At 64.5% G+C, this 57,671-nt stretch carries 44 protein-coding genes and 4 tRNA genes (2 of these 48 cut by a window edge); 25 read left to right on the forward strand and 23 right to left on the reverse strand.

The window, feature by feature from the left end; all coding sequences use genetic code 11:
• The 4 genes in view from hisS to der are tightly spaced (at most 15 nt apart) and all read left to right on the forward strand, a layout consistent with a single transcriptional unit that may run on beyond the window.
• Positions 1 to 885 carry the 3' portion of a histidine--tRNA ligase gene (gene hisS, locus U743_RS03200; RefSeq protein WP_052367470.1) on the forward strand. 393 nt of this gene lie to the left of the window's left edge, so the window shows 885 of its 1,278 coding nt (coding positions 394-1,278); its start codon lies off the left edge, out of view; the stop codon is at positions 883 to 885.
• A gap of 15 nt (positions 886 to 900) precedes the next feature.
• On the forward strand, positions 901 to 1,545 hold the full coding sequence (locus tag U743_RS03205; RefSeq protein WP_043765481.1) for a YfgM family protein: 645 nt from the start codon (positions 901 to 903) through the stop codon (positions 1,543 to 1,545).
• Entirely contained in the window at positions 1,542 to 2,705 is a 1,164-nt protein-coding gene (gene bamB / locus U743_RS03210; RefSeq protein ID WP_043765483.1) for an outer membrane protein assembly factor BamB, read from the forward strand. The genes U743_RS03205 and bamB overlap by 4 nt, the downstream gene beginning before the upstream one ends.
• 3 nt (positions 2,706 to 2,708) lie before the next feature.
• Positions 2,709 to 4,115: a ribosome biogenesis GTPase Der gene (gene der / locus U743_RS03215; protein ID WP_043765485.1), complete on the forward strand. Its 1,407-nt coding sequence runs from the start codon at positions 2,709 to 2,711 to the stop codon at positions 4,113 to 4,115.
• Positions 4,116 to 4,242: 127 nt separating this feature from the next.
• Here der and U743_RS03220 read toward each other — a convergent pair whose 3' ends face one another.
• The gene (locus U743_RS03220) at positions 4,243 to 5,106 is read right to left on the reverse strand and encodes an NAD(P)H-binding protein (RefSeq protein WP_043765487.1); all 864 of its coding nucleotides are present in this window, start codon (positions 5,104 to 5,106) and stop codon (positions 4,243 to 4,245) included.
• Positions 5,103 to 6,695, reverse strand: a complete 1,593-nt coding sequence (xseA, locus tag U743_RS03225; RefSeq protein WP_052367471.1) for an exodeoxyribonuclease VII large subunit — start codon at positions 6,693 to 6,695, stop codon at positions 5,103 to 5,105. The genes U743_RS03220 and xseA overlap by 4 nt, the downstream gene beginning before the upstream one ends.
• A gap of 60 nt (positions 6,696 to 6,755) precedes the next feature.
• Here xseA and guaB point away from each other — a divergent pair, with 60 nt between their 5' ends.
• Positions 6,756 to 8,231 (forward strand): IMP dehydrogenase, encoded by a 1,476-nt coding sequence (gene guaB, locus U743_RS03230; protein WP_043765489.1) that lies wholly within the window; start codon positions 6,756 to 6,758, stop codon positions 8,229 to 8,231.
• A 267-nt stretch (positions 8,232 to 8,498) separates the two neighbouring features.
• On the opposite strand, the gene U743_RS03240 is transcribed toward guaB, so the two are convergent.
• Together U743_RS03240 and U743_RS18565 are read right to left on the reverse strand one after the other, a co-directional pair.
• A complete protein-coding gene (locus U743_RS03240) occupies positions 8,499 to 8,825 on the reverse strand; it encodes a type II toxin-antitoxin system PemK/MazF family toxin (protein ID WP_043765492.1) in 327 nt (108 codons plus the stop codon).
• The gene (locus tag U743_RS18565; RefSeq protein WP_084191314.1) at positions 8,822 to 9,034 is read right to left on the reverse strand and encodes an antitoxin MazE family protein; all 213 of its coding nucleotides are present in this window, start codon (positions 9,032 to 9,034) and stop codon (positions 8,822 to 8,824) included. The genes U743_RS03240 and U743_RS18565 overlap by 4 nt, the downstream gene beginning before the upstream one ends.
• A 133-nt stretch (positions 9,035 to 9,167) precedes the next feature.
• On the opposite strand from U743_RS18565, the gene guaA reads away from it, so the two are divergent.
• A complete protein-coding gene (gene guaA / locus U743_RS03245; protein WP_043765494.1) occupies positions 9,168 to 10,742 on the forward strand; it encodes a glutamine-hydrolyzing GMP synthase in 1,575 nt (524 codons plus the stop codon).
• Between the two features lie 175 nt (positions 10,743 to 10,917).
• Entirely contained in the window at positions 10,918 to 12,435 is a 1,518-nt protein-coding gene (locus tag U743_RS03250; protein WP_043765495.1) for a hypothetical protein, read from the forward strand.
• 63 nt (positions 12,436 to 12,498) lie between these two features.
• Here the strand turns inward: U743_RS03250 and U743_RS03255 are convergent, their stop codons facing one another.
• Positions 12,499 to 12,957, reverse strand: coding sequence for a DUF2147 domain-containing protein (locus U743_RS03255; RefSeq protein ID WP_198021903.1), 459 nt, complete (start codon positions 12,955 to 12,957; stop codon positions 12,499 to 12,501).
• 406 nt (positions 12,958 to 13,363) lie between these two features.
• Between U743_RS03255 and U743_RS19450 the strand changes: the two genes are divergently transcribed.
• The 6 genes from U743_RS19450 (at position 13,364) to U743_RS18580 (ending at position 20,197) form a co-directional block, all read left to right on the forward strand.
• The gene (locus U743_RS19450; protein WP_043770914.1) at positions 13,364 to 13,807 is read left to right on the forward strand and encodes a pilin; all 444 of its coding nucleotides are present in this window, start codon (positions 13,364 to 13,366) and stop codon (positions 13,805 to 13,807) included.
• A gap of 245 nt (positions 13,808 to 14,052) precedes the next feature.
• Positions 14,053 to 15,822, forward strand: a complete 1,770-nt coding sequence (locus tag U743_RS03265) for a hypothetical protein (RefSeq protein ID WP_043765499.1) — start codon at positions 14,053 to 14,055, stop codon at positions 15,820 to 15,822.
• Positions 15,823 to 15,880: 58 nt separating this feature from the next.
• The gene (locus tag U743_RS03270; RefSeq protein ID WP_043765500.1) at positions 15,881 to 16,762 is read left to right on the forward strand and encodes a glycosyltransferase family 2 protein; all 882 of its coding nucleotides are present in this window, start codon (positions 15,881 to 15,883) and stop codon (positions 16,760 to 16,762) included.
• A gap of 92 nt (positions 16,763 to 16,854) precedes the next feature.
• The gene (locus U743_RS18570) at positions 16,855 to 17,979 is read left to right on the forward strand and encodes a glycosyltransferase (RefSeq protein WP_084191315.1); all 1,125 of its coding nucleotides are present in this window, start codon (positions 16,855 to 16,857) and stop codon (positions 17,977 to 17,979) included.
• A gap of 20 nt (positions 17,980 to 17,999) precedes the next feature.
• Positions 18,000 to 19,316: a flippase gene (locus U743_RS18575; RefSeq protein WP_269530715.1), complete on the forward strand. Its 1,317-nt coding sequence runs from the start codon at positions 18,000 to 18,002 to the stop codon at positions 19,314 to 19,316.
• Positions 19,313 to 20,197: a sulfotransferase domain-containing protein gene (locus tag U743_RS18580; protein ID WP_084191317.1), complete on the forward strand. Its 885-nt coding sequence runs from the start codon at positions 19,313 to 19,315 to the stop codon at positions 20,195 to 20,197. Before U743_RS18575 ends, U743_RS18580 begins: the two co-directional genes overlap by 4 nt.
• Before the next feature lie 94 nt (positions 20,198 to 20,291).
• Here the strand turns inward: U743_RS18580 and U743_RS03280 are convergent, their stop codons facing one another.
• Complete coding sequence (locus U743_RS03280) at positions 20,292 to 21,320, reverse strand: DUF354 domain-containing protein (RefSeq protein WP_052367473.1); 1,029 nt, start codon at positions 21,318 to 21,320, stop codon at positions 20,292 to 20,294.
• A 90-nt stretch (positions 21,321 to 21,410) separates the two neighbouring features.
• Between U743_RS03280 and U743_RS03285 the strand changes: the two genes are divergently transcribed.
• Positions 21,411 to 22,694: a nucleotide sugar dehydrogenase gene (locus tag U743_RS03285; RefSeq protein ID WP_043765501.1), complete on the forward strand. Its 1,284-nt coding sequence runs from the start codon at positions 21,411 to 21,413 to the stop codon at positions 22,692 to 22,694.
• Between the two features lie 48 nt (positions 22,695 to 22,742).
• Here U743_RS03285 and U743_RS17900 read toward each other — a convergent pair whose 3' ends face one another.
• The 3 genes from U743_RS17900 to U743_RS03300 all read right to left on the reverse strand — a co-directional run bounded on the left by U743_RS17900 (position 22,743) and on the right by U743_RS03300 (position 27,541).
• Entirely contained in the window at positions 22,743 to 24,542 is a 1,800-nt protein-coding gene (locus U743_RS17900; RefSeq protein ID WP_198021904.1) for an alkaline phosphatase D family protein, read from the reverse strand.
• Positions 24,543 to 24,811: 269 nt separating this feature from the next.
• Complete coding sequence (locus U743_RS03295) at positions 24,812 to 25,390, reverse strand: PilZ domain-containing protein (protein WP_043765503.1); 579 nt, start codon at positions 25,388 to 25,390, stop codon at positions 24,812 to 24,814.
• A 288-nt stretch (positions 25,391 to 25,678) separates the two neighbouring features.
• Positions 25,679 to 27,541 carry a hypothetical protein gene (locus U743_RS03300; protein WP_043765505.1) on the reverse strand — a complete coding sequence of 621 codons (1,863 nt, stop codon included), beginning with the start codon at positions 27,539 to 27,541 and terminating at the stop codon, positions 25,679 to 25,681.
• A gap of 224 nt (positions 27,542 to 27,765) precedes the next feature.
• Between U743_RS03300 and U743_RS17905 the strand changes: the two genes are divergently transcribed.
• From U743_RS17905 to U743_RS03320, 4 genes are all read left to right on the forward strand, one after another.
• Positions 27,766 to 28,314 carry a hypothetical protein gene (locus U743_RS17905; protein WP_052367475.1) on the forward strand — a complete coding sequence of 183 codons (549 nt, stop codon included), beginning with the start codon at positions 27,766 to 27,768 and terminating at the stop codon, positions 28,312 to 28,314.
• Between the two features lie 186 nt (positions 28,315 to 28,500).
• On the forward strand, positions 28,501 to 29,322 hold the full coding sequence (locus U743_RS03310) for an SAM-dependent methyltransferase (RefSeq protein WP_052367476.1): 822 nt from the start codon (positions 28,501 to 28,503) through the stop codon (positions 29,320 to 29,322).
• Positions 29,323 to 29,586: 264 nt separating this feature from the next.
• Entirely contained in the window at positions 29,587 to 30,606 is a 1,020-nt protein-coding gene (locus U743_RS03315; protein WP_043765507.1) for an NADP-dependent oxidoreductase, read from the forward strand.
• Positions 30,607 to 30,663: 57 nt separating this feature from the next.
• The gene (locus tag U743_RS03320; protein ID WP_043765508.1) at positions 30,664 to 33,162 is read left to right on the forward strand and encodes an efflux RND transporter permease subunit; all 2,499 of its coding nucleotides are present in this window, start codon (positions 30,664 to 30,666) and stop codon (positions 33,160 to 33,162) included.
• 21 nt (positions 33,163 to 33,183) lie between these two features.
• On the opposite strand, the gene U743_RS03325 is transcribed toward U743_RS03320, so the two are convergent.
• On the reverse strand, positions 33,184 to 33,807 hold the full coding sequence (locus U743_RS03325; RefSeq protein WP_043765510.1) for a 2-hydroxychromene-2-carboxylate isomerase: 624 nt from the start codon (positions 33,805 to 33,807) through the stop codon (positions 33,184 to 33,186).
• Between the two features lie 221 nt (positions 33,808 to 34,028).
• On the opposite strand from U743_RS03325, the gene U743_RS03330 reads away from it, so the two are divergent.
• Together U743_RS03330 and roxC are read left to right on the forward strand one after the other, a co-directional pair.
• Positions 34,029 to 34,979 (forward strand): AraC family transcriptional regulator, encoded by a 951-nt coding sequence (locus U743_RS03330; protein WP_198021905.1) that lies wholly within the window; start codon positions 34,029 to 34,031, stop codon positions 34,977 to 34,979.
• A 139-nt stretch (positions 34,980 to 35,118) separates the two neighbouring features.
• Entirely contained in the window at positions 35,119 to 37,959 is a 2,841-nt protein-coding gene (roxC, locus tag U743_RS03335) for a putative rubber dioxygenase RoxC (protein ID WP_043765513.1), read from the forward strand.
• 39 nt (positions 37,960 to 37,998) lie between these two features.
• On the opposite strand, the gene U743_RS03340 is transcribed toward roxC, so the two are convergent.
• From U743_RS03340 to U743_RS03355, 5 genes are all read right to left on the reverse strand, one after another.
• On the reverse strand, positions 37,999 to 40,203 hold the full coding sequence (locus U743_RS03340; RefSeq protein ID WP_084191319.1) for a beta-propeller domain-containing protein: 2,205 nt from the start codon (positions 40,201 to 40,203) through the stop codon (positions 37,999 to 38,001).
• A 298-nt stretch (positions 40,204 to 40,501) separates the two neighbouring features.
• Positions 40,502 to 40,951, reverse strand: a complete 450-nt coding sequence (locus tag U743_RS03345; RefSeq protein ID WP_052367478.1) for a helix-turn-helix domain-containing protein — start codon at positions 40,949 to 40,951, stop codon at positions 40,502 to 40,504.
• Positions 40,948 to 41,268 carry a DUF4258 domain-containing protein gene (locus tag U743_RS19615; RefSeq protein WP_084191320.1) on the reverse strand — a complete coding sequence of 107 codons (321 nt, stop codon included), beginning with the start codon at positions 41,266 to 41,268 and terminating at the stop codon, positions 40,948 to 40,950. Before U743_RS19615 ends, U743_RS03345 begins: the two co-directional genes overlap by 4 nt.
• Before the next feature lie 780 nt (positions 41,269 to 42,048).
• Positions 42,049 to 42,123: transfer RNA gene (locus U743_RS03350), tRNA-Lys, on the reverse strand.
• Positions 42,124 to 42,137: 14 nt separating this feature from the next.
• Positions 42,138 to 42,213, reverse strand: a tRNA-His gene (locus tag U743_RS03355).
• Between the two features lie 507 nt (positions 42,214 to 42,720).
• Between U743_RS03355 and U743_RS03360 the strand changes: the two genes are divergently transcribed.
• The 3 genes from U743_RS03360 to folD all read left to right on the forward strand — a co-directional run bounded on the left by U743_RS03360 (position 42,721) and on the right by folD (position 43,833).
• Positions 42,721 to 42,797, forward strand: a tRNA-Pro gene (locus tag U743_RS03360).
• A gap of 44 nt (positions 42,798 to 42,841) precedes the next feature.
• Positions 42,842 to 42,918 (forward strand) — tRNA-Arg (locus U743_RS03365).
• A 48-nt stretch (positions 42,919 to 42,966) separates the two neighbouring features.
• A complete protein-coding gene (gene folD, locus U743_RS03370) occupies positions 42,967 to 43,833 on the forward strand; it encodes a bifunctional methylenetetrahydrofolate dehydrogenase/methenyltetrahydrofolate cyclohydrolase FolD (RefSeq protein ID WP_043765516.1) in 867 nt (288 codons plus the stop codon).
• 32 nt (positions 43,834 to 43,865) lie between these two features.
• Here the strand turns inward: folD and U743_RS03375 are convergent, their stop codons facing one another.
• Positions 43,866 to 45,548, reverse strand: coding sequence for an AMP-binding protein (locus U743_RS03375; RefSeq protein ID WP_043765517.1), 1,683 nt, complete (start codon positions 45,546 to 45,548; stop codon positions 43,866 to 43,868).
• Between the two features lie 107 nt (positions 45,549 to 45,655).
• On the opposite strand from U743_RS03375, the gene U743_RS03380 reads away from it, so the two are divergent.
• Positions 45,656 to 46,801, forward strand: a complete 1,146-nt coding sequence (locus U743_RS03380; protein WP_043765518.1) for an acyl-CoA dehydrogenase family protein — start codon at positions 45,656 to 45,658, stop codon at positions 46,799 to 46,801.
• A gap of 58 nt (positions 46,802 to 46,859) precedes the next feature.
• On the opposite strand, the gene U743_RS03385 is transcribed toward U743_RS03380, so the two are convergent.
• A complete protein-coding gene (locus U743_RS03385) occupies positions 46,860 to 49,535 on the reverse strand; it encodes a hypothetical protein (protein WP_156966313.1) in 2,676 nt (891 codons plus the stop codon).
• A gap of 245 nt (positions 49,536 to 49,780) precedes the next feature.
• On the opposite strand from U743_RS03385, the gene U743_RS19620 reads away from it, so the two are divergent.
• Positions 49,781 to 51,226, forward strand: a complete 1,446-nt coding sequence (locus U743_RS19620; protein WP_269530547.1) for an OmpA family protein — start codon at positions 49,781 to 49,783, stop codon at positions 51,224 to 51,226.
• A 398-nt stretch (positions 51,227 to 51,624) separates the two neighbouring features.
• On the opposite strand, the gene U743_RS03395 is transcribed toward U743_RS19620, so the two are convergent.
• From U743_RS03395 to U743_RS03420, 6 genes are all read right to left on the reverse strand, one after another.
• Complete coding sequence (locus U743_RS03395; RefSeq protein ID WP_052367479.1) at positions 51,625 to 52,599, reverse strand: alpha/beta hydrolase; 975 nt, start codon at positions 52,597 to 52,599, stop codon at positions 51,625 to 51,627.
• A 13-nt stretch (positions 52,600 to 52,612) separates the two neighbouring features.
• Complete coding sequence (locus U743_RS03400) at positions 52,613 to 54,220, reverse strand: acyl-CoA carboxylase subunit beta (protein WP_043765520.1); 1,608 nt, start codon at positions 54,218 to 54,220, stop codon at positions 52,613 to 52,615.
• A 46-nt stretch (positions 54,221 to 54,266) separates the two neighbouring features.
• A complete protein-coding gene (locus tag U743_RS03405) occupies positions 54,267 to 54,764 on the reverse strand; it encodes an acetyl-CoA carboxylase biotin carboxyl carrier protein subunit (protein ID WP_043765521.1) in 498 nt (165 codons plus the stop codon).
• 147 nt (positions 54,765 to 54,911) lie between these two features.
• The gene (locus tag U743_RS03410; protein ID WP_043765522.1) at positions 54,912 to 56,405 is read right to left on the reverse strand and encodes an acetyl-CoA carboxylase biotin carboxylase subunit; all 1,494 of its coding nucleotides are present in this window, start codon (positions 56,403 to 56,405) and stop codon (positions 54,912 to 54,914) included.
• A 25-nt stretch (positions 56,406 to 56,430) separates the two neighbouring features.
• Complete coding sequence (locus U743_RS03415; protein WP_043765523.1) at positions 56,431 to 57,069, reverse strand: TetR/AcrR family transcriptional regulator; 639 nt, start codon at positions 57,067 to 57,069, stop codon at positions 56,431 to 56,433.
• A 181-nt stretch (positions 57,070 to 57,250) separates the two neighbouring features.
• Positions 57,251 to 57,671: the final stretch of an acyclic terpene utilization AtuA family protein gene (locus U743_RS03420; protein WP_043765524.1), read on the reverse strand. The gene runs 1,361 nt beyond the window's last position; 421 of the gene's 1,782 nt are visible here — the last part of the coding sequence; its start codon lies beyond the right edge, outside the window — the gene reads right to left on this strand; the stop codon is at positions 57,251 to 57,253.

The raw sequence follows: 57,671 nt of genomic DNA on the forward strand, positions 1-57,671 counted from the left end.
GGTATGGCTGATCCGGCCTGCGACATCGAGGTCATCGCCATGTCTGCCGCCATCTGGCGGGCACTGGGACTGGAGGGCCTGACGCTGGAGCTCAACACCCTCGGCAGTCCGGAATGCCGTACGCGCTACCGCGAGCAGCTGCGCGACTTCCTGCGCGAGCACATCGATGCGCTGGACGCGGACGCCCGCGAGCGCGTCGAGACCAATCCGCTGCGTGTGCTCGACAGCAAGCATCCCGATACGCGTGCGGTGGTGGCCGACGCCCCGCGCATGGCGGACAGCCTGAGCGCGGAGGCGCGCGCGCACTTCGAGGCGGTCTGCGCCGGTCTCGACGGGCTGGGCATTGCCTGGACGCACAACTCGAATCTGGTGCGTGGGCTGGATTACTACACCCACACGGTCTTCGAATGGACCACCGATCAGCTCGGTGCCCAGGGCACCGTCTGCGCCGGTGGCCGCTACGACGGGCTTGTCGAGCAGCTCGGTGGCGGTGAAGTGGCGGCTGTGGGCTTCGCCATGGGCATCGAGCGCCTCGCCCTGCTGCTGGAGCAGGCGGAGTTGCCGGTGGCCGACAGCGCGCCGCAGGTCTATCTCTGCTGGCAGGGTGACGACTGCCTGCCGGCCGCGCAGCGCATTGGCGAGCGCCTGCGCGCCGCCGGTTTGCGCACGGTGGTCAATGCCGGTGGTGGCAGCTTCAAGGCGCAGTTCAAGCGCGCCGACCGCAGCGGCGCCGACTGGGCGCTGGTGCTCGGCCCCGATGAGCTGGCCAGCGACACGCTTCAGCTAAAATCCCTGCGCCAGCGCGAGCCGCAGCGCACGCTCACCGTCGACGAGGCCCTCGCCCAGTTGGGTGCTGACGTGGCCATCGACCCCATTGCTGTTTGACGAAGAGAGTTTTAAGTGGCTTACGACGAAGACGAACAGGTACAACGCATCCAGCAGTGGTGGTCCGAGAACTGGAAGGCCCTGGTGGGCGGTCTGGTAATTGGTGTCGGCGGTATTCTCGGCTGGAACGCCTGGCAGAGCCATAGCGAGCAACAGGCTCAGGCCGCCAGCACCCTCTTCGCCGAGGTGCTCTCCGCGGCCGACGCTGATAACCGTGAGGCTGCGATTGCTGCACGCGACACCCTGATCAGCGATTACAGCGGTACGCCTTATGCGGTGGCCGCTTCGCTGCAGGTCGCCGCGCTGCATGCCCGGCAGGGCGAGCTGACGCCCGCGGGCGAGATGCTGGACTGGGCGCGCGAGAATGCCGACGACGCTGCCATGGCGCGCCTGGCGGCCATCCGTTTGGCGCGCGTGCGCTGGGCGCAGGGCGACGCCGAGGCGGCGCTGACGCTGCTCGACGATGGTGGTGGCCATTTCCGTGCCGTGGCCGAGGAACTGCGCGGCGACATCCTTCTCGAGCAGGGTGAGCGCGTGGCCGCGCATCGTGCCTACAGCGAGGCCCTGACGGCCGCGCCGCAGGAAAGCCGCGAGCTGCTGCAGCAGAAGCTGGACGATCTGGCCGACGTCGGGGACTCGGCCGAGGCGGCAGACGCATGAGGGCCGCCAACGCAAACCTTCTGGTCGCGCTGCTCGGTTCCGGTCTGCTGCTCGCCGGCTGTGGTGGCGGCAAGTCCGTCCGGCAGCCAGCCGTGCTGGAAACCATCGATAACCGCACGGTTACCATCGAGAGCGCCTGGCGCAGCAGCAGCGGGCCGGACGCCGATGACCTGGATCTGGGTCTGACCACCGTGGTGACGGACGACGCCGTCTTCACCGCTGACGCCCACGGCTACGTCTATGCGCTCAACCGCGACAGCGGCAAGCGCATATGGCGGACCGACACGGATCTGCGTATCAGCGCCGGGCCAACGGTCGAGGGCGATCAGGTGCTGATCGCCACGCGCGATGCCGCAGTTCTTGCCCTGTCGCGTGCCGACGGTAAGGAACTCTGGCGCAGCACGGTGACCAGCGAGGTCGTTGCGGCTCCGGCGAGCAACGGCAAGACGGTGGTCGTACGCAGCGTCGATGGGCGTGTCACCGCGCTGTCGGCGGAAGACGGCAGCCAGCAGTGGATCACCGGGCGCACCGTGCCGCCGCTGACGCTGCGTGGCATGGCGCCGCCGCTGATCGCCGGGCCCGTGGTCGTCACCGGCCTGGAGACCGGTCGCCTCATCGCGCAGCGCCTAAGTGATGGCGAAACGGCCTGGGAGGCCGTGGTTTCGGTGCCCAGCGGGCGCTCGGAGCTGGAGCGCATCGCCGACGTCGACGCCCGCATGCTGCTCGCGAGCGACACCATCTTTGCGCTCTCCTACGGCGGCGACGTGGTCGCCATCAATCGCTTCAACGGCGATGAGCGCTGGCGCCGAAGCATCCGCAGCTACACCGGCGCCGCACTCTCCGATGATGGCAGTCAGCTCTTCGTCACCGCCGAGGATGGCGCGGTCTGGGGGCTGCAGACCGAGAACGGCGCTGCCGCCTGGAAGACCGAGGCGCTGGCCTGGCGCCGCCTGAGCGCGCCGGCGTTCCACGCCGGGCATGTCGCCGTCGCGGATTACGAAGGCTACGTCCACTACCTTTCGCCACGCGACGGTGCCATCGTTGGCCGCAGCCGGCCGCTGGGGGCGCGGGTCGATGCCACACCGGTCGTTGACGGCGATCGTCTCTACATCGGTGATATCGAAGGCCGTCTCGCCGCGCTCGGCGCGAAAGCGGAATAGCCCATGCGTGCCCGGGCCGGACTTCCCACGCTGGCCTTGGTCGGGCGCCCGAATGTCGGCAAGTCCACGCTGTTCAATCGGCTGACCGGCACACGTGACGCGCTGGTGGCCGACTTCGCCGGACTGACGCGCGATCGCCAGTACGGCATCGGCGAGCACAGCGACTGGCGCTACATCGTCGTAGATACCGGTGGGCTGATGCCGGAGCACGACGATCCGCTGGCGGCTCTCGCCGAAAGCCAGGCGCGCATCGCCATCGACGAGGCCGACCGCGTGCTGCTGCTGCTGGACGCGCACGATGGCGTCATGGCCGACGACCGGGCCATCGCCGACTTCCTGCGCCGCGCCGGCAAGCCGGTGATACCCGTAGTCAACAAGCTCGACGGCACCAAGGCGCACACCGCCCTGGAATTCCACGAGCTGGGCCTGGGCGAGCCGCTGACCATCTCCGCGGAGCACGGCCACGGCATTTCGCGCATGCTGCAGGAGGTGTTGGAAGGCCTGCCCGAGGCCGCCGAGATCGATCTGGCGCAGGAGGCCGAGACAGGCATCCGCGTCGCCATCGTCGGCCGGCCGAATGTCGGCAAGTCCACCCTGGTCAACAAGCTGCTCGGCGAGCCGCGCCTGCTGGCCGCCGACCTGCCGGGCACCACCCGCGACGCCATCGAGGTCGATTTCAGCCACGAAGGCGTCGACTACACCCTCATCGACACCGCCGGTGTGCGCCGGCGATCGCGCGTCAGCGAGGTGGTGGAAAAGTTCTCCATCATCAAGACGCTGCGTGCTATCGACAGCGCCCATGTCGTCATCATGATGGTCGACGCGCGCGGCGACATCGGCGAGCAGGACGCGCGCCTTATGGGCCTGATTGCCGAGCGCGGCCGCGGCATGGTGCTGGCGATCAACAAGTGGGACGGGCTGGAGGAAGAGGTCCGCGAGCGCGTGCGGAGCGAGGTGGCGCGCAAGCTTCCCTTCGGAGACTTCGTGCCGCTGGTGACGACCTCGGCCGTGCGCGGTACCGGCCTGAAACCGCTCATGAAGCGGGTAGAGGCCGTGCACGCCAGCGTCACCGCCGACCTGTCCACGCCCGAGCTCAACCGTGTGCTGGCCGAAGCCGTGGCGCATCACCAGCCACCGGCGTCGCTGGGAAGCCGCACCAAGCTGCGCTTTGCCCACCAGGGCGGCAAGAACCCGCTGCAGATCGTCATCCACGGCAACCAGACCGAGCGCCTGCCAGCCGGCTACAAGCGCTATCTGGTGAACACCTTCCGTGAGCATTTCGGCCTGACCGGCATTCCGCTGATCCTGAGCCTGCGCAGTGGCGACAACCCCTTCAAGGATCGCAAGAACCCGCTTACCCAGCGCCAGCGCAAGAAGCGCCGGCGGCTGATGTCGCACGTCAAGCGCTAGGCGTTCCGGCCCGCAGGCCCTCTCCCCTGACCCCTCTCCCCGCGGGAGAGGGGAACGTTGTTGGCGATGGTCAGCGCCAATTGAGTCCCCTCTCCCCACCGGGGAGAGGGGGCAATCTGACGAGGCCTCAGCCCACGAAGCTCTCGCGGATCTCCTGGAAGTAGTCCGCCAGCTGGCGCGGCGGCTGGCCGGTGAGGGTCTCGATATCCTCGGTGACGCGCCCGAAACCGGCCTGGGCCTGGCATTGCGCCATGTCCACCAGCGCTTCGGCCAGCCACTCCGGCAGGCCATTGGCCAGCAGGCCGTCGCGGTAGCTTTCGGCGCTGACTTCGACGGCGCGTACCGGCTTATGGATGGCCGCGGCAACTTGCGCGGCGAGCGCGTTGGCGTCGAAGGCCTCGCTGCCGGTCAGCTCCCAGACGCGGCGCTCCGGCACGGGTGGGTCGTCGATCAGCAGAGCGGCGGCGCAGGTGGCGACATCGCGGGCGTCGACATAGGCCACCGGCGCGCGCACGGAGGGGGTGTAGAAGGCGCCGTGATCGCGCACGGTGGCCTCCATTCCTTGGGCTGCGCTCTGCATGAAGCCGTTGGGTCGCAGCAGGCAATAGGCCAGGCCCGATTCGGCCAACGCCTGCTCGGCAGGCGCGTGCCAGCGCGCGAAGGCGTAGTCCGCCGTGTCGGCCTCCCAGACGGAGACCTTGACCAAGCCCTCGACGCCTGCCTTGGCAGCGGCGCGTATGGCATTGCCTTCCAGCTCGGCCATGCGCGGGCTGGCGGCGGTCAGCAGGAAGACGCGGTCGACATCGGCCAGCGCGGCCTTGATGGTCTGCGGGCGCGCGAGATCGACCTCCACGGCATCCACATCCTCTGCCAGCGCGGCCTCCAGCTTGTCGGCCGAGCGGAAGGCAGCGCGGTACTCCGCGCCGCGCGCTTCCAGCTCGGCGCAGAGGTGGCGTCCGACGGTGCCGCCGGCACCCAGAACCAGAATCATGTGGCTTCGTCTCCTTGCCCGGAAGGCGGGTCGGTGAGGGGTTCACCCGCCGTTGCTGCCAGATTGCCGTGTGCCAGCCGCAGCCGCAATGCGTCGCCGGGTTGGGTCTGGGCGGGGTCGCGCAGGATGCTGCCGTCTGGTGTCTGGGCGATGGCGTAGCCGCGTGCCAGCGTGGAGGCCGGTCCGAGCTGTTGCAGGGCTTCGGTAGCGCGGGTGAGCCGCTGGCGCCGGGCTTCCAGCGTCAGCCGCGCGGCGCGCTGTAGGCGCAGCTGCAGGTGCCGACGCTGCTGCTCGGTCTGGCCAAGCTGCGGCAGCGGCGACTGCCGATCCAATCGATTGCGTACCCGGATCAGTCGCTGCTCGGCAGCGCGCAACTGCTCGCGCGCTGCTTGGCGCAGCGCGCCGCGCGCCTTGCCAAGGCGGGCGGGGGTGTCCACCTGCAGTCGCCGCAGCGGGCTGTGTGCGCGCAGCAGGCTGCGTGCACGCTCCAGCCGCGCGGCGCGCTCGCGGATCTGTGCCTGCGCGGCGCGAGCGAGCTGGCGGCGGCGCTGTGCCACGGCCGTCGCGCGCAGGCTGTCCGGCGCCACGGTGCGACGCGCGACTGCGGCCATGCGCACGCTCAGCTCGTCGCAGCGCTGCGCCAATGTCTGCAGGCGTGCTTCCGGGGAGACGCGCTTCAGCCGTCGCTGCAGGTTGTCCAGGGCACTGCGGCGCTCGGCCTGTGCCTGCTGCTCAGCGCGCAGCAGGCGGCTGCGCAGTTGCGCCACGCGCTGGCTGATGGCACCGGCATCCGGAGCGACGCGCTCGGCCGCGCCGGTGGGTGTTGGCGCACGCAGATCGGCGGCGAAGTCGGCGATGGTGGTGTCGGTCTCGTGGCCGACGCCGGTGATGACTGGAACGGCGCAGGCGCGGATGGCGCGCGCGACGATCTCCTCGTTGAAGGCCCAGAGGTCCTCGATGGAGCCGCCGCCGCGCGCGAGCAGGATGACGTCGACATCCGGCGCGCGCCGCGGCAGCTGCTCCAGCGCGGCGGCGATCTGCGGTGCTGCGCGCTCGCCCTGCACCAGCACGGGCAGCAGGTAGAGCGGGGTCATGGGCCAGCGGCGCTCCAGGGTGGTCAGGATGTCGCGCAGCGCCGCCGCGTCGCTGGAGGTGATCAGGCCGATGGCGCGCGGGAAGACGGGCAGGGGGCGCTTGGCGGACTCTTCGAAGAGCCCTTCGGCGGCCAGCTTCTTCTTCAGCGCCTCGAAGGCTGCCCAGAGTCGGCCTTCGCCGGCGCGCTGCATGGTGCGCGCCTTGATCTGCAGCTTGCCGTTGGGCGGATAGAAGTCGAGCTGACCGCTGATCTCGATCTCGTCGCCTTCGGCCGGAGTGAAGGCGACGCCGCGCGCGTCGGAGGCGAACATCGCGCAGTCGATCTGCGCCTTGTCGTCCTTGAGCCGGAAGTACCAGTGGCCGGAGCGCGCGCGAAAGAAATTGGAGATCTCGCCCACAACGCGCAGTGTCGGAAAAGTGCTGCGCAGCGTGTCGGCCAGCAGGCCGGCGACCTCGCTGACGGTGTAGCTGCGGGGACTGCTCGCGCTGCTCATCGACGGGCGGGGGAGCGGATCGAAGCGTTATACTACGCTACGTCCAGCTAGCTCCCTGCCATGATCCACGATTCGCAGCGCATTCTCTTCGAGGCCCTCACTTTCGACGATGTGCTGCTGCTGCCGGCCTACTCGCAGATCCTTCCCCGTACTGCGGATATCAGCACGCGCCTGACACGCGGCATCGTGTTGCCGGTACCGCTGCTGTCTGCAGCGATGGACACCGTTACCGAGGCGCGGCTGGCCATCGCCATCGCCCAGGAAGGCGGCCTCGGCATCGTGCACAAGAACATGTCCGTCGAGGCGCAGGCCGCCGAGGTCCGCCGGGTCAAGAAGTACGAGTCCGGCATCATCGTCGACCCCATCACGGTGTCGCCCGGCATGACCATCGGCCAGGTGCTGGAGCTGACCCGCGCCAACCAGATCTCCGGCGTGCCGGTGGTCGACGGCGAGGAACTGGTCGGCATCGTGACTTCGCGCGACCTGCGTTTCGAGACGCGCTTCTCCGAGCCGGTATCGGTGGTCATGACGCCCAAGGATCGGTTGATCACCGTGCGCGAGGACGCCTCGCGCGAAGAGATCATGCACAAGCTGCACGAGAACCGCATCGAGAAGGTGCTGGTGGTCGGCGACGGCTTCGCCCTGCGCGGCTTGATCACGGTCAAGGACATCCAGAAGTCCACCGACTTTCCCTTCGCCTGCAAGGATGAGCACGGCCGGCTGCGCGTCGGCGCGGCCGTCAGCACCGGCGGGGATACCGAGGATCGCATCGCTGCGCTGATCGAGGCCGGTGCCGATGTGCTCGTCGTCGATACCGCGCACGGCCACAGCATGGGTGTGCTGGAGCGCGTCAGCTGGGTCAAGAAGAATTATCCGGATGTGCAGGTGGTGGGCGGCAATATCGCGACGGCTGCTGCCGCCGAGGCACTGGTCAAGGCCGGCGCCGACGCCGTCAAGGTCGGCATCGGCCCGGGCTCGATCTGCACGACGCGCGTCGTCGCCGGCGTCGGTGTGCCGCAGGTCTCCGCCATCATGGAAGTGGCCTCGGCGCTGAAGGGCACCGACGTGCCGCTGATTGCGGACGGCGGCATCCGATTCTCCGGTGACTTTGCCAAGGCCATCGCCGCCGGTGCGCACTCGGTGATGATCGGTTCCATGCTTGCCGGTACCGAGGAAGCCCCGGGCGAGGTCGAGCTGTACCAGGGCCGTTCCTACAAGTCCTACCGTGGCATGGGCTCGATGGGCGCCATGGCACAGGGCAGCAAGGACCGCTACTTCCAGGAATCCACTTCGGACCCGGACAAGCTCGTCCCCGAAGGCATCGAAGGCCGCGTGCCCTACAAGGGCCCGATGGGCGCCATCGTCCACCAGCTGGTGGGCGGCCTGCGCAGCTCCATGGGCTACACCGGCTGTGGCGACATCGAGACCATGCGCACCGCCACCAGCTTCGTGAAGATCAGCGCCGCCGGCATGCGCGAGAGCCACGTCCACGACGTCTCCATCGTCAAGGAAGCGCCGAACTACCGGGTTGAGTGAGGGCGGAGCCCGACTTAATGGGCTACTCGCGCCTGTTTGCCTTCAGTTCGTCTAGCAGCTCCGCGAGAGTCAGTGTCGGGTCGTACCGGCGCTCGATGGCGTCAGCCAAGTCGAGATCGTCTTCGGACAGCTCGGCACGTACGGCGTCGTTAACAAGCTGGGACAGAGAGCGATTCGTTCGAGCTGTCTTATTCCGCAACGCTGCGTGCAATTCGGGATCAAGCTCGATCGTGCACCTCACGGAACGCTTGCCCATGTCTTCAACCCTCACCCCGCGATGCCGAGAAAGATGGCAAGACGTCGGTTGACTTCCAGCAGTTCCTCGGACGCGATGTGACCGATTTCCTCGCCAATACGCGTCCGTTTCACGGTCACGGTCTTGTCCACCATGATCTGCGAGCGTTGCCGCAAGCCATTGTCGGGTGTGGGGGACAGATCCACCCGAATCAAAGGTGCCGCCCGCAGATCGCTGCTAATGGGAAGGAGTGTCACCGACGGGTGCTCGTCGAAGAAGTCGGACTGAACGACCAGGGCGGGACGAGGCTTGCCGTAGTCCCCCTGCAGTGTCACCGTCACGATGCTGCCGCGCTTCATGACCAGTCTTGGGTGTCAGCGACGCGCTCGATCCAATCCAGCGTTTCATCTTCCTGCGGGTCCGCTGCCAGCAGCGCGGACTGGCGCCGGCACTCGGCGGCAAAGCCCTGCTTTCGCGTATCCGGCACCCAGAGCTGTACCGGGCGCAGCCCAGCAGCGCGCAGTGCTTCTCTCCGCTTCTGTACTCTTTCCGATCCTGACGTTGCCATTGCCGATCCTCGCGACCGTTCGCCAAAAGACTGGCACTAGTTACATGTAACGTCAACACTTGCAACATCTCGAGCCGAGCTTAGTTACAGCGGCGGCTGGTAGCTGGACCTATCCACTGTAAGAACGCATTCAATGACCGACATCCACGCCCATCGCATCCTGATCCTCGATTTCGGGTCTCAGTACACCCAGCTCATCGCCCGCCGCGTCCGCGAAGCCGGCGTCTACTGCGAGCTGCGGCCCTGGCGGCAGGCAGCAGACGCGGTTCGGGACTTCGCGCCGCAGGGGATCATCCTCTCCGGCGGGCCGGAGACGGTGCTTGGTGCGGATGCGCCACGCGCCGGCGAGGCGGTGTGGGCGGCCGGCGTGCCGGTGCTGGGCATCTGCTACGGCATGCAGACCATGGCCGCGGAGCTGGGCGGCAGCGTGGCGCCGGGCGATGTCCAGGAGTTCGGCTACGCCCGCGTCCGGGCGCGCAACCACTCGCCGCTGCTGCGCGACATTGAGGATCACGTCGAGGCCGACGGTGCGGCCTATCTCGATGTCTGGATGAGCCACGGCGACCACGTCACCACGCTCCCCGAAGGTTTCCAGCGCATCGCCGAGACCGGCGACGTGCCGGTGGCCGGCATGGCCGACCCGGATCGCGGCCTCTACGGCCTGCAGTTCCACCCGGAGGTCACCCACACCACGCAGGGCAAGCGCATCCTGGAGCGCTTTGTTCATGACATCTGCGGCTGCCCGCGCGCCTGGACGCCGGCCAACATCGTCGAAGACCTGACTGCGCGCGTACGTGAGCAGGTCGGCAACAGCCACGTGCTGCTCGGCCTGTCCGGCGGCGTGGATTCGTCAGTGGTAGCGGCATTGCTGCACAAGGCGCTGGGCGATCAGCTGACCTGCGTCTTCGTCGACAACGGCCTGCTGCGCCAGGACGAGGGCGACCAGGTGATGCGCGTCTTCGCGCGGCATCTGGGTGCGCGCGTCATCCGCGTCGACGCCGAGGAGCGATTCCTCGGCGCGCTGGCCGACGAGGCCGACCCCGAGGCCAAGCGCAAGATCATCGGCCGCACCTTCATCGAGGTCTTCGACGAGGAGGCCGGCAAGCTGGAGAACGTCGACTATCTGGCCCAGGGCACCATCTACCCGGACGTCATCGAGTCCGCCGGCGGCGAGACTGGCGGCGCCCACGTCATCAAGTCCCATCACAATGTTGGCGGCCTGCCCGAGCACATGAAGCTCAAGCTGGTCGAGCCGCTGCGCGAGTTGTTCAAGGACGAGGTCCGCAATATCGGCCTCGAGCTGGGCCTGCCACGCGACATGGTCATGCGCCACCCCTTCCCGGGGCCGGGGCTGGGTGTACGCATCCTCGGCCGCGTGCACAAGGACGCCGCCGACACCCTGCGCCGCGCCGACGCCATCTTCATCGAGGAGCTGCGCGCCGCCGACTGGTACGACCGCGTCAGCCAGGCCTTCGCCGTCTACATTCCGGTGAACAGCGTCGGCGTCACCGGCGACGGCCGCCGCTACGCCCCGGTCATCGGCCTGCGTGCGGTCGAGACGGTCGACTTCATGACCGCCCGCTGGGCGCAGCTGCCCTACGACCTGCTCGACACCTGCGCACGCCGCATCGTCAACGAAGTCCCGAACGTCTCGCGCGTCGTCTATGACATCTCCGGCAAGCCGCCGGCGACCATCGAGTGGGAATAGCTTGCCGACCGGAGTGCTTGCGGAAAGGCGCGCGAAAGGCTTTGCCTTACCGGACTGTCAGATATTGCTGACAACAGTGCATCCGGGCTTTGTGGCAGCCTCCGCGCTGCCTATAATGCGGCGCAACATCATATAAAGCGTCACTAGAATTCAAATCCCCCTGCGAGAGAACCCCATGCGGCCCATCCCCCTGCAGCTCAGCGCGCTTCTGTTATCCGCCATCCTGCTTGCCGCATGTGGAGGTGGCAATGACAGCTCCGGCGGCACCGTGCCCCCCGACAATGGCGGCCAGAACGGCGGTGACAACGGTGGCGGAACTGGCGGGGATGGCGGCGACGGCGGCGATCCCGCCGGGGGCAGCAAGACCTGCCAGGACGACTTCTCCACCGAGCGTCTCGACAACGGCGAGTCCTGCGCCCCGCGCTACGCCGCGTTCTGCCCGAGCAACCGTGGCGACGAGCAGTTCACGCACGACAGCGTCGTACCCTGCGACGGCGTGCTGATCGAGGAGATATCCGTCGACAGCGAGGAAAGCTTCGAGGGCGAGCTGCAATACATCGTCATGCGCCCCGCCAACGCCGAGCCCGAAGCCGTGTTGGTGAATCTGCATTTCCGCCAGCTGTTGCGCGAGCCCATCACCGCCGCCGCCACGCACGCCGTCGTCACGCGTCAGGCCGAGCTGGTCAAGGCGCGCAACGTCATGGTCATCCTGCCCGGCGCCCCCGGCGGCGTCTGGCCCTCCTATCGGCTGATCGACGACGTGGCCGGGCTCACCGACGGTTCGCTCGTCGATCAGGTCCTCGCCGGGCTGCTGGATGGCGGCCTCGTGGACAACCCGCTTGTGGACCGGCTCACCGAGCTGGGCCTTCCCATCGGCTTGCTGGAGGATGCCCTGCAAGGCGACGGCGACCTTTCCGCCCTAGCCGGTCTGATCAGCGGGCTCACGCCCAGCATCGATTCCACCGAGGACTTCATGGACTATATCGAGCTGGCGCGCGAGGACGCCCTGTCGCGCTTCGGCGGCGCCGAGCTGCCCCAGTTCATGGCCGGCCTCTCCAATGGCGGCATCTATGCGCTGCGCTTCGCCTGCGAGCGACCGGAGCTGGGTCTGGATGCCGTCATGAGCGTGGCGGGTGCCATGGGGCCGAGCGAAGCCGAGGCGTGCCGCGGGCGTGACCCCATCGGCACGGTACAGGTCCACGGCGCGCGGGACTTCGTGTCCCCCTACAACGGCTTTCCGACCTACCCCGTGCGCGGCGGCCCGCTGTTGCCGCTGGACCTCGCGATCTTCGACGGGCTCGACGTCCCGCTGCCCGGCGACGAAGGACTCGAACCGCCCGAGGAGCTCGCCGGCTTGTCCGGCATCCTGGAACTGCCGGGTCTCTTCCTCGACGTTTTCGCGCCCAACAACAGCTGTGGCGGTGCGCTGAATGTTTCCACCATCCCCGCCGGCGCAGCCGGGCAGGGCGAGGGCGCCGGCGACATCCTCATCGAGCACTTCGAGAGCTGCGACAACCCGCAGGGTCGTCGCAGTTACATGGTCACCGTCGAGGAAGGCGGCCACAACTGGCCCGGCTACGACGCACCCTTCGGCAACGAAGCCAACGTCAATGTCTTCGGCGCCGTCAGTTATGACTTCGACGCCACGCTCTACGGCTACGACCTCATGCGGCGCGCTGCCGGGTTGAACTGATCCCAGTGAAAGCGGGGTAGGCGATCAGGCAGGATGCGTCGTGCCCGGCCTCGTGACTCGCCTTTACTCGGAAGCTTTCTCGGACGCGCGCTGCCAAGTCTGCGTGCGCCCGAATAGCGACACGCCTACGTAACCGCGCAGCTTCAGCTTCTGCCCCTCGTCAGCCAGCTCCGCGCGCGCCTTGTAGATCTTTCCGCTCTCCGGATCGAGAACGCGGCCGCCGGTCCATGCGCCGTCTTCCCGCGTCAGGCCCCAGAGGATCTCCATGCCCTTGATCGGCTCCCCCTGTCGGGCGCCCTCGCAGGCCTTGCAGACCGGGTCTGGCACGGGTGGATCGATGATCGCGACGACGCGGCCCCGCAACTCCCCATCCTGCTCGGTGATCTCCACCAGCGAGCGCACCTCGCCGCTATCGTCGTCGATGGTCTGCCACGTGCCGGTAGGGCCGGGATCCTCGGCGACGGCAGCGAAGGGCCACAGAAGCGCCAGTAGCAGTAGGCGAGCGGGGCGGCGAGTAGACACGGGCGGGATCATAGGATTCGTCCTTCCGGGTGGGCTATAGCGTGGTGATAGTCGCCCAAAATAGCGCCAGCTCACCCGTGCTGCTGCCCGACGCCGCCTGTACCCAGAAGCATTACACCGGTGGGATTATTTCCGACGACTCGCTAGTTGACACGAATGCGCGGGAGAAAGCGAAAGACTGACAATATTTGTCAGTCATCGACAATCGACCGAGCGCTCCTGTGTCATCTGAATAGACAATCACCCGACAGATGGGGCTTTCAAGAAAGATGAACGGTAGTCCAGGTTTGGCACGCCGCTTGCTCCACTTCACTAGGAGACATTCGGGTCCCGGCCAGCGCAAGCTGCTCGGTACCGCCCGCTCCTTCACAACCATGCATTAATGGAGAAGCACATGAACACGAAGATGAAGCAGGCTCAGCAGGGCTTTACCCTGATCGAGCTGATGATCGTTGTGGCGATCATCGGTATTCTGGCCGCCATCGCCATTCCGGCGTATCAGGACTACACGGTTCGCGCGAAGATGACGGAAGCTGTTACGGCAATTGGTTCGGCGAAAGCTTCGGTATCCGAGTTTTTCATTAGCGAAGGCGCCTTTCCTGCGGGTAACGATGAAGCAGGGATTACCGTGACGCAGGACCAGTCGGATGTCGTTGACTCGGTCTCCTGGGATGGCACCGATACGCTCACAGTAACCCTCGAAGCCAGCTTCCAGGACGGCGAGCTGACCGGCGGTGAAACCTTCGAACTCGTAGCTACATCTGCCGACAATGGGGTGAGTTGGAATTGTCAGGCTGGTACTGGTGGTAATGCGATTCCCACCAAGTATCTACCTTCTAACTGCCGCTAACAGTCGTTCGGTTGTAGTTAGGAGCCCCCGCTCATGGCGAGCGGGGGTTTCTTTTTTTGAAGAATGGATATTTCGTGAGCCGACTAGGAATTAAGTGCCTTCAGGGTCCCTTAGAAGTCGTGATAGGGCTCTATTGCGTTTTGGTGGCTGGATACCTAATTTACTTACCCGGTGTATCAGGGCCGTTCCTGTTCGACGATTTCCCGAACCTAAGTTCCCTGGGGGATCATGGCGGTGTCCGAGACATGGAGACACTGCTGGCTTTTGTTTTTGACCGAAATGGCTGGCTCGGCCGTCCAGTGAGCATGCTCAGCTTCTTGATCGACGGCCAAACTTGGCCGACGGATCCCAAGCCCTTTAAGCACACCAATATCCTCCTGCATCTTCTGAATGGGGTGCTCATTTTTACGCTGACGCGGCAGCTTGCCGCTCTCTTCCTTGAGGCGCCGCGTGGGCGGAAGGTTGAGTACATCGCGCTCGCTACATTCGCGATCTGGTTGCTGCATCCGATGCATATTTCGGCCTCCATGCAGGTGGTGCAGCGTATGACGCTCCTCATGAGTGCATTTACGCTAGGCGGGCTTATTCTCTACACGTACGGCCGTATGCACCTGCAGCGAGGTGAGGCCAAGACCGGCTATTTCTGGATGAGTGTGGGTATCGGCTTGTTTGGAGTGCTCGCAACCCTCTCCAAGGAGAACGGCATACTTGTAGCGCTCTATGCGCTCGTAATCGAGTTCACTGCTTTCCGGCAAACGCGCCATCGCGTGACATTGGCTTGGAAACTATGGATCGGCGTGTTCTGCTTACTGCCGCTTGCGGGGTTAGCGGTCTACGTTGGCTACTCGTGGGAAGGGATGCTGCACACCTATGAGTATGGGCGCACCTTCGGGCCAGTTGAGCGGTTGCTATCGCAAGCTCCGATTCTTGTCGAGTATCTCCAGGGGATGCTGATCCCGCGCGCCAGCGAGCTTGGCCTATTTCACGATGACCATGCGGTATCGCGTTCGTTGCTCACCCCGTGGTACACCCTTCCGGCAGTGCTGTTCATCCTTGTTCTGGGAGCAGCAGGATTCGCGTTGATTCGTCGTGCGCCGCTCGTATCCTTCGCTGTCCTCTGGTTTCTCGCTGGGCATGTATTGGAATCAACGGTCATCCCGCTGGAGTTGTACTACGAACATCGCAACTATCTTCCGATGTTCGGCATCATTTTCGCGGTGGCTTGCGGGGTCAGCTCTGCCGGACATGACCTCCGGCGGATAGTATTGCTGGGGGGCGCCGCCTTTCTCATTATGGAAGCGCTTGTGGGGTTGCAGACAACTTACACTTGGGGCAAACCGGGTGTAATGGCGACGGTCTGGGCTCGGGAGAATCCGGAATCAAGCCGTGCCCAGCAGTACGCTGCTCAATACTGGGCGAGCGAAGGCTTTCTCACGAAGGGGTATTCACATATCCAACAGGCGATCATTCATAACCCACGGATGGCGAGCCTTCACTTGCAGCGGACTTTGTTCGGCTGCTACCTGGGGATCTCTGGAACAGCGCCAGACAACACGGTCTTGGCCGCACTGCGCATATCTTACTATGACACCGCCGTGTTCGATGCTTTGGGAAATCTCCAAGAGGCGGCGGTCAGCGAGAAATGTGAGTGGCTGGAGTTGGACGATATCGACAAGTTGACCAGAGCGTTAATGGAGAATGAGCATTTTTCGAACAACACTCTGGGACTGCAGAAGCTCACTTATAGGCAGGCGCAGATAAGAACGGAACAGCGCGACTTGGACGGTGCAATGGCGTATCTGGATGAAACCTACGCGATTCGCCCGAACCGAAACGTCCGCATCGAGCAGGCAAGACTGCTCGCGTCTGCGGGCCTGTACTGTGAGGCGCAGCGCTTCGTCGACAAGGCGCTGGGTACCGAGCCGCAACGCTTCAAGATGTACCAGCTGTCTGAAACCGAGCTACGTGAGCTTCGTCGCTATCTGGCAGACGAAGCGAGTAATGAGGCCTGCTGAGCGATTGCTGGTTCCTGCTCCCCTATCCTGACGATTTAGAAACCGCCTGAGAAAATCCATGCCTTCAGCCATTTTGGATGCGCATATATCGATCGTGATTCCTGCCAAGAACGAGGCCGTAGGGCTAGCGGAACTGGTGCCCGAACTGCGCGATACGCTGCCGGCAGCAGAGATTATTGTGGTGGACGATGGCAGCGACGACGCAACGGCTCACGTCGCGGCAGAGGCCGGAGCTCGTGTGCTGTCGCATCCATACTCGAAAGGCAACGGGGCGAGCATCAAGACCGGCGCGCGAGCGGCACATGGGGAGCTTCTCGTCTTCATGGACGGCGACGGGCAGCATCCAGCTTCGGAGGTGCCGAAGCTCCTCGCGCAGCTTGAAGCTGGCTATGACCTCGTGATCGCTGCCAGAAGCCGGTCGGCTCAAGCGACGCTTGGGCGGTGGCTCGCCAATAGTATCTATAACCGCCTGGCCAGTGTATTCGTCGGACACCCCGTCGCTGACTTGACCTCGGGCTTTCGTGCGGTTCGCGCAGCGCGATTCCGCGAGTTCCTTCACATGCTTCCAAACGGGTTTTCGTATCCTACTACGAGCACCATGGCTTTCTACCGCGCTGGCTACAGCGTCAACTTTCTACCGGTAGAAATTCGTCCGCGAAAGGATGAGTCGAAGAGCCACATCAGGCTCTTGCGCGATGGCGCTCGCTTTCTCCTTATTATATTTAGAGTCGGTACGCTCTATTCGCCGCTCAAGCTGTTCATGCCTATTAGCGCAGTATTTTTCTCCAGCGGTGTTGGGTACTACGCTTATACCTTGTCTCAAATGGGGCGTTTCACAAATGGCGCGGGTTTGCTTTTGATTACCTCCATCCTGGTTTTTCTCATTGGGCTCGTATCCGAGCAAATTACCAATCTTTTGTACGCAAGTAGTCAAGAATAACGAATCGCTTACATTCGGAACCGAGCGAGGTGCCAGGAGCAAAGGGTGAGCGAGAGTCGTTGATCGGGTCGCGGAAAAAAGGTAATGAAACGATGGGTCGAATTGCGGTAGTGTTTCCGCGCCTTATTATTGGGGGGCAAGAGCGCATGCGCTTGCAATTAGCGCGTGTATGGCGTGAGCATGGTTTCGATGTCGACATAGTGGTCGGTTGGGCGCAGGGTGATGTTCGGCATCTAGTTCCAAAAGACTGTCAGCTGTTCGAAGTCGCCCGGTTCGGCCGTATATTATTCCCGTTCGGTCTGTTGTGGTATTTCATTACGCGGAAGCCGAGCCATGTTGTCTGCGCCGGTTACGATGCAGTGACGGTATGCTTGCTAATGTGGCGTTTTCTTCGGTTTAAAGCGCCGCTATTGGTGAGTATACATAGTCATACATCAATCGCTTTGCGCGCCAGGTTGGGTTTTAAGGGCCGTATTGTTGAGCCGCTTTTTCGTTGGCTAATTCGCGATGCAGCTCGGCACGTTCGCGGAGTCATCGCGGTTTCCAATGGTGTGGCAGAGGATTTAATTATGATCGCTCCGATGCTCGCCGAAAAGGTGCATATAGTCCCCAATCCGGTCGTCAGTATGGAAACCGCGCGACTTTCTCGCGAAGCCTGCAATAATGTCCCGGTGCGAGCTGGCGTGCCATGGATTGTGTTCGTTGGGCGCTTAGTGCCAGTGAAGAATGTGCGCTTATTGATCGCGGCTTTTTCGAAATTACCAAAATCTAAACCAGTCGAGTTGGTTATCGTAGGAGAGGGGGCGGAGCTTCCTCATTTGCAGTGCGAAGTATCAACCCGGAAGTTATGTCATCGGGTGCATTTTGTTGGGGTCCAGAACAATCCTCTCCCTTGGATGCGCGAAGCTTCTCTTCTCGTGCTGCCATCAAGCTACGAAGGTTTCGGGAACGTGTTGGTAGAAGCTATGGCCTGCGGTACACAGGTGGTAGCGGCGGATTGCCCGAGCGGACCTCGCGAAATCTTGGCCGGAGGGAAATATGGCCAATTATTTCCCGTTGGAGACGTCGCTGCGCTGACCGAAGCAATTCAGCAAAGTCTTGACCGTCGCTTCCGAGTCGCGCCGGAACACTTGATTGCGCGTGCTGCTAACTATTCATCCGATTCGGTTGGACGTCGATATCTCGATATCCTGGGCGTGTGGAACCGAATTAATTGAATACGCTTGTCACCAGCATATTGATCTTCGCAACACGGCCTTCGGATGTAGTTAAGGCAGCCGCTCCTTCTGGGATTGTTCGGCTTGGTGGTGCCGCATTGGAGTTTGTCGTAGTTGCGGTGCTTGCACGCGCGTTAGGAGCGGACGAATACGGGGCCTATAGCTACGCGTTTGCAATTTTGCTGATGGTGCTGATTCCTGCGAGGACAAGCTTATACACGCTAGTGGTTCGGGAGACTGCATACTCGCTCGCACACGGCGAGCGAGCGTCACTCGTGGGCTTAACGCGATGGAGTAGAGCCGCGGCACTTCTCGGAGCCGGTGTACTTGCCATACCAGTGGCTGTGCTACTTCTGGTAACTCAGGACGGCGCCTTCCGTCCTCTACTAGTGGCCTCGGCTATCGTCTGGCTCCCGGCGATGCTGCTCCTAGTGGTAACTGGTGCAGTGTTCGCCGGCCATCGGCAGGTCGCGCTGGGGCAGATTCCGGAGCAAGTGCTACGGCCGTTGTTCCTTCTCGCTCTACTAGCCGGGTGGAGTCTCTTGCAAACGGCGCCGCTGTCAGCCTCTGAGGCTATGGCAGTTACCGCTTGCGGGGCATGTGGGGCGCTAGTTGCGTCAGCAATCATTTATCGCTGGCAGATAGCGCGTCCTGATGTGGCTGTGGCGCCTAAATATTTGCATCATCATTGGATGGCTGCAGTAGGGCCTCTTTTCCTCTTCGGGATGGCACATGCGATCAATACCCATGTGGGCGTATTTTTGATCGGTGTGTTCGTCAATGTAGAAGAGGTTGGGTTGTATCGGGTTGCGGTACAATGCGTGACTCTCGTCATTGTCGGCCAACAAGTGGTAAATATGGCGATTTCCCCACGAATGGCGGAATTGTATTCGACCGATCAAATGGAGGAATTACAACTCCTGGTTAAGCGTGCAGTCCGGACCAGTTTTCTGGTCGCTTCTTTTGTTGCGGGCATCTTGATGTTTTTTGGAGATCGCATTATAGAGCTTCTATTCGGTGCAAGCTTTGCATCCAGCTACTCTGCGCTTTCCATACTCTGTGTCGGACATCTCGCGAGTGTCGCAATTGGGCCAGTTGGAGCTTTGCTCAATATGGCTGGTCAGGAGCGCGCAGCATTCCGTGGGGTTGCTGTCGCCGCAGTAATTAACGTTGGTCTAAACGTATTGCTAATACCTCAGTTAGGGATGCATGGAGCCGCCCTTGCGGCAGTCGCAACGCTTTTCATTTGGAATGCAATTCTACGCAACAGTGTAAATTCATTGCTTGGGATAGAGGCATCAGTATGGATCAGGCCGACGTTGGGAAATAAAAAGTGAGGCGGCCGAATTTTTTCATCGTTGGCGCCCCAAAATCTGGCACCAGTTCGCTAGCAAATTGGTTGGCCTCTCATCCGCGTGTGTTCATGCCAAAAATTAAGGAGGTTCAGTTTTTTAACTCGGATTTTGGGAACAGGAAGATTCGTAGTATAGAGGAATATGAGCAGATTTTTTCTGGATCGAATTTAGGCCACCTTGCTGTTGGTGAGGCTACTGCGCGATATCTCTACTCACGCGCCGCTATTCCAGCGATCATGCGCTACGCTCATGAACCGCGTATCATTGTAATGATTAGAGATCCTGTCAGTATGGCGCCTTCGCTTCATGAGCAAACGTTTGTTAATGGTGATGAAGATGAGCCAAATTTCGAAAACGCCTGGAGGTTGCAGAAGCAACGTGAGCATGGAATAAAAATACCAATAGGCTGTCGAGACCCTGAATTACTGCAATACGGTCGGCTTTGTATGCTCGGCGAGCAACTTGAGCGCATGTTCAGCATAGTGCCCAGGGAGAAGGTTTTGGTTCTAAATATCGAAGACGTTAAGGCGGATCCGCGCAAAATATACCTTGATACTCTCGGTTTTCTTGGGTTACCGGATGATGGGAGAACCGATTTTCCGGCTATCAATACTGCTAAGCGGCGCCTCTTCCCAAGGAGCTGGCGGTATCTTAGAAGAGCGAATCTGGCTATGGTCGAGGCTGGCATGCCTCAGTTTCGCATCGCGTCCAGAGTCCTTGGGTTAATTGAAAGAAAAACCCGACGCGAGCATAAAAGGGCCCCGGTAAGTTTCTTATTGCGGCAGGAGCTTCGTGATTACTTCTCATGCGATGTCCGCAGGCTGGAGGATGTTACTGGGCTCGACTTGAAGCATTGGCGTTGAGCCACGGCTAGGGTCGGTGCGATAGGTAAGCGTAATCAATAACTTTACGACTATTAGTCATCACCTTCTTCCCTAGGGCTAGAGTCAATGTCTTTTATCGTCGGAGCGCGTGTACGACAAGTTCTGGGACGTCTAAGCAGGAATCGAGAAAGGCTTCACGCTGTCGGCGTCGTTGGTCGACAGTCGGTGCAGTTATCGCTTGCAGCTCATATAGAAGCAGGTGGAGGTCATGATCGGCCACGTGCCGGACGAGCTTCGTCTCCCTGTTGTGCCAAGTGATATAGCCGCGAAATTGGCTTTCCCGGGCGACATACAAACTTGGTACTCCGAGCACGGCGCACTCGGAGGCCATCGTCGCGCTCTCCCCGATGAAGGCTCTGCAGAAGGCCATCAGGTGATGCATCTGGTCGGCTCTGCCGTTGTAAGCGTATGGTGCAAGGTCGACCGGAAGCTCGGCTTCGGACGAGATGATGAGATGGCCCATTTTTGTGAGTTCCTTGACCAACGCTTGGAGCTGATCAAGGGGCCAGCCCTTTTCATGAAGGTCGTGATTTGCTTTCCACGATACGAGGCGAAGCAGGAAGGTGTTACCGGAGCGTGCCAGGCCCGCTTCGTATGCTTTTTCTATGTCGGGCTGAAAGTAGCGGGGATGCAGATAAGAGAGTTCGTGGCAGCCGCGATAGCGCACCGTGCGCCGTTTGGGTGTCCAGCCTTCGTAGCATTCAGGGACCACGATGCGGGAAGCGAAGGGGTAAGTGAGGGCGTTCTGTAGTGTTGCGCGCTCGGTATCGTAGAAGACTACGGAGCGAGTTCGCGTCAGAAAACCGGTCTGCGCAGCGAAGATGCCGCCGACTCCGGTGATGACGTCGGGGCGGAAGTCCCGCACCTGACGGATAAGCGCGCGGTTGCGCTGGACCAATTCACGCGCCATACCGCCGGCTCCGCCGTCGTGCTGCGCGGACAGGCAGCGGTGCTCGACGCCGAGCTGATCGAGCAGCGGAACAGCGCATTCCTTGTCGCGGCTGGTGACCAGCACTTTGTCGCCCCGGTCGCGCAAAAGGCGAATCGGGTTCTTGAAGAAATGGACGTGGGCCGGGTGGCCGATGTCGATCAGTACCCGCATGCCATCGCCTTGTGCACGTCGTGCGCTTGCCAAGTCTGCGGAACAGGAGTTGCCGACTTATAGTGTTTTCTCATCCCTTGGTAGCGCTTCATGGAATCTGGAACGGAAGAAACGGTCGCGATCATCGGCCTTGGTTACGTCGGCCTGCCCCTGCTGTTGCGCTGCTCGGAGGCTGGCTTTCGCGTCATCGGTATCGACGCGGATCCGGACAAGACCGAGGCGCTGCGTGCGGGTCGATCATACCTTGCGCATATTGATTCGCGGCGCGTCGCAGGATTGGCGAAGGCGGGCGCTGAGTTCAGTACCGATTGCGCCAGCGTTGCGGATGCGGACGTGGTGGTGTTGTGCCTGCCGACCCCGTTGGATGAGCATCTGCAGCCAGATCTGTCCTTTGTGACAGATACGCTCGACGCCATCGCGCCGCATGTCCGGGCTGGGCAACTGCTTTCGCTGGAAAGCACGACTTACCCCGGGACCACCGAGGAGGAGGTCTGTGCGCGGGTGGCGGCTCGCGGTTTCACGGTTGGCGAGGATGTCTTCGTCGTCTATTCGCCCGAGCGGGAAGATCCGGGCAATGCCGCCTTCACGACACGCACGGTGCCCAAGGTCGTGGGTGGCGCGACGCCGGCCTGCCTGGAGCGCGGCGTGGCGTTCTACAGCCGCGTGGTCGATCAGGTGGTGCCGGTCAGCTCGCTGCGGGCGGCGGAGATGACCAAGCTGCTGGAGAACATTCACCGGGCTGTGAATATCGGGCTGGTCAACGAGATGAAGATGGTGGCCGATGCGATGGATATCGACATCCACGAGGTCATCGACGCCGCTTCAACCAAGCCTTTCGGCTTCGTGCCTTATCGCCCTGGTCCCGGGCTCGGCGGGCATTGCATTCCCATCGATCCGTTCTACCTCAGCTGGAAGGCGCGGGAGTTCGGGGTGGATACGCGCTTCATCGAGTTGGCGGGGCAGGTGAATCACGCCATGCCGGGTTGGGTGGTTAGCAAGGTCAGCGAGGCGCTCAATGCTCACGGCAAGCCGGTGAAGGGGAGCCGCATCCTGATTCTCGGCATTGCCTACAAGAAGAATGTGGACGACATGCGCGAGACGCCGGCGGCGGAGGTCATGAAGCTGCTGGCCGAGCGCGGGGCGGTTCTGAGTTATTCGGACCCGCATGTGCCGCGCTTCAAGCCGATGCGGCGCTACCGCTTCGATCTGGAAAGCGTGCCGTTGAGCGCGGAGACCTTGGCGGCGCAGGATTGCGTCGTTCTGGTGACGGACCACGATGCCTTCGACTACGAGCTGATCGGGCGCGCGAGTGAGCTGATCGTGGATACACGTGGCCGCTTTCGCGGGGGTGCTCCAGGAGTGGTGGCTGCGTAGGGGAGCGATGCCGGTTTTTTCCCACGATGAGGCGGCCGTTCACGCTGCTCAGCCGTTGGTATGTGCTGGTCTCAGGTGATGCTCCTTCGGCGTGGTTTGCAGACTCTGCCCGCGCCGGAGAGTGAAATCGCGGCTGGCGACGGTGTCGACGAAGTACCAGTCCGACCGGGCTGCGTCCGGTTCCAGCGTCACCAGGGTGAAGCCGCGCCGGGAGGTGTCTCCCCAGATCAGCTCGGGGCTGGCGGCGAGGTAGCGTTCGGCGACGGCCTCGGGGTTGCCCGGCACCCAGTACTCGATGCCGGGAGAGCTGACGCTGGGGCAGGCGAACTCGACGCCCACCGGTGTACCGGCATCATCATGCAGCTCCAGCGCCCAGGCATTGTGTGTATCGCCCGCCAGCACCACGGCGTCGGCTTTGGCCGCACGAATGCGGCGATAGAGGCGTTCCCGCGCGGGCGGATAGCCGTCCCAGGCATCCAGGCCGAAGGGCAGGCCGTTGTGGGCGCGCCAGGCTACGTCCTCGTGGAACGCTCGCCGCTCGGCAGGGAGCTGTGTCCAGTCGATGACATCCATCAGATCGGCGGCAGGGGCGCGGCCCATGACGACCTGCTGGCCGAGGATCTGCCAGGTCTGGTCCGAGGCGACCGATGCTTCCAGTTGGGCGGCGACCCAGGCTTCCTGCGCCTCTCCCAGCATGGAACGGTCGGGGTCCTGAAGGCGCTCCGCCTTGAAGCGTTCGGCGTCGGGCAGAAAGCGCAGCCCCTCCGGTAGCGCGTCGGGGTCCAGGGTCTTGATGTAGTCGAGGTCCGTGATCGGTGTCGGCGGTTCGCTGCGGGTGTCGAAGGGCACTTCAATGTGCTTGACCGATGGGCCCGGAGTGACCTTCTCACTCGTCATGGGCACCGGATGGTCGGGGTCGCTGACATCGAAGGGCCAGCGCCGATTCGGCACGTCGCGGGAATAGGACAGCTGCCGGTCGCGGCCGATGCGGCGCGTGTCCAGCATGATCAGGCGGGCGAGCTTGCCGATGTCGAAGGCGCGGTAGATCTGCTGCGGGTCGTCCGTGTTCTCGCGGATCGGCAACCATTCGAGATAGGCCCGCCGGGCGGCCTCGGCGCGTTCCCGGTACGGCCCTTCCGTGGCCGCGTCGTGATTCTGCGCGCCGGTCTTCCAGGCGTCGTTGGCGGTTTCGTGATCGTCCCAGACGGCGATCATCGGCTTGGCGGCGTGCAGGGCCTGCAGATCGGGGTCGAGGCGATAGTGGGCATAGCGTTCGCGATAGTCGGCAAGGGACACGGTCGCCCGGTCCGGCATCACGTGCCGGCCGATATCGCCGGCGTAGCCGTCCATGCCGTACTCGTAGATGTAGTCGCCGAGATGCAGCACGACGTCGACGTCGTCTCGCGCCGCGACGGCGCCGTAGACGTTGAAGTAGCCGGCCGCGTAATGCGCGCAGGACATGACCGCCAGCCGGTAGCGGGACACGTCGCCGACCGGCAGCGTGCAGGTGCGCCCGGTGGGCGATGTCTGCCCCTCGGCGACAAAGCGGTAGTGGTAGCGCTCACCCGGCGCCAGGCCGTGTGCATCAATCTTGACTGTGAAATCCGTCGCGGCCGTGGCCCAGGCCGTGCCCTGCACGACGGTGTCGCGGAAGCCCGCGTCACGCGCGATGGTCCAGTTCAGGGCGATGGCTTCGCCGTCCTCCGGCAGCGCGCGTGTCCAGAGCATGACGCGATCCTGCAGCGGGTCGCCGCTGGCGACGCCGTGGGTGAAGCGCAGCGGCCGCTGCCCTCCGTGTGCGAGCCCACCCAGCGCAGCCAGCGCACCCACTGCCGTCAGGCCTTTCAAGGCCCCGCGCCGCGTTAGCGGAAATACCGGCATCCCTTCGTCCCTTTTGTCCAGCCCGGCGGCCGATGGGCTCAGTGTGTCGTGCCTCTCGCCACGGCTTTATGCGGTATGCGACCTACGGCTTGACCAGCGGCGCCCGCTTGTGCGGATTGATGGGAGTCCCCTTGCCGGGGCGCGGGGCTATTGCAGGCATCTTGTGCTTGGGGCGACTCGCCGCGCCTGTGCCAGAAGGCGATCGGCCATTACCCGCTTATCCCGGCCTGCTCGAGTCACGGTTGATCGCGCTGGCGCAGCCAGCTGCGCTCGGCTTCGGCGACGAGCCGGTCCAGCGTTCTGGCGAAGGCCGGTTCGCGCGAGAGCAGGGGGCCGCCGAAGTGGAGGCAGCCGTCGAGGAAGCGCTTCCAGCGCAGGTCGAGCTTCGATTGCAGCAGATCCTCGCCGCGGCGCAGCTCGCAGTAGACGACCTGCAGCTCGCCGATGTCGACTTCCGGGGTGTCGAGGCGCAGACGCAGGCCGCCGCGGCTGATGTCCACCGGTCGGCACAGCATGACCTCGCCCGGAAGGTGCACGATGGCCACCGCGCGCTCTGTGGCGGGCGGGATCGGGAAGCGGGGCAGCTGTCGTCGCTCGTGAAGATGGCCATGCTGCGGCATGTGGCAGACGAGCTGTCCGCCGGCTTCATTCAGCTCGCTTGCGAGCAGCGTCGTCTCCAGCTCGAAGGTGGCGCCGGCCAGGCGGCCATGCAGGCGGATGGCGGTGCCCGGTTGCAGTTTGCGAAGCGTTGGGCTCGGCCGCAGGACGGGGAGCAGTGTCAGCTCGGTGGGAGCTATGGTCTCGTCGGCGAACATCACCGGCTCGTCGAGGTCCAGGTCGGGCAGTCGCAGGCTCAGCCGCTCGCCCCCGCGGGCGAGTTGCCGTATGAGCTGGCGCGCGCTGGTCGGCGTGAGGGTGGTGGCGATGAGGCTGGACCGGGTCGGGTTGCGGCTGCATTGTCGGGTAGATCGTCGGGGTTGTGCGAGTCCCGCGGCGTTCTCGCGTCAGAAGCCAGCTGCGACAGCGCCGGCGTTTGCTGAGTCCCAACGAGAAGCGGCGCCCCGAGGGGCGCCGCGATGTGTTGCCAATACAGCCGGCTTGACTCAGGGCGCGAAAGCGCCGAGGCCGTCCAGCAGGTCGGTGAGCGCTGTGTCGAGTTCGGCGACTTCCAGGTCGCCGGTCTGGGTGGAGAACTGGCCCAGAACGCCGGTGACCAGGCTGGCCAGCGGGTTATCGCCGAGCGCGGCAAGCAGGCCGTTGACGAGGTCGCTGAGCGCACCGATGATCGAGCCGAGCAGGTCACCGTCGGTGCCGGTGTCGATCTCGCTGAAGAGCGCGGCAAGCGCTTCTTCCAGATCGGCCGGGCTAAAGGCGGGGGCGTTACCGCCGCCCAGGGCCTCGCTCAGTTCACCGAGCAGGTCGGCGCCGCTGTTGCCTTCGAGCGCGGCGAGGACATTGCCGAGGGCTGCCGCATCCGTGGGGAAGCCGCTGGCGTCGCCCGGCAGCATGCCGGCGGGCGCGATGGCCTGCACCTGAGCGCCGAGGTCCTGCAGCGTCGTGAGCAGGTCCCCGAAGCCTTCGGGGCCGTTGCCTTCAAGAAGGCCGGTCAGAAGCGCGGTGGGCGCGGCGGGGTCGCTGAAATCGAAGTCTCCGCCAGTCGAAGCCAGCAGCAGTCCCAGGACTTCGCCCAGCACCGGCACTTCGGCCAGCAGGCTTTGCAGCGACTCGAAGCCGCTCATGCCGCCACCGAGGAAGGTCTCCAGCGGGTTCGCGCCGTCGGGGAAGCCGTCGATGCCGCCGGCGAGGAAGTCCGAGAAGGTGTCGGTATCGATGCTGCCGAGTCCTTCGGAGATGGCGTCGAAGAGCGTCGGCAGGATCAGCGCCAGGCCGTTGGCCAGCTGTGTTTGCGCTTCACTCAGGCCTACACCGAGCGTGCCGCTGGGATCGAATGCGGCTGCCTGGCTGGTCAGATCCGTAAGCATCACGGAGATGACGTCGGCGGTCTGCTGGCCTTCGAGTTGGCCCGCGGCGTCGAGCAACTGCGAGACGTTGGCCAGCAGGTCGGCCGGCGCGTTGAGCAGCGCAAAGAAGCCTTCCGTAGGGAGCGGGCCCGTGCCGTCTTCGACGCTGGCGGGAAGCAGTTCCGGGAAGCCTTCCAGCACGCCGGCCATGCCGGACATGGTGTCGGCGATGTCGGACAGGCGGGTTGTCAGGTCCTCGAGGCCGGTCAAGCCGATGCTGTCCGGGCCGTCAAAGACCAGGGACAGCTCGGCGAGTTGCTGCACGAGCTGGGCGGAGGACACTGGCAGCGCTTCGGCGAGCGGGCTATTGGTATAGGCCTCGGCAAGCGACTTGGCGCCGCACTGTACGGCAAGCGAGCCGCCGTCCAGGGCATCACCGCCGGCAGCGGGATCCCGCTCGGTGAAGAGCGTGGAGCCACTGGCCGCGAGGGCGTCGACGAGGTCGAGGAAGCGGGCCGTGGCCGTCACCAGGCTGGCGGCGGATGCGCCGAGTTCGGGAACGTTCGCGAACTGCGCGGCGAGCTGGTCGCGCATCTGGGTCTGCGCCACATCGAGCGGGCCGGCAATCGGGCCGCCTGCGGCGGTGTCGCACTGCAGGTTGGCGAAAGTGGCCGGCAGGCTGTCGCCGGCGGTGTCGTCGCCTGAGCCGTCGTCGGTCCCGTCGTCAGTGCCATCATCGGTGCCGTCGTCAGTCCCGTCGTCGGTGCCATCATCGGTACCGTCATCAGTGCCATCGTCGGTGCCGTCATCGGTGCCGTCGTCAGTACCATCGTCGGTGCCGTCGTCAGCGCCGTCATCGTTGTTGCCGCCGGATGTGTCGCCGTCGTTCTGGCCGTTTTCACCTGACGGGTCGTTTGGCGCGGGCGCCGTGGAGTTGCCGTCGCCACAGGCGGCGAGCGTGAAAATCGAGAGGAAGAGAATCAGGGGGCGTATGAAATTCAGCATGGGAGTCTCGCGGAGCGGGTGCGGTAGCAAACGCTAATGACGGTTCAGGTGATTGAGTCGTCATGCCCGACCGGCGGTACTCAGTAGCTGGGGAGCGGTGCGTTACGGCTTGCGCTCGGCGCGTGTAAGGGCGCGGCGATGTTCATTTTCGGTTCGGTCGCCACTGTTAGCCTGTTTACGGTGCCTTTGCGGCACGGGTATCACTACTAAGATCGGGAGAAAGCATGAGCAAGAAGTACATTGTCACCGCCCTGATGGCGGGCCTGCCACTGACTGCGGCGGCCCAGGGGCTGTCCTACAACTATGTCGACGTGCGCTACGGCGATGCCGACAATCTGGATGGCATCGTCGGCGAGATCTCCGGCCAGATCTCGGATGAGTTTTTCCTGCGTGGCGGCGTTTCCCTGCTCAGCGATTCCGGTGTTGATGCCGACATCTTCACCGGTGAACTCGGCATGCGCCACGCCATTGACCGGGATGTGGACCTTCTGGGAACGATTGGCGTGCAGCATGTTGAGGTCGAGGCGGGCAATACCTCCCGCGACGATACCGGGCTGCTTGCAACGGGTGGCGTGCGTACGATGCTGACGCCGGAAGTCGAACTCGAGGGCACGCTCATCTACGAGGACAACGACCTGATCGAGGACGGCCTGGATGCGCGCTTCGGTGGTCTGTACCACTTCACGCCGCGCTTGGCGCTGGGTGCGAACTACCGCATCGACAACGAGCTGCTGACGCTCGGCGCTCGCTACGACTTCGCCGTGATGCGCTGATCCCGTCTGCGGATCTGTGAGACGAAGAACCCGCCCTCGTGGCGGGTTCTTTCGTTTGGGTGACTGCTCGCGAATGTCGACATTTCCCTGCACGCAGTCTCCCGTTCGCCTGCGTTGGCGTCTCGCCATGGCGAGCGGGCGTTGCTATTGTCGCGCCAACCACAGGGAAGAAATAACGGGAAGCGCATGATCAGCGAAGCGACGCAGGCGGTCATTACGCATTACGAGCGGCGGCACGAGTTCCGCGGCGATGTCTTCGGTGCGCAGCCCTATGCCAACTACGGCTACTGGGCGCGGCCGGACCTGACGCTGGAGCAGGCCTCGGAAGCCTTGACCGATCTGGTCGCAGCCTCGGCCGGACTGGGGCAGGGCGACAAGGTGCTGGACGTCGGCTGCGGCTATGGTGCGGGCGCGGTGAAGTTCGTGAAGCGCTATGACGTGGATGCGGTAACCGGTATCGATGTCACGCCCGTGCGCATCGCCAGCGGCCAGGACTACATCGCCGAGCACAGCGTGGCCGACCGCATCACGCTGCAGGAAGGCGACGCCACCGCGATGAGCTTTGGTGATGAAAGTTTCCACAAAGTCGTTTCCGTGGAATGTGCCTTTCACTTCGACACCCGCGAAGCATTCCTGAAGGAGGCTGCGCGCGTGCTCGTGCCGGGTGGGACCTTGGCGTTGACCGATATCATTCCGCGCCGTGGCGTGGATCCGTCGGCTTATCTCACCGGCGAGACCACCAATCAGAGCCAGGTCTGTTTGGATATGCCGGCCAACGCCTACGACGCGGATGTCTATGCCGACCTTCTCCGTTCCACGGGTTTCGAGGCCGTGCGCATCGAGTCGCTTCTGGAATGGACGCGCATCCCCTTCGCCGATGCACTGGCGCGCGTGGCTGCGGCCAGCGAGGGAGAGCGTGCCGAGCAGATATCGCGCATGGCAACGCGCATCCGTCAGCTGATCGAGTTGGGCGAGGACTATGTGTTGGTGACGGCGCGGCGGAGCTGAACCGCAGCTCTGTCGGGCTGAAGCCTTGCCCACGGATGGCCGTGGCATTGCCTTCAGCCTGACGGGCCAGGCTTTCCGTCCCCTGGTTCCGTACCGAGCCCGCCAGCACCGGATGCACGGTAGGTCGCTGCGGATATCTTCGGCTTGGCCCTCAATGCGGCCTACCTACGTTGGAAAGCGCACGAGCGCGGCGCCTGCGGCGCTGCTATCGTGCGCTGGAGTGCATCAGACGAGCGCGTTCCCCGAAGAATTAGGAGACTTTTCATGTCGAATACCGACAAGCCTTCCCGCAATCGCCAGTTCCTGCTGGCCCATCGTCCGGTCGGCGAGCCTGGCCCGGATACCTGGGAGTTGGCCGAAGCGTCCCTGCACGAGCCTGCGGACGGTCAGGTGCTGATCCGCCACGACTACATCTCGGTAGATCCGGCCATGCGCGGCTGGATGAACGCCGGCAAGTCCTATGTGCCGCCGGTGGAGATCGGCGCCGTCATGCGCGCCTACGCGGGCGGCGAGGTGGTCGCCTCCAAGCACCCCGATTTTTCCGAAGGCGATGCCGTGACCGGCGTGCTGGGTGTGCAGGAATATTCGATCAGCGACGGCAAGGGTCTGCGCAAGGTCGATCTCTCGCTGGCAGAGATGCCGATCTACCTCAGCGTGCTGGGCATGACCGGCATGACTGCCTACTTCGGTCTCTTCGATGTCGGCGAGTATCGCGAGGGCGATGTGGTGGTCGTGTCCGGCGCCGCCGGCGCTGTTGGCATGATCGTCGGCCAGATCGCCAAGCTCAAGGGTAGCCAGGTCGTCGGCATTGCCGGAGGTCCGGAGAAATGTCGCTACGTGACCGAGGAGCTGGGCTTCGACGCCTGCATCGACTACAAGGCGGAGGATGTCGCGCAGCGCCTCGGTGTGCTCTGCCCGAAGGGTGTTGATCTGTATTTCGACAATGTCGGCGGTGACATCCTGGAAGCCGTGTTGTCGCGCATTGCGCTGCACGCGCGCGTCGTCATTTGCGGCGCCATCTCGCAGTACAACGCGACCAAGCCGCGCGGCCCGGCCAACTACCTGCAGCTGCTGGTGCAGCGCGCCACCATGCGCGGCATGGTGGTCTTCGACCATGCCGCGCGCTATCACGAGGCTGCGCAGGCCATGTCGGGCTGGCTGGGCGAGGGCAAGCTGAAGCACCGCGAGGATATCGTCGAGGGACTGGAGCAGTTCCCTGATGCACTGATGCGCCTTTTCCGCGGCGAGAACACCGGCAAGCTGCTGCTGCGCGTCGACCACTGATCGTCCGGCCTGCGGGCCGGGCGGCACTACAAGAAAACGGGATAACAGGATTACTGGATGCGATCGATCACCGATGCCTTCCATCGACTGACGCTGGGCGCGCCCTGGCTGGTGGCGCTATTGCTGCTGGCCGTTCTGGGCGCGGCTGCCTGGCAGGCGCAGTATTTCAAGCTGGACGCGTCAGCCGACTCGCTGATCCTGGAGGGCGACGAGGATCTCGCCTACTTCCGCGAGATCGCGGCGGAGTTCGGTACGCAGGACTTCCTGGTCGTGACCTATCGACCGCAGGATGAGCGCGGGCTCTTCGAGGACGCGACGCTGGCGCATCTCAAGCAGTTGCGCGACGAGCTGGCCGGACTGGAATTCGTTGATTCGGTGCAGAGCATGCTGGATGTACCGCTCATCCAGAGTCCGCCCACAACCCTGCGCGAGATTCAGCGCGAGCAGCGCACATTGCTCGATCCCGGCACCGATCGCGAGATGGCGAAGGAAGAGTTCCGCGAGAGCCCCTTCTACGCCAACCTGATCATGAACCAGGAAGCCACTGTCACGGCGATCCTGGTCAATCTGAAGCCCGACGAGCGCGCCGCTGAGCTGCTGGACCGGCGCCAGCAGCTGCGCAGCATGCAGCGCGAGGACAGTGCCGATTTCGGCGAGGAGGAGGCAGCCGAACTCGCCCGCGTCGAGGAAGCGTACGGCGCGCGCAAGGCGCAGGTGCAGGCGGAGCTGCAGCGCAATATCTCCAGCGTGCGCGAGTTGCTGGAGGGCTACCGCGACGAGGCGGAGATATTCCTGGGCGGCCTGCCGATGATCAGCGCCGACATGATCAATTTCGTGAGCAACGACATTGCCACCTTCGGCATTGGCGTGGCGCTCTTCATCCTGTTGTTGCTGGCGATTTCCTTCCGCCGACTGCGCTGGGTAGTGATCCCCTCCCTGGTCTGTGCTGCTTCCTGCCTGGCTACGGTGGGCTTCCTCGGGCTGGTCGACTGGCGCGTGACCATCGTTTCGTCCAACTTCATTTCGTTGTTGCTGATCCTCAGCCTGTCGCTGACCATCCACCTCGTCGTGCGCTACCGCGAGTTGCACGCGCTGCATCCGCAGCAATCGATGCCGGAGCTGGTACGCGGCACCATCGACAGCAAATTCCTGCCCTCGGTCTTCACGGTGCTGACCACCGTGGTGTCCTTTGCGTCGCTGGCTGTCAGCGGCATCCGGCCGGTGATCGATTTCGGCCTGATGATGACGGTGGGCGTGTGCTTTTCCTTCGTGCTCTGTTTCCTGATCTTTCCTTCGGCGCTGGCCAGGCTATCGCCGGGCGCGCCGCAGCCGGTGGAGCAGCAGGCCCGCAACTTCACCGCGCGCGTCAATAGCGTCTTGGCTGCGCTCAGCGAGCGTGCGCCCGGCACGCTCATGCTCGCATTCGTGTTGGTGGGTGGCGTTGCCATCGCGGGCATGGCACGCCTCAGCGTGGAGAATCGCTTCATCGACTATTTCCACGATTCCACCGAAATCCATCAGGGCATGCTCGTCATCGACCGCGAGCTCGGTGGCACGACGCCACTGGACATCATCCTGGAGCCACCGCAATGGTTCCTGGAGGAGCAGAAGGAACTGGAGGAGATGGATCTGCCCGATCTCGGCGGGGGCGGGTTGACTGCGGAAAGCTACTGGTACAACGCGCGCAACCTGCGTGATCTGACGGAGATCCACGACTACATCGACGCGCAGCCCGAGACCGGTAAGGTGCTGTCCATGGCCACGACCATGCGCATGCTCAAGATTCTCAACGAGGGCGAGTGGCCCGGGGACTTCATGCTGTCGCTTATCCAGCGCATGGCGCCGGATCAGATCGTGGAGAATCTCTTCGACCCCTACATGTCCGAGGATGGTAATCGCATGCGCATCGCCTTGCGCGTGGTCGATTCGGACCCTGACCTGCGCCGCAACGAGTTCCTGACGCGTATCGAGAATGGCTTGATCGAGAACTTCGATCTGGAGCCCCAGCAGGTGCACCTCACCGGCATGATGGTGCTCTACAACAATGTCATGCAGAGCCTGTATCGCTCGCAGGCGGCGACGCTGGGTGTGGTCTTCGTGGCCATCGGCTTGATGTTCCTGCTGCTCTTTGGCTCGCCCAAGATGGCGTTGATCGGGATCGCGCCCACCGTTGTCGCGGCGCTGTCGGTTCTGGGCATGATGGGGTGGTTGGCAATCCCGCTCGACATCATGACGATCACCATTGCCGCCATCACTATTGGCATCGGCGTGCACGACACCATCCACTACAGTTATCGCTTCCGCGATGAGGTCCGTGAGAGGGGCTACGAAGGCGCGATTTCGCGCTCTCACATGAGCGTGGGTCGGGCGATGTTCTACACCACGCTGGTGGTCACGCTGGGCTTCTCGATCCTGGTGATGTCGAACTTCGTGCCTACGATCTACTTCGGGCTGTTCACCGGCGTAGCCATGGTCTTCGCGTTGATCGCGAACCTGACGCTGCTGCCGGTACTGCTCAAGCGCTTCCGGCCCTTCCCGGAGGGCGCTGCTGCGTGATCGCCTGAGCGGTGCGGGGCGTCAGCGCCGCTGCACGCCCTGCGGAATGCGTTCTGCCAGCTGCATCTCTGCTTGGCTGAGGATGCCCGGATCGCGCAGGCAGGCGGCTGCGAAGTCCATTGCGTCGTAGCCCCAGAAGGGCGTGTCGTCGACCACGAAGGTCGGTACGCCGAAGACGCCGCGCTCCGCCGCGTGGGCGGTTTCGGCCTCCAACTTGCGTTTGACTTCCGGCGCCTGCACCGCGTTCGCGGCAAAGCCAAGCGACTCGGCAAGGCACGCGAAGTGCGCCGGGTCGGCCGCGTCGGCGCCGGTGGTCCAGACCGCCTCGAAGACCTTCCTGATAGCCGCGAAATCGTTCTCCAGCAGGATGCAAAGACGCAGATAGGGCAGCGGGTTGAAGGGGTGCGCTGCCGGCGGCCGGAAGGCGATGCCGTCGCGCTGGGCGACCCAGGTGCACCAGCGGTAGGTCCACGTCCGCTTCGGAGGGATTTCGGCCGGACCCTTCTGTCCCCAGTGACCGAGCAGGCCCGCGAACAGAATTGGTCGCGGCCGGATGATGGTGCCTTCCGGCAGCGCGTCCAGCCGTGTGCACGAGAAATAGGCGAAGGGCGAGACGATGTCGAAGTACCAGTCCACGGTCGGCATCGGGGGTAGTTTCAGCTTCGGATAGACGGCCAGCTTAGCGCTTCGCCTTCGGGTGGTGCCGGGCCTTTTGGCCCCGAATGCCAAGCGCGATGGCTCCAAGCGATCTACCGGCGCGGCGCCGGGCGACGCACAATGCCCGCATGAGGGTGGAGGATTTCCACAAGCCGCTGGTCCCGGCAACTTACGTTGTAATGTCGCTGGAGTTCGCAGCGGAGCGGGGTGTGGCGCGCGAAAGGATCCTGCACGATATCGTGCTGCCCGAGCCACTGCTGGCGCACAGCGAGGCGCGCGTTTCCTTGCTGACCTATGGGCGCATCGTCGCGCGTAGCCTACGCTTGACTGGCGATCCGGCACTGGGTTTCGCCTTCGGCCTGCGCAGCAGCCTCACCGCGCACGGGCTTCTGGGACTGGGGCTGATGTCGCAGCCGACGTTGCGGGACGCGCTGGCGTTCGGCGCGCAGTACTTCGTTCCGCTGCGCTTCCCCGGTTTCGCGCTAGGCATGCAGACACTGCGCCACGAGGGCGGCGATTGCTGGATCGAGTTGCACGAAGCGCTGCCCTACGGACCGCTGCGCCAGTACGCCTTCGATGTGCTGCTGGTCGGATTCACGCATGTCCTTGAGCTGGCGTTGGCGCGCGACGAGTACTCACTGTGCTTGCAGCGGCTGGAGCCGGCCGACTTCGAGCGCTTCGCTGATCAGCTGCCGACGATTCACTTTGGCAGCGAGGTCAACGGGCTCCGTCTGCCATCGGAAGCGCTGGAGCGTCCTTTGCCTGCGGCCAATGCGATGACTGCCCAGCTGGTACGCCAGCAGTGCGATCAGGAGTTGGCGCTTCTGGGTCTGCGTGGCGATGAGCCGACGCGAGTGCGCGCGCTGCTCGGCGACAGCGGCGCAGAGGGCTATCCCAGCGTCGAGCAGGCAGCCGCTCGCCTATTCGTATCCGCGCGCACCCTGAAGCGCCGTCTGCATCAGCATGGGCTGAGCTATCGCGCGCTCGTGCAGGAGGCGCGCTTCCGCGAAAGCCAACGAATGCTGCGCAATAGCGGCCTCAGCGTCAGCGAGATCGCGACGCGTCTGGGCTATCACAGCCCGGCGAATTTCACGCGGGCCTTCCGTAAGTGGGCAGGCGTGTCGCCGGGCGCCTACCGCAGGGCGGAAGGCGAGGATTGAGCGGCGCTTGGCGCAAAGCGCCATGTTGGCCTGCAATGACAATCACCTTGGCACGACCGCATCTCACGCCGCGTGTGCCGCTGGCGGGACAATGCTTGTGACTACACAGATCCGCGTTCAAGCGGACCGGAGACAGACCGTGATCAGACAGCTTGGAGGCATCGTCGCGCTGGTATTGGCGCTGACGCTGGCCGCGTGCAGCGGCGACTACAGTGGCGGCCCGGTGGGTCGCGACGACGGTGGCAACAGTGGTGGGGGAGGCACTGGGGGTGCCGATGGCTCGGCGCGCTTCGCCTCGGTTGAGGATTTCTTCGCCGCCGAGGTGCAGCCCGGACTGGCCTTCTGCCGAAGCTGTCATGTGCCCGATGGCGTCGCCGGTAGCGATCCTGATGCGGCGCGCTTCATGCTGTCGCCCAATCCGGAGGAGGACTACCAGCGCCTGCATGCCGCCTGGCAGGCTCTGGGCGAGGGGATTACGTCCAATCTTCTGCTCGTCGAGCCGGGCGACCCCGCCGAGCCGCACTCCGGCGGCAAACCATGGCCGGAAGGCGGCGCGCGCTACACAGCCATGCGCACGCTGCTTGCCTGTTGGGAGGGTAACGGTGCATGCGAGGAACTGGCCGGCGGCGCCGACGAAGGCGAGGCGTTGCCCTTGCTTGGCAACCCGGGCAAGCATTTCTTCGTCAACGAGTTCTGCGACGGCGCATCGGACGATACGCCCATCGACTGGAGCCGGGATCCGCGGCGCTTGCTGACGCCCGACGGCGGCCTGATCGACAGCGAGACATATGCCGTCCACTTCAACGACCCGTACGAGATCTGCAAGACCGAGACGCTGTTCGAGACCCAGGCGCGCCAGAACGAGCTGCGCGAGGCAGCCGGGGAGACGCCCATCTATTCAGCGCGGCCGGATCCGAAGACCTGCGGCGAATGGCGTGCATCCGTGCAGCGCGGACACGACTGGATCGCGATGTGGCCCTCCGACCAGCCAATGGGCACCGGAGAAGCCCACGGCGAGGGCTTTTTCGGTACGGGGGTCGGCATATCCGGCGCCTCCGCGGAGGAATGGAACAATCTCTGGCGCGTCTGGGGCATGCCGGGCAGGCCGGACAACTTCGATCGTCACGTTTTCGAGCGTTACGGCCACAGTCCGCCGCCTGCGCACATCGACAACCCCTATCCGCTGCCCGACGAACTGGATCAGCTCAGTGCGGACTTCGGCGGTAGCGGGACGCTGCCACTGGGCTGGGCGCAGGGCCGCGACGAGGACGGCAACTACAACGGCACGCTCGGGCTTAACTGTTTCTCCTGCCACGCCGGGCAGATCGGTAGCGGCCAGGTAGCCGGCCGCGACGGTAATGGCAATGTCGCGAGCTACGGTGCCAACGCGCACGGCAGCTTCATGGGCTTGCCTAACACCAATACCGAATTGGGTGTGCTGCTGGCCGACCTGATCAACGCCTCTGCCCGCAATTTCCCCGGAGCCAACGAGGTCATGGACGCGCTGCAGGTGCCGGCCTTCGGCTATATCCCGGTCGTGAACACGACCCGCGGCACCAATGCGGCGGACACCGAGATCGAGGCGATTTTCCTGATCCGCGACTGGGACACGCTGAACTTCAACCGGATATTCGCCTACCCGACGCACGCCAATACCGGCGATCAGGACCCGCCTGCGTGGTGGTGGTTGTCGAACAAGACGCGCTATCTCTGGTTCGGCGGGCATTCCACCGACTCGGTGCGCGGCAATATGTACTTCGGCAGCGTCAACGCGCTGTCCGGCGATCAGGTGAAGGCCAACGAAGGTACTCTCGAGGACGTCCACCAGTGGACGCCGACCGTCGAGGCGCCGGACTATCCCTATGGCTATTGCAGCAGCCCCGACGGCGAGCTTTCCGGCGAGGGCGATCCGCGCTGCATTGATCGGCCGCTGGCCGAGCAGGGCGCGATCCTCTTCCACGAGAAGGACCTCTGGGCGGAAGAGGCAAATGCCGACATCCCGCGCCCCAAGGGCAACGGCGCCTGTGCCGGCTGCCACGGCGCCTACGCGCCGCGCTACATCAGCGATCAGCGCTTCCTGCCCGATCCGGCCCTTGCCGGGACGGTGGGCTATACCGTGCCGCTGGAAATCGTCAATACCGATCCGGCGCAGGCCGAGGGTTGGTCGCCGCTCATGCGCGAGCACGTCTCGACGATGTGGCATTCCTACCCGGATGCGGTCGAGGGCTACGCCCTGCCCGAAGAGAAGAATGCGTTGCAAGAGTCGCTGGACGATTATCTGATCGAAGGCGTCAGCGGTGCCGACCTCGTCGAGCAACTCAACCGGCATCTGGAAGCCATGGGTGCTTTGCAGCCGGTCGGTGACCTTGTCGACAGCGTGCTGGAGCCCGTGGTGGGCGGCCTCGTGCCCGAGCTGCCCCTCGGCGACGTGGCCGGCCGTGTCCACGGTGCCTGTGGCTTCGAGGAGAAGACGGTGGGCTATGTCACGCCACCGTTGCACGGCGTCTGGGCCAGCGCGCCCTATTTCCACAATGGTTCGGTACCGGATGTCTGGGGCGTACTCAAGCCAGAGGACCGGCCGAAGATGTGGCGGCGCCAGCGCACCACCACCGATGTGCACTTCAACCAGTTCGAGACGCGCATCGCCGACAGCGCCGCCGGGCAGGGCGGCTACAACTGGGAGCGGCTGGGCTGGAAGCACGATGTGCTGTCGTGCAATGCCGGAAGCGGTATTCCCTATTACAGCTGCCAGCCGGATCAGGATCTGCCGCAGGAGGTCCAGTGGCTCTACGACACGATCCTCGGTGGCCTCGTCTGGCCGACCTGGCTGGTGCCGCCACCCATCGGCGAAGAAGGCCTCGCCCAGCGCATGATCTACAACACCCAGATGTACTCCAAGAAGAACCACGGCCACGAATGGACGCAGGCGCTCACCGACGACGAGCGGCGCGCGCTTCTGGAGTACCTGAAGACGCTATGAGGCACTCGCTCCGCCGGTCAGGCCCTGCGCCCGGGCGCGTCAGTCCAGACGCAAGGTCGCGGCCTCGGAAGGTTCTGCGCCGGAGAAGTCGAGCACCTTCAGCTTGGCCGACGAAAAGCTGAAGATGTAGCTACTTCCGCCTGCCTCGCGCGCGATCACCGAGCGCAGCGGCTCGTTGTAGATCACCGGCGCGAAGTCATCGCAGCCCTCAGGGGGCGCCGCCTCGCGTTGCGGCGGGCAGCGGTCGCCGCCGCCGGGCTGCTCGTCCTTGTGGTCGATCCGGGCGTACTCCGCGATGGCCTTGTTACCGAGAGCCGGGTCGATGCGATAGGCGAGGAAGCCGCTCAGCGCGCGCCCGGGCTCCGGAGAGCTGATCTGCGCCGGGATGGACAGCAGCCCGGCATCGTCGCGGCCGGCGTCGGGGAGGAACTGGAATGCCAGGGGCTCGTACTCGGCGAGGCTGTAGGCGTACTCGTTGCCACTCAGCGCTGGTGTCTCATTGGCAATCGGCGTGGGGTCGGTGAGATCGCTGACGTCGAAGACGCGCAGCTGGAAGCTGTTGCCTACGCCGACGCCACCTTCGCCGCCGGCGCGGCCGATGGTCAGCAGGTGGTCGGCACCCAGTGGCGCGATGTAGCTGGCGAAGCCGGGAATGTCGACCTGACCGAGGAGCTGCGGGTCCGCGGGCTCGGACAGGTCGAAGGTGAACAAGGGGTCGATCTGCTCGAAGGTGACAACGAAACCGCGGTCGCCGAGGAAACGCACGGAGCGAATCGTGTCGCGTGGCTTTTCCGAGACGAAATCGCGCAGCGCGGCGATCTCTTCCATGCTTTGCGCATCGAAGATCTGCAGGTTATTGAGCTGTCGGAAGGGCTGGTTGGGGCTGTCGAAACGCCCCTCGGTTGCTGCCACGCGCAGGGCGCCATCGAATTCGCTGAGCTGATAGCTGTTGCCGACGAGGCCGTCGGCGAGTGCGACACCACCGGGCTGTGCGAGCCCGTCGCCTATGGCGAAGCGGTAGATCGCCGTCTGCTGCCTCTGGCCGGCGTCGAACCACCAGCCGGGGCTGGTCTGGAACAGGTAGAGATTGTCGCGGCTGCCGTAGACGCCCCAGGCATTGTTGATGCTGCCCAGCGTCGCGGGCGCGCTGCCGTTGGTGTCGATGCTGGTGATCGTGAGCAGGCCCAAGCGTGTATCGACCGCTGGATGCAGGATCGCGTCGCAGGCGAGGGTTGTTTCGGGAGCGTCGCCCTGGCGCTGCTCGGGGAGTAGCGCTGCTACAGGCGTCGCATCGACTGCGGCCAGAATCGCGTTGCGGATCGCCTCCTCTAGCTCCGCGATCTCGGCCTCGTCGCCGTCGCGAAGGGCGCTGGGATAGCGCTGCCCGACGAGTACCCGGAAGTCGTCGTCTTCGCGCAGCGTGCTCGGTGGCGGGAAGGCGAACTGGGTGACGAGATGGATGCGATCACCGACGCGACGGCTGCCGACGAGCTGGCCGTCGCTGGCGAATCGATCGATCTGGATCGGGTTGTCGGGGTCGCTGACATCGAAGAACAGCAATTCGGTGCCCAGGATGAAATCCGCAGCAACGGATCCAGGCCCTACGGCCTCGTCCGTGGTTGCGATCCCGGCCGATACGGCGGGCGCGTAAGGATAGGCGAAGTAGCTCTTCTGCCTTACGACGACGAGACGATTGTTGGCTACGTCCAGGTAGAGGCCGTTCCCCTGCCATCCGTCGTCCAGCGCGATGCGGCTTCGGATGCGGGGTGCGGCAGGGTCGCTGGTGTCCAGCACGAGCACTTCGCCGGTCTGTCGGCTCAGGAAGTAGAGGTCCGCGCTGTCCGGATCGGCCTCGACCAGGTCGGCCTCGTCGACGCCGGCTTCCTGTGTGTTCGTTTCGGTAACGACGCGCTCGGTCTCCGGAGCTGCCGGTGCGGGCGAACCGTCCTGATCGTTCGGCGCATCCACCGCGCCTTCGCCAAGAGCCGCCGGCTCGCATCCGAAGCAGCCGCCCCCGTAGGCGTAGCCGGTGAGGTACTCCTGAGTCAGACGCTCGGCGTAGTACGTTTTGAAGTCGGCGCAACTCTCGAAGGGCGACTGCGCGAGCAGCGACTTGGGCGTTGCCCGGGAGGTGGGGGCAGATGGCGCCGAGCCGTCGCCGCCACCCGAGGAACTGCAGCCTGCGAGCGCCAACGCCCCCGCGACAACAAGCCCGGAAAGCCTTGTAGGTAGCATTCTTGCCATGGTCGAGTCCTATTCGAAAGCCCGCGACGACCAATGTACTCCCACGCGGCGAGCGAAGGCTATCCACCAATGCTCACTGGTCGGTATCGGCAAGCGAAGGGGGTGTCTGAGACAAGAAGAGGGGAGCGCGGGCCGCCAGGGGCTCGACGATTTTGTCCGGAATAGAACCGCGCGACCGAAGGGAGCCCGAAGGGCCGCGCACGCAGGGGTGGTTGCGGGCCGGTGGGCTCGGCGGACAAGAAAAGGGCGGCTCGATGGCCGCCGCGTTCCTGTTAGACAGCAAGCAATTACCGGGGCGCTATGCGCACAATTTCCAGCCGTCAGCGTCGTCCGTCATGCAGATCTCGCGTTCTGTCTGGGTCCGATCCAGTTCCTTGAGGCGCTCGACGAGCTTTGCGAAGTCGGAGTCTTTGTGTAGGGACGACTTGTAGAGTGCGCGTATCAGCAAATCCGGTTGCCGCTGCACTTCGTCTTTCTTCTCCCACAAAGCAATGGTCTGCTCGTCGCACTCAAAGATGCCTGCGACAGCCCGCTGCGACATCCCAAGCTGGCGGCGCAGAAAGCGAAATTCCTTTCCGCTCATGTGGTCGCTGTTCTCAACGAGGTAATCGGCGATTGCCTTGTGCAGACCCTGTACGTCGTGAATGGCGACGGCTTCCCCATGCTTGGTTGCCCGCAGTTCATAGCCATTGGCGAGCCAAACGTTGGTGAGCCCGCATTCGGTGTAGTGATACATATTCTCGTTCATGCTAGCACCGTGATAACTATGGTTTGATCTTCCCTTGAGCTAATCTCAATTGCTGCCACGATGGTCACTTCCATGCCGGATGCGATGCGGCGAACGTGACATTTCCAGTCGCCTGATTCATCTTTTTCTGGTGCTTGCGTAAGTTCACCCTTCTCCAGGCATTCCATCACCTGATGCATCGTCACCCCGCGCTCTTCCATTCTCTGATGAGCGTGGCGCGTAACGGCCACTCGCCATGTTGTTTCTGCGCACTCACGGATGATCTCAGTGGCGCGCTCTTGTGTAAGCGGGAAGTCCGTCACTTGTGGCCTTGACATCACCCCTAATTATTAGGGGTTGTAGGGCGGCTTGCAAGGCCGTCCATCAGGTAGCCGAATACCTGGGCGGCCAAGGTTCTGGCCTACCCCGAGGGTTGCTCGGAGAGCATGAGCCACTGCCGAGTATTGGATAGCGGTGCTCCGCTCTGCGCGTAGTCGTTGATTGTTTGCGGGCCGCCAGGGACTAGATGATGTTGTCGGGAACAACATCACGCGACCGCAGGGAGCCCGAAAGGTCAGGCCCATGGATGGGCCCGGCACGATTCTGTCTGGAACAGAATCGCGCGACTGAAAGGAGCCCGAAAGGCCAGGCCCATGGACGGGCCTGGCACGATTCTGTCCGGAACAGAATCGCGCGACCGAAGGGAGCCCGCAGGGCCAGCGCCATGGACGGCGCTGGCAACCCCGAACCTACGCAGCCCGCAGGGCTGCTGGCCTGGTAGGCCGCGAGGTGGGGATAGGGATTTGGTGGGCCGCCAGGGACTCGACGATTCTGTCTGGAACAGAATCGCGCGACCGAAGGGAGCCCGCAGGGCCAGCGCCATGGACGGCGCTGGCAACCCCGAACCTACGCAGCCCGCAGGGCTGCTGGCCTGGTAGGCCGCGAGGTGGGGATAGGGATTTGGTGGGCCGCCAGGGACTCGACGATTCTGTCTGGAACAGAATCGCGCGACCGAAGGGAGCCCGCAGGGCCAGCGCCATGGACGGCGCTGGCAACCCCGAACCTACGCAGCCCGCAGGGCTGCTGGCCTGGTAGGCCGCGAGGTGGGGATAGGGATTTGGTGGGCCGCCAGGGACTCGAACCCCGAACCTACTGATTAAGAGTCAGCTGCTCTACCATTGAGCTAGCGGCCCGCAAGGGAAGCGAATGGGGTGGACGATGGGACTCGAACCCACGACAACCGGAATCACAATCCGGGACTCTACCAACTGAGCTACGCCCACCACGGCGCCACGCTTCGCGCAGGGCGCGCATCATAGCAGAATGGCGGTGGGGCTCAAGGCCGCGCCGTCGCTTGATGCGGGGCGAGCCGAGCTCAACAAAGTAGTTGCGGCGACCGCCGCACCGACGTGAAATAATGGGCCCAGTCGGGGTGTAGCGCAGCCTGGGTTCAAGCTGACCGAATGCCCGGTGGGCATTCGCAGCCCGTTGAACGGCGCGGACAGGAGTCCGCGCCAGGGTCACTTGACGAGGCAGGAGCCGAGTCTAGTGACAGCTGCTCCCCCTTTCATGAAGGCCGTGTGCAAGAATATGTCTCCGTCGGGGCGTAGCGCAGCCTGGTAGCGCATCTGCTTTGGGGTGAAACGGGACCGAATGCCCGGTGGGCATTCGCAGCCCGTTGAACGGCGCGGACAGGAGTCCGCGCCAGGGTCACTTGACGAGGCAGGAGCCGAGTCTAGTGACAGCTGCTCCCCCTTTCATGAAGGCCGTGTGCAAGAATATGTCTCCGTCGGGGCGTAGCGCAGCCTGGTAGCGCATCTGCTTTGGGAGCAGAGGGTCGCAGGTTCGAATCCTGCCGCCCCGACCACCAATTCCCACGTGGCGGTGCCTTGCCGTCCCGCACAGCAACACGCGCCCATAGCTCAGCCGGATAGAGCAACGGCCTTCTAAGCCGTAGGTCGGTGGTTCGAATCCACCTGGGCGCGCCAACCACCGCGCGCCGGGTGGCGCGCCGGGCACCGAGAAGGATTTTCGCCATGACGGCTGATGTGATTGATGGAAAGGCCTGCGCACAGTCAGTCCAGGAGCGCGTGGGCGCCTCCATCGCCAGCCGCGCGGCGCGTGGTCTGCGCGCCCCTTGCCTGGCCACCGTGCTGGTCGGGGAGGATCCGGCGTCGCAGATTTACGTGCGTCGCAAGCGCGAGGTCTGTGCGCGCATCGGCATCGAATCGCGGCCGGTGCAGTTCGACACCACCGTCAGCCAGGAGGCGCTTCTGGCCCAGGTCGATGCGTTGAACGCCGATGACGGCGTCGACGGCATCCTCGTGCAGCTTCCGCTGCCTTCAGGGATCGATACCACGCAGGTGATCGAGCGCATTCGCCCGGACAAGGATGTAGACGGCTTTCACCCCTACAACATCGGGCGGCTCGCGCAGAGGATTCCTGTGCTGCGCCCCTGCACACCGGCGGGCGTGATGGAGTTGCTGCGCGCGCGCGGAGAAACCCTGCATGGGCGCCGGGCATTGGTGGTGGGTGCATCGAATATCGTCGGGCGGCCGATGGCGCTGGAGCTGCTGCTTGCTGGCGCTACAACCACTGTGGCGCATCGCTTTACGGTCGATCTCGCGGATCGTGTTGCCGAGGCGGATCTGCTCATCGTGGCGGTGGGCAAGCCCGGGCTGGTGGCGGGCGAGTGGGTGAAGCCGGGCGCGACGGTGATCGACGTCGGCATCAATCGACAGCCGGACGGTCGACTGGTGGGTGACGTCGGCTTCGAGGCGGCCTGCGAGCGCGCAGCAGCTGTAACGCCCGTCCCGGGCGGTGTGGGGCCGATGACCGTGGCCATGCTCATGCAGAACACGCTGCACGCCGTCGAGATGCGCGAGGCAGCGGCCGGCGCCTGATATTCCGGCTCCGGCCGCGCCTTATCCGACTGTCAGCCCGTTGTGCCGGCCCAGACCACGGGCTGGCGCTTGGCCGCCCAGTCCTCGGCGTGCTTGAGGTAGTGGTCCTCCACGACGTTGCGCTTGACCTTCATGGTCGGCGTCACGAAGTCGTTCTCGGTGGTCCACTGGTCCTCCACGACGACCAGGAATTCGAGCTGCTCGTGCTGGTCGAGCTGCGCGTTGACTTTCTCGCGGTATTCGGCGAGGTCCTGCATGAGGGCTTCGCGCGCTTCGCGGTTCTTGCAGCGGGTCAGCGCATCCTCGGAGAGCATCAGGATGCCGAAGGGTTGCGAGCGGTCGGCGCCGGCCACGCAGCAGGCCTCCACGGCGTTGTGCGTGACGAGCTTGTCCTCGATGGGGGCCGGAGCGACGTACTTGCCCTTTGAGGTCTTGAAGATGTCCTTGACGCGGCCGGTGATGCGCAGGCGGCCTTCGTCGTCCAGCTCGCCGCGATCGCCGGTGCGCAGGAAGCCGTCTTCGGTCATGACTTCGCGTGTCTTTTCGGGCTCCTTGAAATAACCCTGCATGACCGCCGGGCTGCGCGTCTGGACCTCGCCGTCTTCGCCCAGGCGTGCCTCGACGCCCTCGTAGGGGTAGCCGACGAAGCCGGGGCGGGTCTTGCCGGGAAGGTTCGAGTGCGAGATCGCGAGGTTCTCGGTCATGCCGTAGACCTCGATGATCTCCAGTCCGAGCTTCTCGTACCACTCCAGCACCGAAGGCGGCATGGGCGCCGCGCCGCCGCCGGCGAACTTCACCTGGTCCAGACCGAGCTGCTTGAGAATCTTCCGCCGTATCATGCCGCCGACGACCGGGATCTTGAGCATGCGGTCGAGCTTCTCGTCCGGCATCTTGGCGTTGACCGCCTGCTTGAACTTGATCCAGAGGCGCGGTACCGAGAAGAAGAAGGTGGGGCGGGCGCGCTGCAGGTCCTGCGCGAAGGTGTCCAGCGATTCTGCGAAGTAGGTACGCATGCCGACGCGGAGCATTCCCAGCTCCACGGCGATGCGCTCGGCGATGTGCGACAACGGCAGGTAGGAGAGGACGCGGTCCTCCGGTCCCATGTTGAAGCGCTTGTTGCCGGAGGCGATGGCCCAGGCCATGCCGCCGAAGCTGTGCATGACGCCCTTGGGCATGCCGGTGGTGCCGGAGGTGTAGATGATGGTGGCCAGGTCCTCGACCTTGCGCTCGGGCAGTGCCTGCAGCGGCTCGTTGTCGCGGATGATGTCTTCCCAGGTCGGGAAGTCGGTGGGGGGTGACAGCGGAAAGCTGATGCACTGCACCGAATCCGGAACGCCGGCCTTCATCGCGTCCCAATCGTCGAGCTTGCCGACGAAGGCTGCCTGAGCCTCGCTGTGCTCGAGAATCTTGCGCACGGATTCGGCCGTGAGGGTGGGGTAGAGCGGCACCGAGATGTGGCCGGCCATCCAGATCGCCCAGTCGCCCATCAACCAGTGGGCGCAGTTCTTGGAGATGATCGCGATGTTGCTGCGCTCGGGATAGTTCTGCGCGCGCAGCCAACTCGCCATGCGCCGCGCCTCGTCGACAGCCTGTGCCCAGGTGTAGTCGCGCAACTCGCCGTTGCCCATGGGCTGCGTCATGCATACGGCGTTCGCGCGCACCTGTTCCCAATGCTTCAGGCGCTCCAGGGCCAGATCACCCGGCTGGATGTCCATTGTCCTCTCCTCGATGTTGGTGGTCGTGCCGCCCCTCTGCGGCTTGCGCAGATGCTACCGCAACCGTTAGCTTTCGCCCACCTTCCCCAAGCCGATTGGTAATAGTAATGACCTCGAATAACCCCTTTCTCAATGCAGAGCATGAAGCTATTCGCGACCAGGTCGCGCGGTTTGTGGAAAGAGAAATTACCCCAAATATCGATGCCTGGGAGGAAGCCGGCGAGCTGCCACGAGCGCTGCACAAGGCGGCGGCGGAGGCCGGCGTGCTGCAGATCGGTTATCCCGAAGCGCTCGGCGGCATCGACGTTCCCGACCATTTCTACGAGCTGGTCATTGTCGAGGAACTGTGTCGCGCCGGCAGCGGTGGACTGATTGCGGGCCTGATGAGTCACGGCATCGGGCTGCCGCCGATCGTGGCCGCGGGCACGCAGGAGCAGAAGGAGCGGCTCGTGGCGCCCGTGCTGGCCGGCGACAAGATCGCCGCGCTGGGCATCACCGAGCCTTCGGGTGGTTCGGATGTCGCGGCCATCCGCACTGCGGCGCGGCGCGAGGGCAACCACTACATCGTCAAGGGCAGCAAGACCTTCATCACCTCCGGCATGCGCGCGGACGTCATCACCACGGCCGTGCGCACCGGCGGGGAGGGCATCGGTGGCATCTCCCTGCTGGCGGTGGAGGCCGACACGCCTGGGCTGTCACGTACGCCGCTCGACAAGATGGGTTGGCGTTGCTCGGATACCGCCACCCTCTATTTCGACGAGGCGCGCGTGCCGGTCGCCAACCTCATCGGCCCTGAGAACGCCGGTTTCATGGCCATCATGCAGAACTTCAACAGTGAGCGCCTCGGTTTGGCGGCGCAGGCCTGGGGATTGGCGAAGACCTGCTATGAGGAGGCTCTCACCTGGGCCCGCGAGCGCGAAACCTTCGGCAAGCCGTTGATCGCCCGGCAGGTGATTCGGCACAAGTTGGTGGACATGAAGATGGCCATCGATGCCGTGGGCGCGCAGCTCTATCAGCTCGCCTGGCGGGTGTCACAGAAGCAGTATCCGGTCGCCGAGCTGTGCATGCTCAAGAATCTCGCGACCTCGACGCTGGAGCAGGTTGCGGGCGAAGCGGTGCAGATCCTGGGTGGCGCCGGTTATCTACGTGGTGCCAAATCCGAGCGCATCTTCCGCGAGACCAAGGTGCTGTCGATTGGCGGCGGTGCGTCCGAGGTCATGAAGGATCTCGCCGCGAGGCAGATGGGCTACTGAAAATGAAACGCCCGCTTGCGCGGGCGTTTCTTGAGACTGCGGCTGAAAACTGACTGCGTCAGTCGCCGTTGCCTTCTTCAGGCTGCGGAGCGTAGGGATCACCCGGGTCGGTCGTCGCCGGCGGTTCTTCACCGCCACCGGCCGCGATGAACTGCTCATTGAGGATGTCGGTAACTTCACCGAGCCCCTCGATCAGCGTCGGCAGAAGCGCGAAGCCGGTCGGGCTCTCGCCTCCACCCAGACCGAGGAATCCGAGCAGCGGATCAGTCAGCAGGCCCAGACCGTCCTCGCCGAGCAGCGTGCCCAGCACGGTCTCGGAAAGCGCGTCGAGTCCGTCCTGAAGCGCGGTGCTCACCGGGCCCTCGATAGTCTCGTTGTTCAGGATCGGGCCCAGGATCTGCTCAAGCACCAGAACCGTCTCGTTCAGCAGCCCCGATCCCTGCTCGCCGGCGAACTGACCGATTGGCAGCGTGAAGAGGGTGCCCAGCTCACCGCAGAGGCCGTCTACCTCTTCGCCCGACAGCGCGCTCTCGCCGCGGAGAATGGCGTCATCCACCGGCAGCACGAGGACCGTGGCCGCACGCGTGCGCGGGCTCTCCGCGAAGCCGGGCGGATCGACGGTCGGATCGAACTCGACGGCGGCACAGTTGTTGGCGAGGCCGGTCGCGCCGTCTGCCGAGATCACACCGCGCTCGGCGAGTACGGCATTGGCGATGGAGATCGAAGGATCGGTCTCGCCCACGGGGTCCTCGTCGTTGCGGCAAGCCTCGTAGCTGGTTTCCGCCGGACCACCGATCGCCCGGAAGCTGGTCGCGCGTTCCTGGTTGATGTTGATGATCACCTGATCGGTTCCGCCGTCGCTGCCTGGCACCTCGAAGGTGAGAGAGCTCAGCAGCTTGTCGCGGCCGCGGATCTTCTCAGCGTTGACCAGTTGCGCTGCGTTCGTGAAGCCGACGCAGGTGAAGTTCTTGTCGATGTTGAAGGTAGTCTTGCTGATCTCCAGCGGCGTGCCGGTGGCATCGGTGATGCCCACCCGCACGTCCTGCTCGGCATCCTCCACACGGTCCATGGCGCTGCCTGACAGCTGGCCGCGGCAGTTGACACCCTTATCGAAGTTGGTGTTGTCGGGGTTGCCGCCGAGGCGTGCCCGGACGGTGCCGACGCCCTCGGTCAGACCTTCCACCAGCGCGATGCGGATGCCGGACTCGGTGCGTGCCGGCTCCATCGCAGGCGTGCCGCCCTCTTCCTCAGGCTCGCCGAGCGGCAGCATGGTGCGAACATCGATGACGTCGTCGCTTCCGGCGACCTGCACGTTCAGGATGCGGCCGTCTTCGCATTCGGTACCGAAGTCATCGAGGAGGATCGCCTCCTCCTGGTCCGGGTCGTTCTGCAGGTAGCCAACGGCAGCGTAGGGGAGGGCGAAGGTCGGAACGGTCTGGTTCAGCTCAAGCGCACTATTCGGGCACTCTGCCTCAAGGTCGGGATCGCAGAAGGGCACCTGCCCATCGGCGTTGAGCCCGAAGGCCTTCGCATCATCAGCGACTGTTTCCTGGAGCTCGGCCGCGGCCTCGTCGGAGAGTCCGGCGAAGACGCCGGCGTCCGCGAAGCTGGCCACCCCCACGGGGACTAGGCGGATCGAAGCGAAGTCAGCGGTCAGTACCGTGACCTCGGTCGTGTCCATCTGCCCTCCGAGGGTGCCCTCGATCACGGCGGGAACATCATCCGGAGTCGCGGCAAGGCCGAGGATCTCACGCGTTAGGGCGCCTTCCTCGGCATCCTCGATGCTGACGAAACCCCCACCCTCAAGAATGGCCAGATTGTCGAGCTGCACCGGCAGGCGGATTTCCTCGGCACCCGTATCGAAGAGCGCGGTGGCGTTGATTACGGCGGTGCCGCCGACGATGATGCGCGGCGGCGTCGCCGTAATGCGCAGCGATTCCCCGACGAGGGCCGCGGCCGCGACATTGATGTCGGCACTGGCCGAACTCGCGTTGAGCTGCGGGTTGTTGGTTGCCGGCGGTACGAGGTCGGCGGTCACGTTGTAGGTGGCTGCCTCGTCGGGGTCGTTGTTCTGCCCTGAGAAGACGCCGGTACTTCCGGTCACGGCGGGGCTGCCATCCGGGTTCTGCGGGTCGGCGCTCCAACTCAAGCCGTCGCGTTCGCTGACGCACTCGTTCGGGATGTTTACCGGCTCACCGCTCGTGTTGACGAAGCGGATCTGCGCGCGCAGCTGCAGCGCCTGGCCCGCGGCAACGTTGCTGCCATCGGCCGGTGTGCTGCACGTCGGACCGGCGAAGATGTCGACGATCTCGGGAATGCCGCCGACGACCTCCAGCTCAGCACTGGCGGAGCCGCCCTCGCCTTCGGCGTCGCTCGCAGTGATGGTGACTGCACCCGCGTCGGTGGGAGACAGGCCGCGCACGCGCCCTTTCTCGTCGACGACGAACTCGGCTTCGCCATCAGGTGCTTGGATCGCGAATTCGATGCGGTCGAGCGCCGTGATGTCGGGATTGCTGCCGTCCTCGAAGAAGCCGATCACGCGGAAGTTGACCGTGCTGCCGACATTGACGCGAGCGGGGTCGCTGCATTGCCCGCCGTCGGAGCGGACGCAGCGGAGCTCGATCCGCTGCAGCTCGCCGCCGCCTACCAGTCCGGGGCTGCGGACAGAGCCGTCACCGCACGCGACGAGCGTGAGCGCGCCGGCAAGAATGGCGAAAAGGGAAATCTTTGGCATGCGCATCTCTGTGACTCTCCAGTTCTCACTCGAATCACCGGCCGGCCGGGGCGTGAACGAGCGACTGCGGGAAGGTTGCTAATGGGTTAGCTGTACTTATTCGCTTCAACTTTACTCTGAATCTTTCACGACGTCACGATAAACGGTAGTATCCAGGGGTGCCAGCGTTAATGCTGGTCATTTGTTGTAAGAACAGGCCTACGCACGTATGCGTGGCCCGCCAATCCGATACAGGGAGCAGGGACGTGATTCAGCGATCGGCCGGTATTGCAGCGCTTATGGCGCTCGTGTTTACAGGGGGCGCCTGGGCGCAGATGGACAACGGCGCGGATGTCTACGACGACCGCTTCTATCTGCAGCTGCAGGGAGGCGCCATCGTCTCCGATTCTTCGGATCTGGATGCTGGCGCTGCGGGCTATTTCGCTCTCGGCAAGCCGATCATGTCCCTGCTTTCGCTTGAGCTGGAGGGCGGCTACGCCAGTCTAGGCACGCCGAACACCACTGACTACGAGCGCATCACGGGCCAGGTCAACGCGGTTCTCTACCTCTGGGGCGGCCCCAATGCCGAGTCGATGCGTGGCCTGCGGCCGTACCTGCTGGGTGGTCTGAACGTTCACAGCATCGATTTCCAGGACGAGACCGCCACCGGCACCGGCTTCCAGCTGGGCGGTGGTTTCACGTATCCGCTGAGCCGCAACCTGGAGTTCGTCAGCTCCGTACGCTACGGGGTCGACAGCGTCGGTGCGGAGCCCCCGGGCATCCCGCGTGACGAAGATTTCTACACTTGGACGGGCACCGTTGGTGTCCGCTTCAAGATGGGCGAGTTTCCGCCCGACAGCGATGGCGACGGCGTGCCCGACCACCGCGACGAATGCCCCGGCACCCCGGCTGGTGTAACGGTCGACCGGCGCGGTTGCCCGATTGACAGCGATGGTGACGGTGTGCCTGATCACCGCGATCGTTGCCCCGGCACGCCGGAAGGCGCTGCCGTGGATAGCGACGGCTGTCCGATCGACTCCGACGGCGATGGCGTGCCGGATCATCGCGATCAGTGCCCGAATACGCCCGAGGGGGTGCGCGTGGATCAGCGCGGGTGTCCCTTCGCCGATTCCGACGGCGACGGTGTGCCGGACCACATGGACCGCCATCCGAACACCCCCGCCGGTGTTGCGGTGAACGAGTACGGGGAGCCGCTCGATTCCGACGGCGATGGCGTACCGGATCATCTCGACGAGTGTCCGAATACGCCGGCAGGCTCCGCGGTGCTGCCGAGCGGCTGCGCCCTTGTCGGTGACAGGCGACTGGCGCGACCGGGTGAGCCGGCCGATGCCGATGGCTTTGCCACGGAGCGGACGCAGAACTTCATCCTGAAGGGCGTCAACTTCGAGTTCGACTCCGCGCGGCTGACGCCGGAGGCACGCTCGATACTCAACGACGTCGCTGAAGTGCTGATGGCCTATCCGGACACTGACGTTGACGTTGAGGGCCATACCGACAGTGTTGGCCCGGACGCCTACAACCTGGCGCTCTCCGAGCGTCGTGCGAACTCGGTGAAGCGCTACCTGACGCAGCAGGGCGTGCCCGGCGAGCGCATGACGCCCGTCGGCTACGGCGAGACCATCCCGATCGACACCAACGATACTGAGGAAGGCCGATCCAACAACCGCCGCGTGGAGTTCCGGGTGCGTTAAGCCCGGTTCCAACCGGCAGGATCAAGAAAGCCCCGGCAACAGCCGGGGCTTTTTTTGTTGGGGCGGTGTAGTGACTAGCTGGCAGACGTGCCAGTCAGGAGTTTGGGTGTCCCAACTGCAGTCGGCGAAGCAAGTGCTGCAAGCTCGCGCGGCGTATCGCGTCGCGGTGGTGGCTGCGTCGTTTCGGGCGACGAGGCTTACCCTGTGGGGCATCGCCAGGGCGGCTCAGAGTCTGGATCAGAACGCTCGGCGGAATCTGCGGGATCTACTTTGCGGTTCCAGCTTAGCGTGCCGTGCTCCGAGGCGGCTCTCTGACCGCGGCTACCCGAGAGACGTAGCGCGGTCTCTCGCACGCTGAGTTCGCGTCGGCTCAGTTCGCGAGGCGCGCTCGCTGCCTTCTAATGGCGCAGGCAGCTGCGAAGAAAGTCCGCAATGTCCTGACGTGCCTGCTGCACTTCGGGGAAGATCGCCTCGAAGAGCGGGAAGGCGTGGGGCAAACCGGGCCAGACGTCAACGCGTACCTCGACGCCCGCCTCGTACATGCGCCGGCCCAGCAGCAGCGTGTCATCGAGCAGGATCTCGGCGTCGCTGGTCTGCATGAAGATCGGAGGCAGGCCATCGAGATCCATGTACAGCGGCGATAGCTCGGGATCCGAAGCGTCGTGCCCGCCGGCGTAGAGCGGATCGATACGATGCAGCGCCTCGGCTGGCAGGATCGGGTCGCTCTTGCGGAAGCGTGCACGCGATGGCGGGGCATGGATGCGCCCCATCTCGGTGGCCGGCGAGATGGCGGCTGCGCCGGCCGGCATTGGCAGACCGGCGGCGCGTATGCGCTGCAGTAGCCCCAGCAGCAGATTACCTCCGGCCGATTCGCCGGCCACGACGATGCGGCGCGCGTCGAAGCCGCGCTCCAGCAGGGCACGATAGGCGTTCTCGCAGTCATCCAGCGCTGCCGGGTGGCGGTTGAAGGGGGCGAGACGATAGTCAGGCAGGAAGCCTGATCCGCCGATGCTGCGTGCCAGCTTTGCGACGAGGGTCAGATGCGTGGCCGGCACGGCGGGAAGGATGAAGGCGCCGCCGTGCAGATAGAGCAGCACCGGCGCCTCGGTGTTATCGATATCGCCGACGGTGTGGCCCGGCACGCGGCCCAGCACGCGGTAGTCCTGCGTCAGCGCCGCCGTGTCGCGGCAGGGCTGGGCGGCCATGCGCAGCTGCAGGCGGGCGATGCGCTTGTGCGAGCCGCTGAGCATGAAGCTCAGCCACGGCCGCAGCAGCCAGCGCATCAGGCAGATGATCAGCCGGGTGCGCCGGCCTAGTGTGACCGCCTTGTTGCGGAGATAGCTCTCCGCCGTGCTGTCGTCCTCGCTTTGCATGGCGTCAGCCTACCTACATGCGGAAGACGCCGTAGCGCGGCTCACCGATCTCGGTGTTGAGCGCTGCCGACAGGGCGATGCCCAGCACGTTGCGCGTATCGGCCGGGTCGATGATGCCGTCGTCCCAGATTTCCGAGGTCGACCAGTAGGCTGAAGACTTGCGTTTGAACTCCGCCAGTACCGGGTCGCGAATGGCGGCGTAGTCTTCGTCGGAGAGCTTCTGGCCCTGCTTCTCCAGCTGCCGGAATTTCACATCGGCCAGGGTGTTGGCGGCCTGCTCGGCGCCCATCACCGAGATCTGGTGATTCGGCCAGGCGAAGACGAAACGCGAATCAAAGGCGCGGCCGGACATGCCGTAGTTGCCGGCGCCGAATGAGCCGTGGCACATCACCGTGATCTTCGGTACTTCGCAGTTGGAGACCGCCATGATCATCTTGGCGCCGTCCTTGGTGATGCCCTGTTCCTCGTAGGCGCGACCCACCATGAATCCGGTGATGTTCTGCAGGAAGATGATGGGCGTGCGGTTCTGGTTGCACAGCTCGATGAAGTGCGCGCCCTTGAGTGCGCTGTCGTTGAAGAGCACGCCGTTGTTGCCGAGGATGCCCACTTTGTAGCCCCAGATATGGGCGTAGCCGCAGATCAGCGTCTTGCCGTAGTTGGGCTGGTACTCGTGGAAGCGCGAGCCGTCGACCACGCGCGCGATGACCTCGCGCATGTCGAACTGCGCCTTGATGTCCTTCGGAATGACGCCGTAGAGCTCATCGGCCGGGTAATAGGGCGCCTCCGGCTCCTGCCACTCGATCTGCGCCTTGGTCGGGCGCTTGAACTGCCCGACGATGTCGCGGGCGATGGCGATGCCCTCTTCCTCGCTGGAGGCCGGGTAGTCGGCCGTGCCCGAGGTGGAGGTGTGCATGTCCGCACCGCCCAGATCCTCGACGGAAACCTCCTCGCCAGTGGCGGCTTTTACCAGCGGCGGGCCGGCCAGGAAGATGGCGCCGGTGCCGCGGACGATGACGTTGTAGTCGGAAAGCCCCGGCACGTAGGCGCCGCCGGCGGTGCAGTGACCGAGTACGACGGCGACCTGCTGGATGCCCATCTTCGAGAGCATGCACTGGTTGCGGAAGATGCGGCCGGCGTAGTACTTGTCCGCGAAGAGCTCGGCCTGTTCCGGGAGAAAGCCGCCGGCCGAATCGCAGAGGTGGATGACCGGAAGGCGATTCTCGATGGCGATATCCAGCGCGCGCACGGTCTTCTTGACCGTGATCGGGTACCAGGCGCCGCCCTTGACGCTGGCATCGCCGGCGTTGATGACGACCTCGCGCCCGGCGACGATGCCAATGCCGGTGACGCAGGCAGCCCCTGGCACCTCGCCGTCGTAGAGCTCGTTCGCAGCCAGCGAGGACAGCTCCAGGAAGGGCGTACCGGCATCGAGCAGCAGCTCCAGGCGCTTGCGCACGAAATGCTTGCCCTGCTTGTCGAGGCGATCGAAGTCCCGCTGCGGGCGGTCCTCGCGCGCACGGCGCTGATGCTCGCGGAAGGCCGCGACGAGGTCGCTGTTGTGCGCGTGGTTGGCCTGGTAGTCGGGCGAAGCGGTGCTGACGGTGCTCTGAATGCGTTTCATGTCCGGTGTTCCTGGCGGGCGGTGGCGCGGCGGGTGGCGAGGGCGCTCATTCGTTCGGCTCCAGCGTCAACAGCACCGCGTCGCGATCGAAGCTTTGCGCGATGGCGAAGTGGATCTCGGCGACCGTGCCGTCGCGGGGCGCAGCCAGCGTCGTCTCCATCTTCATGCTCTCCATGACCAGCAGCGTCTGGCCGGCGGAGACCGCGTCACCGGCCGCGACTTCCAGTCGCACGATGCTGCCGGGCATGGGCGCGCGCAGCACGTCCTCTTCGGAGCCCCGCAGCGCCGCGGCCAGTCGCTCCAGCGGGTGGGCGTAGCGCAGATGCCAGTTGCGGCCGCGGCAGTGGATGAAGACGTCGTCGCCGTGCGTGGCGACCGTGACGCGCTCGCTGACGCCGTTCACGGTCAGGATCGCGCTGCCGTCATCCTCGGGATGAAGATTCACCGGCAGTACCCGGTCCTCCAGATGCAGCCGGTAGCCGTGCGCGCTGCGCGACAGCGCCATCGGCTGCTCGTTGTCCTCAAGCTTGAATGCGTGATGCATGGTTCTACTCGTCTATTTCCTCTCTCCCGCAAGCGGGAGAGGGGCTAGTGGTGCCGGGGTTGTCGGGTCGCTTGGGCATTGCTTGCATCATTTGCCTCGTTCCCCTCTCCCGCTTGCGGGAGAGGGGTTAGGGGAGAGGGACCAGTGTCAGTTGCTCCACGCGCCGATCGCCGCGTGGAGCGTCGGTGTGCTGTCGACTACGTCGCGGATGGGCCGCACCGACAGCGCGGCGGCGGCCAGCAGCCGTTCCACCGTTGCTGTGTCCGGCGGCTGCGACTCGGCGACCTCGGGATGCGCGTCCAGATAGCCGGTGTGGATCTCGCCGGCGACGAAGTCGGGGTGATCCATCAGCGCGCGCAGGAAGGCGGTGTTGGTCTGGCAGCCGAGCAGCACGGTGGCCTCCAGCGCGCGGCGGGCGCGGGCGATGGCCTGCTCGCGGTCTTCGCCCCAGACGATGAGCTTGGCGATCATCGGGTCGAAGGCCGCCGTGACCGCGCCGCCTTCGACCACGCCGCCGTCCCAGCGCACATGCTCGCCGGTTGGCGGTATCAGTCGCAGGATCGGGCCGGTGGTGGGCAGATAGCCGGCCGCCGGGTCCTCGGCATAGATGCGCAGCTCGATGGCGTGCCCCTTCGTGGTGATGGCGGCCTGTTCGAGATCGAGCTTGTCGCCGGCCGCGATGGCCAGCTGCTGGGCGACCAAGTCGATGCCGGTGACCTCCTCGGTGACCGGATGCTCCACCTGCAGGCGGGTGTTCATCTCAAGGAAGAAGAACTCGCCCTTGCCGTAGATAAACTCCACCGTGCCGGCGCCGCGATAGCCGATGGCGCGGGCGATGCCGGCCGCCGTCTCGCTGATCTGTTCGCGCTCGGCCTGGCTGAGCGCCGGTGCCGGCGATTCCTCGACGATCTTCTGGAAGCGGCGCTGCACCGAGCATTCGCGCTCGAAGACGTGCACGACATTGCCGTGCGCGTCGCCCAGCACCTGGACCTCGATATGGCGCGGGTTCTCGACGAAGCGCTCGGCGTATAGCCGGCCGTCGCCGAAGTAGCGCTGGCCCTCGCTGCGGGCAGTGGCGATCTCGGTCTCCAGCACGGCGAGGTCGCGCACGATGCGCATGCCCTTGCCGCCGCCGCCGGCGGAAGGCTTGATGAGCAGGGGCGCGCCTACTGCGTGTGCGCGCTCGACGAAGTCGTCGGGGTTGTCGTCCTCGATGGCCGATGGCGCGACCGGGAAACCGCTCTTCTCGACGAAGCCGCGTGCGCGCACCTTGTCGCCCATCAGCTCGATCTGCTCGGGCTTGGGGCCGACGAAGGCGATGCCGGCTGCCTCCACGGCACGCGCGAAGTCCGCGTTCTCGGAGAGAAAGCCATAGCCGGGATGGATGGCGCCGGCGCTGGTTTGCTTCGCAGCCTCGATGATCTGGTCGCCGTCGAGGTAGGCGGCCACCGGAGTCTCGCCGGTGATCTCCACCGCTGCATCGGCTGTAGTCACAGCCGGGCTGCCGCGATCAGCGGCGTGGAAAACCACTGCCGCGCGCAAGCCGAGGGCGTGCACGGTGCGGATCACGCGCAGCGCGATCTCGCCGCGGTTGGCAATCAGGACGGTATCGAAGGGCCATTGCCCTGGGGATGTGCTCATCGGGACGTTCTCGGGGTAACGGAATTCATGGATGACTGTCGGCGGCAGCTTTGTGGATGCCGCGGCTGATCAGTTCGCTGAAGCTGCGCGCCAGCGGCTCGACGTCGAGACCGCCGCGGCCGAAGAGATAAGGCCAGCTGTGGTGCTCCATGCCGCCGTAGATGGTGTCGCGCAGCAGCGGCACGGAAAGGTCGGCCCGGAAATAACCGCGGCTGACGCCGTCGCTGAGCACGCGCGTCAGCAGACCGGCGTAGCGCCGGTTCATGCGGTGCAGCGCCGAGCCCTGGTAGTCGTGCTCGCCGCGTACCTCTCGGAACATCAGGCGGCAGAGCAGGGGATCGTCGCGGATGGCTTCCAGATGCAGGCGGATCAGCCGATAGAGCGCGTCGGGCGGATCGGCCGCTTCGTTCAGGACGGCCTCACCGCGGTTAAGCAGCTGCTCGTACCAGCGCGCCAGTACTGCGAGCATCAGATCGCGCTTGGAGTCGAAGTACTTGTAGATCGTGCCCTCGACGACATCGATGCGCGCGGCGATACCGGCGACGGTCGTGGCGTCGAAGCCTTTCTCGGCAAAGGCCGCGCGTGCGGCCTCTAGAATGCTCTCGACGCGCTCGGCGCGCGGCATGCGCGCGGCGTGCTGGCGCTGAGTGGGTTCGCCGGTCATCGCGCTTTCGTACTCCGCCGCCAGGCCCTTTCCCCCGGCCCCGCTTCCGCAGGTCGAAGAAGGGACGAGAATGGCCGACCATTCAGGTCCCCTCTCCCCCGTCCTCGGGGGAGAGGGCAGGGAGAGGGGGAGGCCGGCGCACGCCGGCCGCTGCACGACATTTGGCGGCCGAATCCCACGATCACGCCTTCACCAACCCCTCATCGACCCACTGCTTCGGCACGTGCACCGGGCAATCCATGAGGATCTGCGCCAGCATCTTGCCCTGCGGGTCGTAGCGCAGGCTGGCCGTGCCGCCGCCGCCGAGGGCCTGCTCGCAGTAGAAGTTCATGCCTTCCAGGCCGGGCCAGTCGTAGCGCGTGATGGCGCCTTCCAGCAGGTGCCCCATCCAGTTGCGAACCGTCCTGGCGGTCAGCTCGGCCTGCAGTACCGGCAGGAACTCCGGGCGCCGGGCAAGTACACCGATGTTCGCGCTGTCGCCCTTGTCTCCGCTGCGCCCGTAGGCGATGGCGCGCAGTGGTACCTGCACCGTATCGCCCAGAGACATGCTGCCGCTAATGGAGGGTGCCGGTTCGGCTTGGGTCAGCGCACCGCCATCCGGC

The organism is Algiphilus aromaticivorans DG1253 (assembly GCF_000733765.1).
In the GTDB taxonomy this organism is placed as follows: domain Bacteria; phylum Pseudomonadota; class Gammaproteobacteria; order Nevskiales; family Nevskiaceae; genus Algiphilus; species Algiphilus aromaticivorans.

Coding starts and splice junctions, on each gene's coding strand:
- bamB (WP_043765483.1), top strand. CDS start 1,542: ATGAGGGCCGCCAACGCAAACCTTCTGGTCGCGCTGCTCGGTTCCGGT.
- der (WP_043765485.1), top strand. CDS start 2,709: ATGCGTGCCCGGGCCGGACTTCCCACGCTGGCCTTGGTCGGGCGCCCG.
- U743_RS03220 (WP_043765487.1), bottom strand. CDS start 5,106: ATGATTCTGGTTCTGGGTGCCGGCGGCACCGTCGGACGCCACCTCTGC.
- xseA (WP_052367471.1), bottom strand. CDS start 6,695: ATGAGCAGCGCGAGCAGTCCCCGCAGCTACACCGTCAGCGAGGTCGCC.
- guaB (WP_043765489.1), top strand. CDS start 6,756: ATGATCCACGATTCGCAGCGCATTCTCTTCGAGGCCCTCACTTTCGAC.
- U743_RS03240 (WP_043765492.1), bottom strand. CDS start 8,825: ATGAAGCGCGGCAGCATCGTGACGGTGACACTGCAGGGGGACTACGGC.
- U743_RS18565 (WP_084191314.1), bottom strand. CDS start 9,034: ATGGCAACGTCAGGATCGGAAAGAGTACAGAAGCGGAGAGAAGCACTG.
- guaA (WP_043765494.1), top strand. CDS start 9,168: ATGACCGACATCCACGCCCATCGCATCCTGATCCTCGATTTCGGGTCT.
- U743_RS03250 (WP_043765495.1), top strand. CDS start 10,918: ATGCGGCCCATCCCCCTGCAGCTCAGCGCGCTTCTGTTATCCGCCATC.
- U743_RS19450 (WP_043770914.1), top strand. CDS start 13,364: ATGAAGCAGGCTCAGCAGGGCTTTACCCTGATCGAGCTGATGATCGTT.
- U743_RS03265 (WP_043765499.1), top strand. CDS start 14,053: ATGGAGACACTGCTGGCTTTTGTTTTTGACCGAAATGGCTGGCTCGGC.
- U743_RS03270 (WP_043765500.1), top strand. CDS start 15,881: ATGCCTTCAGCCATTTTGGATGCGCATATATCGATCGTGATTCCTGCC.
- U743_RS18570 (WP_084191315.1), top strand. CDS start 16,855: ATGGGTCGAATTGCGGTAGTGTTTCCGCGCCTTATTATTGGGGGGCAA.
- U743_RS03280 (WP_052367473.1), bottom strand. CDS start 21,320: ATGCGGGTACTGATCGACATCGGCCACCCGGCCCACGTCCATTTCTTC.
- U743_RS03285 (WP_043765501.1), top strand. CDS start 21,411: ATGGAATCTGGAACGGAAGAAACGGTCGCGATCATCGGCCTTGGTTAC.
- U743_RS03295 (WP_043765503.1), bottom strand. CDS start 25,390: ATGTTCGCCGACGAGACCATAGCTCCCACCGAGCTGACACTGCTCCCC.
- U743_RS03300 (WP_043765505.1), bottom strand. CDS start 27,541: ATGCTGAATTTCATACGCCCCCTGATTCTCTTCCTCTCGATTTTCACG.
- U743_RS17905 (WP_052367475.1), top strand. CDS start 27,766: ATGAGCAAGAAGTACATTGTCACCGCCCTGATGGCGGGCCTGCCACTG.
- U743_RS03310 (WP_052367476.1), top strand. CDS start 28,501: ATGATCAGCGAAGCGACGCAGGCGGTCATTACGCATTACGAGCGGCGG.
- U743_RS03315 (WP_043765507.1), top strand. CDS start 29,587: ATGTCGAATACCGACAAGCCTTCCCGCAATCGCCAGTTCCTGCTGGCC.
- U743_RS03320 (WP_043765508.1), top strand. CDS start 30,664: ATGCGATCGATCACCGATGCCTTCCATCGACTGACGCTGGGCGCGCCC.
- U743_RS03325 (WP_043765510.1), bottom strand. CDS start 33,807: ATGCCGACCGTGGACTGGTACTTCGACATCGTCTCGCCCTTCGCCTAT.
- U743_RS03340 (WP_084191319.1), bottom strand. CDS start 40,203: ATGGCAAGAATGCTACCTACAAGGCTTTCCGGGCTTGTTGTCGCGGGG.
- U743_RS03345 (WP_052367478.1), bottom strand. CDS start 40,951: ATGAACGAGAATATGTATCACTACACCGAATGCGGGCTCACCAACGTT.
- U743_RS19615 (WP_084191320.1), bottom strand. CDS start 41,268: ATGTCAAGGCCACAAGTGACGGACTTCCCGCTTACACAAGAGCGCGCC.
- folD (WP_043765516.1), top strand. CDS start 42,967: ATGACGGCTGATGTGATTGATGGAAAGGCCTGCGCACAGTCAGTCCAG.
- U743_RS03375 (WP_043765517.1), bottom strand. CDS start 45,548: ATGGACATCCAGCCGGGTGATCTGGCCCTGGAGCGCCTGAAGCATTGG.
- U743_RS03380 (WP_043765518.1), top strand. CDS start 45,656: ATGACCTCGAATAACCCCTTTCTCAATGCAGAGCATGAAGCTATTCGC.
- U743_RS03385 (WP_156966313.1), bottom strand. CDS start 49,535: ATGCCAAAGATTTCCCTTTTCGCCATTCTTGCCGGCGCGCTCACGCTC.
- U743_RS03395 (WP_052367479.1), bottom strand. CDS start 52,599: ATGCAAAGCGAGGACGACAGCACGGCGGAGAGCTATCTCCGCAACAAG.
- U743_RS03400 (WP_043765520.1), bottom strand. CDS start 54,220: ATGAAACGCATTCAGAGCACCGTCAGCACCGCTTCGCCCGACTACCAG.
- U743_RS03405 (WP_043765521.1), bottom strand. CDS start 54,764: ATGCATCACGCATTCAAGCTTGAGGACAACGAGCAGCCGATGGCGCTG.
- U743_RS03410 (WP_043765522.1), bottom strand. CDS start 56,405: ATGAGCACATCCCCAGGGCAATGGCCCTTCGATACCGTCCTGATTGCC.
- U743_RS03415 (WP_043765523.1), bottom strand. CDS start 57,069: ATGACCGGCGAACCCACTCAGCGCCAGCACGCCGCGCGCATGCCGCGC.